The organism is Pseudomonas sp. NPDC087817 (assembly GCF_044742875.1).
Taxonomy (GTDB): domain Bacteria; phylum Pseudomonadota; class Gammaproteobacteria; order Pseudomonadales; family Pseudomonadaceae; genus Aquipseudomonas.
Map to the genome: position 1 here is coordinate 53,077 of NZ_JBIUVJ010000014.1, position 52,825 is coordinate 105,901.

A 52,825-nucleotide genomic window follows, 5' to 3' on the forward strand; every position below is an offset into this window, starting at 1 on the left:
TTGATCACAGCCGGGTCTTCGGAGTACTGCATGCCAGCGAACAGCGGGCTCGCTTGCAGGGCTTCGTAGCGCTTTTTCAGGAACTTGATGTTGTCATCGCCCCACACGAAGCTCATGTGCGGAGTGGTGTTGATGAACGAGCGAGGGTTCTTCAGAACACCTTGCTGAACCTGCCAGGCCCAGAATTGACGGGAGACCTGGAACGCTTCGTTGATCTCGACCGCTTTCGGGATCGTCACGTTGCCTTTGTCGTCTTCCGGGGTGTAGTTCAGCTCAGCGAGAGCCGAGTGACCGGTACCGGCGTTGTTCCAGCCGTTGGAGCTTTCCAGGGCGACGCCGTCGAGGCGCTCGACCATTTCCATCGACCAGCTTGGCTCCAGCTCATTGATCCACACACCGAGGGTGGTGCTCATGATGCCGCCGCCGATCAGCAGGACGTCGACTTTCTTTGCTTCGTCAGCATTGGCGGATGTCATCCCCATCGCCAAAGCCAGACCCAGCAGGGCTGTGTTCACTTTTTTAAACATCTGTTGCACCTATGATAAAACGCCTTCCGCCCGCCGCTGTTGTGCGTGTGAGGCCCCTCTTCTGCAACGCTCAGGCTAGCGTCGCGGGTTCCGGCACACTTCAATTTTGACGGGTGGGCACACAAGGCCGATGTACCGCATCGACCTCAGTTAATGTCCCTTCTGAACTGACTTCTTATCATTATTGGCTTCAGCTACTTGAGCGACAGGGATTCCGTCGGCCCGCCCAAAAGGCAAGCAAACTGAATAAGGTCAAACCAAGTTGGCGCGAAGAATATCACGTCAGGACAAACCCGCGCGTCTGTTCCCGACTTGAGAGTCTTTTTCCGCTCAGGGGCTTATCGGCTGGCAAGTGCCGAACATAACCCCAGCGCGGCCCTTGGCTGAATCCTCTCGCTTAAAGTCATCGTTTTGATGTTGTGAATACACTTGTGTTTACACCAAAGTCCAATGTGGGAGCTGGCTTGCCAGCGATAGCGGTGTGTCAGTTAACATCAATATTGAATGTGCCGGCCTTATCGCTGGCAAGCCAGCTCCCACATTGGGTTGTGGTGTTCGCAGGGTTACTGCACACCTGCTGCAGCACTCACAACCGAAACCGATCCACCGACTGCGCCAACTGCCCCGCCAGACTCGACAACTCATCTGTGGTGTTCGCCGTCTGGCCGATTACCCGGCTGTTGCCCTCGGACATCCCGGCAATCATCTCCACCTGATGGGCAATCTCGTTGCTGGCCTGGCTCTGCTCGCCGATGGTGCGGGTGATGTCATTGACCAGTTGTGTAGTGCTCAACGTTGCCTCAAGAATTTCCCGAATCGCCCGCTCGACGTCAGCCGTCACCGCCATGCCCTTGTCGACCTGCGCCACGCCCGCCTCCATGCTGCTGACGGCCTCGCGAGTACTGTGCTGAATGCGTGCGACCATCGCGGCGATTTCCTGAGTGGACGCGCTGGTTCGCGCCGCCAGGCTGCGCACTTCGTCCGCCACCACCGCAAAGCCCCTGCCCTGCTCACCGGCTCGCGCGGCCTCGATGGCGGCGTTCAGCGCCAGCAGGTTGGTCTGGTCGGCAATACTTTTGATCACCTGAATGATGTTGAAAATCGCTTCGGACTCCTGATCCAGCGTGCGGATCACCTGCGCCGACTGTTGCGCCGAGCGCGCAATATCATCCATGTCGCTGACCACTTGATGGATCACCTGCCCGCCATTCTTCGCCAATGACTCGGCCTGGTTGGCCATGCCCAGCGCGCGCTCGGCGTGTCGGGTGATTTCCTCGATGCTCGCGGTCATCTGGCTGGCGGCGGCAGCCATGGTCCCGGCGGCGACGCTTTGTTGCTGGCTGCTGTCGGCGACCTGATGGCAGCCATGGCTCAACTGCTCGCTCATGCCACTGACACCATGGGCATTTCGGCGCACCACGTCGATCATGTTGCGCAAGTCCCGCTGCATGGTCGCCAGGGTCCGAATCAAGACGCTGGCCTCGTCCTTGCCGGACGGCTCGGCGATGGACTCGCTGAGATTGCCGTGAGCGATGCTTTCGGCGATCCGGCTGGCCGTTTTCAGTGGCCCGAGGATGCTCGACATCACCCAGCGCCCCTGCGCCAGCAGCAACAACAGACTGGCAATCAGCACTAGGCCAAGAGCGAGATTGGCGTTGCGGATAGCCGCTTCGGTGCCTTCGCTGGTCTGTCGGGTGTTGGTTTCGATCAATTCACTCAGCGCCGCCATTTGCGTTTCGAGCTGACTGAACGCGGTATTGAACGTAGCGAGTTCCTGCTGCGCCGCATCCGGGTTGTCCAGTGCCAGCCCGACAATCCGCTCACCGGCGTTGATGTATGTGTCGAGACTCGGCTTGATCTGCTCCAGCGCCGTGCGCAGGGTCGGGTTGATTGGCAACTTGAGGTTGTCGTCGAGGACCTCGCGGAAATGCCCGGCGTGCTCATTGATCGAGTCGCGCACTTCGGCCGCTGTCCCGGTGCTTTTGCCCAACCCGACCAACATCGCCGAGTAAACATCAGCGCGCAGGGCGTCGTGCATCATGTCGGCCTCCATGTGGTTGCGCAGCGCGCTCATGCTGACGGCGTTGTCGTTGACCGCTGAAGCCATGTGCACATTACCGAAGTAACTGACCACGCCCATGATCAAGGCTGTCAGCAGACTGGTAACAATCAGCAACACTAAACGCAGTTTGATCGACACCTTGCAAATCCTCCCCGGGCACGCTGGAAAGCCCTGTCAGACCTTGAGTTAAGCCTATTTGCGCCAATCTGCCGCGCCAGAGCGTGTCAGCGAATGTCGACGGAGGACGACAGCACTGGCAAAACTTTCGGATTGTGCGACGAGTCTCACTTTGAACGCAGCGGGATCGCGCCTTCATCGCCATTTAATGGGCAAAGGCTATTGAGTCGGCCCCTCTGAAAACTCGTGCAGCACAAGGAAACGCTTATGAAACGCGCACTCTGGTTGGGACTACTCGGCACCCTCGCTATTGGCACCGCTCAGGCGGCGAGCGAGAAAGTCGCCATCAATCTGGTCAGCGCCGATGGTGCACCGCAGGCGATTGGCGCCGTCACCATCAGTGAAACGCCGTATGGCTTGCTGTTCACTCCCGATCTGAAATCTCTGCCGGCCGGGGTGCATGGTTTTCACGTCCATGAAAACGGCAGTTGCGAGGCCGGTATGAAAGACGGCGTCAAAGGCGCAGCCCTGGCGGCTGGCGGTCATTTCGATCCGCAAAAAACCGGCAAGCACCTCGGTCCTTATGCGGACGGACACCTCGGCGATTTGCCGGCGGTTTACGTGACGGCCGACGGTATCGCCAACTATCCGGTGCTGGCGCCGCGGCTGAAGAAAATCAGTGAGATCAAGGGGCATGCACTGATGATCCATGCCGGCGGCGATAACCATGCCGACATGCCCAAGCCCCTTGGCGGTGGCGGCGACCGCATGGCCTGTGGCGTGATCTGACCACTGCATATAGGAACGGGCAGCCCGCAACGGCGCTGCCCGCACTCCATATGAATCTCCCACGGAACTCCCGCCCTCCGCGCACCTCTCACATTATGTAGTACTTCCCTTTTGCTTCGCGCTTGTGGAGGAATACCGTCATGCGCAAGTTAGTGCTCGTTTCTTCTTTACTCTTATGCCTGCCCGTCGGTTCGGCACTGGCCCGCGTCGATGCGGGCGATGTCGCCACTTCAGCAGGTGTCTCCGCGTCGCTGTACTCGACCTTCAAGGATCACAAAATGGTGATTCCAGCCCGTGACGACTTGTCTGCATTCGTCGCCAGTGGCGGGGCCATTCGTGGGGTTTATCTTGAGTCGGTGCTGCAACAGGTTCGCCAGGAAAACCCTGGCATCAACGCCAGCGATGAAGACCTCGCCAATGCGATTCTGGTGCATTACGAAGGTCTGAATCAGTAGCTGTCAGAAGCGAAGCGGCCGATGGACGGCTGCTGACAGCGCATAGGCAAAAATGTCCGACGGCCTCTATGATGGAGGCCATGACGACTTCTGTGCCGTTGCGCTCACCCTGTCCGCCCGGCGCCTGCAATTGCGGGCGCGACCCGCTGCTGGAGAAACCCGGCGCGGATCTGCGCATCCTGCGCCTGACGCGCGAGGAAGAAAAACGTCTGCTCGCGCGTCTGGAGATGCTCAAGGATCTAACCGACCTCAGGCATCTGCAACAACGGATGTTTGAACAACTGGGTATCCGCGTCGAAGTCGCCCCCGGTTTCAACGAAGTGCGCACGATGCGTGGTATTGCCATTCAGATCGAAGAGCTGCCGGGGCTGTGTCGCAAGACCCGTCAGGCAATTCCGGCCGCAATTCGCCGGGGCCTGGAAAACCATCCGGAAATTGCCTTCGAACTGCTCAACGCCCACGACTTGTTGCGCGACACCTGATCACTTCTTCATCCCGACCCGTTTGCGCATTTCTGCGGTGATGCTCTGGCGGGTTTTCTTCATGTCCGCCCAGGGCTCGTCGCCGACTTCTGCCAGGCGTTCATGGACGTTGTGGATATTCCACTGATTGCCGCCCTTGATCTCGGCCACTTCTTCCCGGAACAACGGCACCGACACCGGCAAACCCTCACGGGTGCGCGCGGCATAAGTACAAATGGTGGTTGCGCCGAGACCATTGCGCAGATAGTCGATGAAGATTCGCCCGACGCGATTTTTCGGCCCGGACACCGCCGAAAATCGATCCGGCAACAGCTTGGCCATATGACTGACGATCGCGTGGCTGAAATCCTTGACCTCATCCCAGCCGAGCTTGCGGGTCAAGGGCACCACCAGGTGAATGCCCTTGCCGCCGCTGGTTTTGAGAAACGCCTTGAGCCCCAGTTCATCCAGCACCGTGAGGGTCAGCGCGGTGGCTTCGACCATGCTTTTCCAGGGCAGCGCCGGATCCGGGTCGAGGTCGAGGACGAAGCGGTCAGGCTTGTCGAGGTCAACCGTGGTGGCGTTCCAGGTGTGCAGTTCGACGGTGCTCATCTGCACCGCGCCGATCAGCGCTTCGGCGTTGTTGATCAGCATCACCGGTTGCCCGGTGACATCCTTGTCCAGCGTGGTGATGCCGGGGATCGCCAGACGTTCGGCGTTCTTCTGGAAGAACAGTTCGCCGGCGATGCCGTCCGGCGCCCGCACCAGCGCGACCGGGCGGTCCTTGAGTTGCGGCAGGATCCATTCGGCGACGCTGGCGTAGTATTCGGCCAGTTGCATTTTGGTAGTGCCGCTGACGGCGTCGATGACCCGATCCGGGTGGGTAATGCGCACCTTTCCGCTGGCCAGGCCGAGCTGCGATGGCGCAGTCTCCGCCGGTTCGGATTTGCTCGCAGCGATTTTTTTCGGGGCTTTCTTCGCGGCGGTTCTGCTCTCTGAAGTCTTCACGGATTTCGCTCGCTCCTCAGTGATGTCCTTGGCCGGTTTGTCCTCGCGCAATCCATGGAACACGGCATGACGCACCGAGCCGTCCTTGGTCATTTCGGCGAACGCGACTTCCGCCAGCAGTTTCGGTTTGAGCCAGTGCACGCCTTTGGCTTCGAATCCGTTCGGTGGGTTGACCACGGCAGCTTTTTTCACCTGCAAGGGTTTGAGTTGCGCGAGGATGCTTTTCAGGGTGGTTTCATTAAAACCGGTGCCGACCTTACCGGCGTAGCGCAGCTCGCCGCTATCACGATCATGCAGGCCCAGCAGCAACGCGCCGAAGGCACTGCGCGAGCCTTTCGGATCGGTGTAGCCAACGATCACGAATTCCTGACGATGTTTGCACTTGAGTTTGATCCAGTCGCTGCTGCGCCGTGAAACGTACGGCGAGCCGAGGCGTTTGCCGATCAGGCCTTCCATCTGCATCTGACAGGCGCTGTTAAGCAGCGCATCCGGGGTTTCGTCGAAAGCTTGGGAAAAGCGCAACAGCGGTTGCTCATGAGCACCGAGCACCGTTGAAAGTGCCGCGCGGCGTTCCTCGACTGCGACTTCGCGCAGGTCTACGCCGTTGAGATACGGCATGTCGAACAGGTAATAGAGGATGTCGGCACTGCTGCCGGAGTCGAAGGCATTTTGCAGCGCCTGAAAATCCGGCACGCCGTGTTCGTCGGCGACCACCATTTCACCATCGAGCCACGCTGACTCCAGTTTCAGTGCAGCCAGCGCTTCTGCCTGTTTCGGCAACTTGTGCGTCCAGTCGTGACCGTTGCGGGTGAAGAGCTGAACCTGTTCACCCTCGATCCGCGCCATGATCCGGTAACCGTCAAACTTGATCTCGTAGCTCCAGTCACCTTCCGGTGCGCTGTCGACCAGGGTCGCCAGTTGAGGTTTCAGTTGGGCGGGAATTTTCGCCTTGTGCGCGCCGGTCAGCGTGCCCGAAGCTTTCTTGCGTGGTTTGGCGGCAGGCTTCTCGATGGGTTTGACCTGCCTGGCTGCAAGCTTGGGTTTATCGACCAGAGTGCGCTCACTTAAAACACTATCCGGCTCGGCCACCAGCACGTCGTAATCATCCTGCGGGCGGGCGGCGCTGTCCTGATGCTTGATCAGAAACCAGTTCTCCTTCTTGCCCGGCGTGTGGGTGCGCACCAGATTCCAGATCCCGGCGAGTTTCTCGCCCTGTAACTCGAACTTGAGCTTGCCTTTGACGTAGGCCTTTTGCGGGTCTTCCAGTGGGATCCATACCCCGCGATCCCAGACGATCACATCCCCGGCGCCGTAATGCCCTTCGGGAATACTGCCTTCGAACGTCGCATAATCCAGCGGGTGGTCTTCGACATGCACTGCCAGGCGCTTGACCTTGGGGTCGAGCGATGGCCCTTTCGGCACCGCCCAGCTCTTCAGCGCGCCATCGAGCTCCAGGCGAAAGTCGTAATGCAGGTGCGAGGCGTCGTGCTTCTGGATGCAGAACTGCAGGGCGTGATCCGCTGCGGTCTTCTTGCTCGAACGCTTGACTGCGGCTGGCTCCGACGTCGCTGAGAAATCGCGCATGCGGTTGTAGTCGTCAAGGTTTCTGCTCATGGCGCACCTGCCCTGTTTCAGCCAATACGAGTCACAGTCAAGGCGACCACGGCGATCCGGTCGACCCGTTGGTATCCCGGGTTGAGCAGTTCCTCGCCGAAGACATCCGGATCGATTTCCCGGTAGGTCCAGGCGAACCGTGCTTCATCGAGTCGTGGCAACACCGTGTCGAGAAACGGATCGCGACCATCGACCATCGCCACGCCGGTATAGAGCAGCAACGAGCCGCCGGGTGTGAGCCGATTGAGGGCTTGCTCGACGATGCGCAACGACAGCCCGGCGCCCAGCGTGCCACCGCCATGCCGGTAGGCCCGCGCGGCGGGATCGGCCATGTACGGCGGGTTGGCGACGATCAGATCGAACTCGCCGTCGACGCCTTGCAGCAGATCGCTGGCATGGGCTTCGACGTTGGCGACTTCCGCCAATGCCGCGTTAATCGTGGTCAGGCGTAGCGCGGCGGGATTGATATCCAGCGCCAACACTTGCGCTTCGCGGCGGGCGCGGCCGATCAGAATGGCACCAACACCGGCACCGCAGCCGATGTCCACCGCACGATGGATCGGCGCGAAATTCTGCTGCAAATGGGCGTGAATCAATTGGGCGAAGCGATAAGTGTCCGGACCGAAAAATACTGAATCGGCGGCGTCGGTGGGATACGCCGAATGCACGAATAGCAAGTCGTCCAGGCTCGACCAGCGTACGCGGCTTTTCAGGTGACCTTCGTAGCAATCGATTACTTGCGCATCCTGTAACTGCCGTTGCTCATCGGCAGACAACAGGCCCGGCGCAAAGGGCCGCGACCAGCCAAATACATCGCGCAGGGAGTCAGCGAACTGGCCTTCGTCACGCTGATTGACCCGCTGATGGGTCAGCGGCGTCGGGGTGATGAAACGATAGCCGTCAGCCTGCAAGCGCCGGCCCAGTTGCAGCAACGCAAGATCGTCGGTGGACAGTTGTTCTTCCTGATTCATTGCTGATGTCCTTAAGGCAGGCGGGATTTGAGTTCGATAAACCGGCGAGTGGCAAGTAGCCCGGCAGGATGCGCATGCCGCGCCGGCGCCAGCCACGGAATAAGCGCGGCCATTTGTGCGTGGCCATCAAGCCCTTCCAGCGCGGCGTTGAGCTGCTGTACGTCGGGGTCCTGTTCAGGCACCTCAATTGGTGAGTTGGCCGGCGCGTGTCGGCGCAACGCCGTGGCTTTTCGCGCCGGTTTCCAGTCGCCGGCAATCCAGTCGTGGACCAGCTGTTTCTCGTAGGCGCTGAACACGCCGAACATCGCCGCACCATCGCCGTCGATCAACTGCCAGAAGCGACTGGCCTGCGGGTCTTCATGACGCTTGATCCAGCCTTTGTCCTGCAGGGCTTGCAGGAAGCCCGGCAAATGCGCCGGTTCGGCCAGCCATTGGTTGACGGTTTTACCTTCAAAGCGACAATAGTCCGAGTGCATGTGCTGGGCGAACGGGCACTTGCGCTCGAGCATCGCGAGCAATTCGTTTTCCAGGTCGAAAACTTCGATGATCGCGCGACTGCCCTGCCCCAGATCATTGAGTCGATAACCCAGCGATACCCGCCGCAGAAAATCGGCGCGATCGGCCTCAAGCGGCAACAGGTCAAGTACCGCTTGTACGGCTTTCTGCGCATGGCCGGTGCTGGCGTTGTCGATGGTGACGTGCAAAGTGAAGTAATACGGGTCGATGCCCAGCTCGCTAAGCTCGTAACTGCTGATCAGCAAGTGCAACGGCAGTTGCTCGTAGCCGAGGTTGTAGCCGATGACTTCTGGCAAAAACTCATCGCCGCAGACGCCGAGCGCCAGTTGCAGGGCGCCTTGTAGATAACGCTCATCGGTAATGGGACCGGCGTGGTCGAGGTCGTGTTCGGCCAGCAGTTTGCGGTAGATCACCACATGGTTCTGCGCCGGATTGCCCTCACCAAGCTCTTCCAGATAGGTGCAGAGCAAACCGCTGAAACGTGGATCGCGCCAATGCTGCAACAGCCCGTACAACCAGGCACCATCGACCAGTTTGGTCGGGCCCACCGCTTGCAGGAAGTACAACGCCTGAGCCTTGTTTCTGAAGAACTGCCGTGGCCCGCCGGCCTTGCGCTGTTGCAGATAATCAGCGTATTGCCGAGCGACATCGGCGCAATGCGCGGCGACCCAGGCGTGCCAGGTAGAGGGGTCTTGCGGCAGCTCTTCGGGCAACGCTACAGCACATTCCAGCTGTTGGTGCAGGAACGTTTGCGCAAGGGCTTGCGGGTTTTCCTCCCGTAGCAGCGCTTCATAGACGCCACGGATATTCCCGGCGGGTTCGATCGCTTGTTCTTGGGCTGGCACGGATTGCAGGGGTGTCAGGACAGTCATGGCAATATTCTCGGTCGATTGTCAGGACGCTGTTTCGCGCCTCTACAGCAGCAGAGGGGTTGCGCATGGCAAAAATTCAATCGCGCTGAAAAATGCCCGGACGGACGGAGCAGTTGATGAATCCGTGAACGAGACCGAAGGCTACATCTGCAGCGCATTCCGGGGCGAATCCCGGGCATTCATGCCACTCGCTGCACCTGGGCAAAAATTTCCGTGATGGACCGCTGCGGCTGACGCTCTTGCAACTGCCGCACCTGCTCACTCAGCCGCAGCAACTCCTCACTTGGTTTGGCCCATTGATCTTCCGGCAGCGGCTCCGACCATTCGCGCATGACATCGGGAAGCGTCTGTTTGCCAATCCTTTCGAGGCGCCGCACTTCCCACTCGACGAGGTAGTTGGGAATCGTCCACAGAGTCATGACGTGGTACAGGTACCAGAAAAACCCTGACAGCCGAGTGCGCGAGCCATCGCGTATCTGCTGGTGCATGCGTGCGCGGGCGTTGCGAAAGGTGTGCAGGCCCTCGTGGGGAGGGTCGTCGGGGCCTTGGAGGTCTTGCAGATCCTGAATCGATTTGAGGTCGTTGACCTCGTATTCCATGTAGCCGCGAATGGCTTCCCAATGGCTGATGGCGAGTGGCAGGCCGGCGCAGGGGAATTCGAGGCTGGTGAGGGTTTCGCCGTGGTAGAAGCCGATGCCCATGCCGTATTGACGGTGGATGCCGTATTGGGTCGCGCCTTGGGCTTCGATGATCCAGGCGGAAAGGGATTCCCAGGGGACGAAGACGGGGTCGGTTTCGCCTTCGGGCATGAAGCAAACTTCGCGGCGTTGGCGGTTGAAGCGGGTCGGGATGATTGAGGCGCGTTTTTTGTGGTTGTGGTGCCAGACGGCGAGGCCTATGAAGAGACTTAGAAAGCCTGCAATTAAAGAGACTCCGTAAGCCTCCTGAAAAAGGCCCACTATGGCGTGAGAGATGTCACCCCATCCCATCCCAAATAAAAAGAACATGAAACCGCCAATGAGAGGGAACAAACAAGCGGTCATAAAAGTGCCACTCAACGGTCCTCCCAATATGACCTGCCACGAAAACACCTGCGGTAATCCCAACCCAAAATCCATATAAACATTATTCAGCTCGCCTATATGAGGACCGTATGGCGGCAATGGTGTTGGAAGAGGCAGCGGTGCGAGATAGGTAATCTTTCCACTCGGAAAGGGCTCGACATCTCCTGCTCGCTGCTGCTCAAGCCGTTCATGGACGGGCACATCGTGATTACTCGGCATGATCGGCCAGTTCCAGAAATTGGGTCTCGACAAGCAAAACTGGTGGGGACTCTTTAATCAACTGAGGAGAAACCACCGAAAAATGTCCCTCACCCCGAGGGTCCAAATGTATGACGCGTGTTCGCGATGACCACTCACCGTTGGTATTCAAGGTTTGTATGCAGACTGCCAGTTCCAGCGTCTCTCTGGCAGGCGTAAATTCAGAACCGAGACCCACCGGGTACTGAAGACAGAGCACGAGTCCCTCCGGGGATGACTTTACGATGCGCAAGCTACTTACGACCTCATCGCTGATTATGTCCTTGCGTTCTCGGGGCGCTCCTTGACTGTGTAATGGCAGAGAAATACGGTGAGCGCCGATGCCTAGACGATGTGTCGACTTACCGCCAAAGGGAGGCAGCAGATCACTCAACGTCAGTCTTGGCAGCACCAGATGGATATCGCTGGGTTTGGCTTTGAACAACAGTTTTTTCAGCCAAGAGTCGTACGGGTTTGGGCCAAGTTGGGCGTAAGGCGCGTGAATCAGAAAAGCCAGATACTTTTGATAGTCATCCAGTGAGTGATCACCGCACATTTCCGCATCCCGGCTCCAAGGCGTGATTTGCAGCCATTTATCGTGAGCGCTTAGGTTGTAGCGGTTAAATAGCCAGGTGCCGCTCAGCTCAAGCACAGTGAACAGCGCCCCTGCGAGATTGAAGCGGAAAAATACAGTGGACAGACGTGTGCCCGCGGCCGCCCAAGCGGCAGTTCGCGCGGCACGATTCGGTGCAGTCAATACCTTGAACGTGGCGTGGGCGGTGTTGCTCAAGCCATAGGCGTTGACTGTCACCATTCCACCTGCTCCGAATGTACCAAGTGCTGCACTGTTACTCGCCGCTCGATTTCCACTTCGAGTAGCCTGCTCCCAGTTCTTGTGTTGTGTGCGAAGACTAATTGTGGAAGCCACCAACCCTAAGAAGAAGTTTAAAAAGCCTAGCCCTATGTGCAATTTCCCCATCTGCACATATACATGCTGCAAGGCATGAGGTTGAAGTGCAGCTACAAGCGCAGTGCTACGAGCCTTCATTGCTGTATCAGCAAGACTTTGAGCCGCTGTAAAACCCGCCGCCCCAGTCGTCGCCAATGCACCGTAAAGTGGAGCCCACGTCCGCTTGTTGTTGGCCTGTTTGGTCAGTTCTTTGATAACCCCCACCAAATTCACCACCTGCACCAAAACCACCACCAACCCCATCCCCTCCGTCTTCACCAGACTCCCCGCCGAAATCCCACCCACCCCCAGCCGAATATTCCCCAACAAACTCCTTAACTCCCCCTGCTGCGCCGGCGGAAACACCACCGTCACCCCTGCCCGCGCAGGCGTCGCGCCGTACAAGCGGGCCGAGCGATCCGGCACTTCCTCAATCGGGCTCAGCGCCGCCGCCAGTCGCCCTTCAATCACCGTCAACTGCGCCCGCACGCGCAGGATCTCTTCCTGCAACTCCAGCGCTCTCGGCGTTTTGTGGCCTTGACGGTTCTTGTTGTGGGTGATCTGGTTGCGTTCGCGGTTGAGGGTTTTCAGGTAGTCGCGTTCGCGCAGCAATTCCTTGATTGCGGTTTGCAGGGCGGACTGTTCTGCCGCGCTGGCGACGGTGAAGGTCACGCCGCTGGTTTTGGCGGCATCGAAGAGGCGCAATTTCAGCCCCTTGGGCAGGCGCTGGAACAGCTCATCGAGGTCGGGAATTTTCTCGCCCGACAGATCGAAGCCCTCCAGTACGCGGTTCAGGCCCAGGTTCAGGGCCGGGCTGTAGGTGTCCTGCACAGCGGCCGCGACCGTGCGGCTGTGTTCGGGCATGTCGTCGAGGGCCGGCAGGTGCGGTTGCTCGATCTTCTTCAGTTTCGCCAGCCAGTCCGGCAGGTTGTTGAAGGTGGCCATGCCGGCGTTGAACAGGAACGCATATTGCCCGGCCTGCTCGGCTTGCAGACGCAGCGGCAAGGTGTAGAACAGCGTTCGGGTCAGTTCCGGGTGCTGTTCCAGATAACCGAGCATTTGTTCGCTCGCCGCGTCGCTGCGGCAGAGGTCCTTGAGGCAGGCGTATTCGGTGCTGAGGGCCTGGTGCAGTTGCGTCGCGTCTTGTGCGTCGTAGTACCACGCTGCGCGGTGGAAGCGGCCGTCGACCAGCAGTTGCGTGCGGTCGGCGGTGATGCGTTCGAGCAGGCGGTTCCAGCGGCCAAGGTCATCGCGCAGCAGATTCAGTCTGTCGTCCATCGCCGGTCGGTCGATCAGGTCGTTGACCCCGCGTTTGCCGCTGAGCACCGGGCCGTCGAGCACATCGCGCATGCGCCGATCCTGATCCTTGCCCAGATCGACCAGCGCTGACAGGTGTCGCTCGACGAAATTTTCGGGGGCGACTGCCTCGAAATACTGACGCGTGTAGTAGCGGCGATCCGCCTCGGCGGTGGCGCGGGAATGGGCGGTGAAGTCTGGCGCGACGCCGTCGAAACGGTTCAGGGCCAGCGACTGATCGAGGGCCTTTTCACGCAGTTGCTTCAGGTCCGGCGTCGCGTCTGTAGAGGTCGGCTCGACGCTGCCGCCCTTGTTCAAATAATCGAGCAACGCCTTGCGCGTGTTCTCACGATCCGGCGCCGGTAACTGTTCGATATCGGCAAACAGGGCTTTGGCCTGCGGTTGGTCACTGGCGTTGGCCAGACTGTCGAAATCTTTGTCGTTGAGCTGGCTGAGGGACTCGATGTAACTGGCCAACAGATAATCACGCTCGCTGTTATCGGCGTTGCTCCACGCCTCGACCCAGCCGACCACGCGGTCCTGATACTCGGCCAGATCGCGCAGCACGCCCAGATCATCGTTGACCAGCAGAAACAGCGTGTCGTCCTGATACGGCCCGCGTACCCGACCGAGAAACTCGCCGATGTGGGCGGCACGAAAACGCTTCGGCTGCTCCCACAAATACGGTTCGCGTTCATGCTCGGGGGCATCGCTGACCTGCACGGCAGGCATCCGTGTTGCGTCCGTTTCAGCGACCGGCTCAGCGCCAGTCGCCACTTCCGCCAGCCATTTTTTCGCCTGAGCAACCGTCAGCAAATGTTCGCCACCGACCAGACAATTCACCGGCCCCAAATCGACTGCCTGCATGAAATGCTCACGCTCCTCAGCGCTGTCCAGCACCTGAGAGCATTTGCGGGCCGTCCACTGCACCTCGGCGAAGCTCACGTACAGCGTACTTTTGCGCGAAAAAATCAGCGCCGGGCGCTCTTCAATGGCGCCGAGCTGATCCTCGTTAACCGTTTTACCCTGATGCAGCAACGCCGTGACAATGCCGTCGAGTACCCGGTATTCGTACAAGTCACCACTGAGGCCGTCGATGATGTACAGCCAGCCGTCGCGCAGCCGGCGGATGCCCATCGGGCGTGCGCTCAGGGTGTACGGCAAATTCAGCTCGGCGCCGGGATCGTGCTCTCTTTCCACCAGGCCGTAACTCAGCGGCAGCAGTTGCACGTGAGTTTGTCGTAGCGGGCACGCCGTGGGAGTAGCAATTGGGGCTTTCGAAGCCGCTGTGGCGTCGAGAATGGCGGGATGGGTCATTGGCGCCCCCCCCTGGCGAGCCCAGCACTGCGCCAGATCAGCGGCCAGCGCACCGCACCCGCCAGGAGCCAGCAGAAGCCCGGCATGCCCGCACACGCGAAAACCGCTGAAAAAACCTTCTTTATCCCGTAAGAAAACGATGAACCTGCCAACGGTAAGCATCCACATGTCCCTGTGTCTGTTTAAGGCACAGGACTGTGGGGCGTGATGGCTTAATCGGTGAAGTCAGATGAATCGACGCTTGATGTAGGACGGTTCAATTTAGGAAAAGACGGACAGTCTCACGCAGAATGTCCTACAGACATTACTGCAGAAAAAGGCGATCCACTTGTTGCACGGGGTAGCGACGTCCTGCCTCAGGCTGTGCCCTTGGCCTGCTGCTCCAGATGCACCTGCAATTCAGGATCAATCTGCAACGCCGCCGCCAGCTCATCCAGATAGCTGCGCTCGGCGTCCTGCTGGTCATCCACCAGCATCACGCTGGCCAGGTACATTTCCGCGGCCACCGCCGGGTCGTTGTTTGCCGACTGCGCCACTTCATTGGGGTCAAGGGGCTTGGCGACTTCGTCATCAAGCCACTGCTTCAGCTGCGGATCATCAGTGTGCTTGCCGATCTCACTGCTTATAAGCTGTTTTTCACTATCGTCGATGCGCCCGTCAGCCTTGGCCGCCGCGATCAGCGCACGCAGCACGGCATGGCTGTGTTCTTCGATTTCGGGGCCGGCGAGCAGATTGGCCGTTTGCGGCGTCTGCTGTGGCGCTGCGCTGGCCTGACTGCGTTGCCAGGCCTGATACGCCTGAAACGCCATCATGCCCAACGATGCCAGCGCCGCATAATTGGTGCCCCCGGAACGGCTTTGCGTACCGCCAGCGCCGCCCAAAACGCTGCCCAACCCACCGCCGCCGAGCAAGCCACCGAGCAATCCGCCCAAACCTCCTACCCCTCCGGCAGGCGAACCGCCGCGAGTGCCGGTGGAGTCCGCGCCACCAAGCAGCCCGCCCAGCAAACCACCGAGGCCACCCAGACCACCACCGGCGGCACCACTTTGTTGACCCGCCGAGGCCTGGCCCCGCAGCAATTGTTCGAGCAAATCGCTGGTATTCATGACGTCATCCTCAAGCATTGGCAGTGACTGCGTCTGGCAACAATAGACCGCTGCGGCCATTGCGCCAGCACCGTTTGGCCGACACAGAAAAGGCCTACAGATTTCGCCTGCGTATTTTTTCAGTGGCGAGCTAAGATTCATGGTGGGTGAACCTTATCCCGGCATGACCGGTCGATAGCAGCAACCCCGACCCGGTTAGCCGGCGCCCTTGCTGTCCAAGGGTGTTACCCGGCTTGCTTCACTTTCTGGAGAACGCCCCCGTGATATCCACCGTCCACATTGCCAGGCTCAAGGCCTGGGGCGCCCATGGCTTTACCGCGACCGGCGTGGTCACAGCATTTCTGGCCACTCTCGCCCTGCTGGAAAACCAGCCCGTCCACTGCCTGATGTGGCTGGGCGTGGCGCTGATCGTCGACGGCCTCGACGGCGCACTGGCACGCAAGGTCAATGTGCAATCGGTACTGCCCAGTTTCGATGGCTCGATCCTCGATCTGGTCATCGATTACCTGACTTACGTGTTCATTCCGGCCCTGTTTATCTATCGCTACATTCCGCTGCCGGATTACACGCTGTTGCTGACGGTGTCGCTGATTCTGGTGTCGTCGCTGTTCTGCTTCTGCAACGTCAACATGAAAAGCAAGGACAACTACTTTGTCGGTTTCCCCGCCGCGTGGAACGTGGTTGCGCTATGCCTGTACATCATCGGGCCAGGACCGTGGATCACCTTTCTGACCGTGATCGGCCTGGCGCTGCTGACGGTAACGCGGATGAAGTTCCTCCACCCGTTCCGCGTGCGCCGCTTCATGCCGATCAACATTGCGGTCACGGCAATCTGGCTGCTGTGCAGCTTGTCACTGGTGCTCAATCACCCGGTGATCAATCCAATGGTGATGGGCTTGTGGCTGCTGATGTCGGCGTACTTCCTGGGGATCTGCATCTGGCGCACGGCACTGGAATGGTTTGATCGGTCCCAAGCGAAATAGCCCCAAGACATACCCGAAAACCTGTGGGAGCTGGCTTGCCAGCTATGACGGAGGGTCAGTCAGCATATTCATTGCCGACAGACCGCTATCGCTGGCAAGCCAGCTCCCACAAGGATCTCCCTTCAGATGAAGGATCGAGTTCGACTCAGCGCTTGCTGATCACCACCTCCAGATACTCGCTCGGCACCACCAGCGAGTCCTCCCCTGCCCGGTTAAGGCGGTTGAGCAAATCCGCCAGATCACTCTCCAGCGCCTGGCCGCTTTCCGGTGGCAATACCGCAAAGGCCTTGTGCACCGGCCCGTACCAATGCCGAAAGATATCGATGAAGTGCGCCGCCGAGCGATAGCGGAAATTGAACTCGCGGCGAGTCACCTGCACGACGAAATCGCGGTCATCGAAATGCTGGTGGAGCCACGCTTCCGTGCCCCAGTTCGACGGTGGCTGAGCACCGGCCGGCGGTGGCAGATGGCGACCGAGGGTCTTGAACATCTGGCCGACGAAACCTTCCGGCGTCCAGTTGGCCAGTCCGATCCGCCCGCCACGACAGCAAACCCGCGCCAGTTCGGCCGCCGCCTGGTCCTGATCCGGGGCAAACATCACCCCGAACGTCGACAGCACCGCTGCAAAACTGCCGTCGGCGAACGGCAGTGCTTCGGCGTCAGCGACTTGAAAGGTCACGTCCAGGTGTTCGGCCCGGGCGCGATCCTGGCCGCGCTCCAGCAGGGCTGCCACGTAGTCAGTCGAGGTGACCAGACAGCCGCGCCGCGCTGCCGCCAGTGTTGCGTTGCCGTTACCGGCCGCGACATCCAGCACTTCCTCATCGCAACGCAGGTCGCAGGCTTCGGCGAGATTTTCACCGACGATTTGCAAGGTCGTGCCGATCAAGGAGTAGTCGCCGCTGGCCCAAGCGACCTTCTGGCGTTCCTTCAAGGCAGTGAGATCAATCGGGGTACTCATGAAGAGGTGCTCCGCAACAGGTGGAAACTGGCTTCATTCGGCGGTAGTCGGGTCGATCACCGTCATCACCCGCGCCACGCTGTTGGCGGGGAAACCGCCGAGGCGAGCGTGTTCGCGCACCTGCTCTTCATCGGGGGCGATGTACACGCAGTAGATTTTGTCGGCAGTGACGTAACTCTGCAGCCATTGCACCTGTGGCCCGAGTTCACGCAACGCATTGCAGGACGTTTGTGAAACGGCTTTGAGTTCTTGCTCCGACAGCTTTCCGGCCCCTGGAATCTCGCGTTCAATCACGAATTTCGGCATGGCAACCTCGCGTTCTTCTTGTTGTATGGCGTCTGTGGCGGGGCCGGCAGTGGCCCTGCTCGTCCACTATCGCGCCGAGCGCGGCCGGCGTCCCTGCCAGTCGTCTGCAGATTCAGGAAAACCGCGGCTTTGCCGATGAGTGGTGGAAATCTGTTAAGCGGTTGCAACACCCTCGGCATTGCCAGCAGCGGTCGATTGGTTTCTGATGCACGTTCGCCCTCTGAACGGACTCGAATCATGCCCGTGCGCCTCGACTGGCTGGCCCGCCACCTGCAACACAGCGACACCTATGCCGCCTGGATCCACCAGCAATTTCACTACGAGTACGCCCATCAACCCTTGGTCGAATGGCAACGGGAATTTGCCGAAGGTCAAAGCAATGGTGACTGGTCTTGCCTGATCGCTTTGGACGGTGAACGACTGGTCGGCGGTGCAGCGCTGGCTCGCGATGATCTCGCGCATCGGCCCGATCTCGGCCCTTGGCTGGCCTGCGTATTCGTCGACCCGGCAGCTCGCGGGCAAGGCTTGGCCGAGCAATTGATCGAAGGGATTTGTCAGGAAGCGAAAAACCGTGGCCTGGCGCGTCTTTATCTGCACACGCAGAGCAAGCAGGACTACTACGGCAAACGCGGCTGGCAGGTGCTGGAGCGTTTTCGCGCCTGGGACAACGACCAATGGCTCATGGTGCGCGACCTCTGAGCCATTGGCCGGATTGATCAGGCCGCAGGCGCCTTGGCCTCTTCAAGCAATTGCCGAATCACCTGCTCCTGAGCCTCGTAGCGGCCTTCACCGAAGTGGCTGAAACGCACCTGCCCCTTGGCGTCAATCAGGTAGTGCGCCGGCCAGTACTGGTTATCGAAGTTGCGCCAGATCGCGTAGTTGTTGTCGATGGCCACCGGGTAGGTGATACCCAATTTGCGCACCTGCTCCCTGACGTTGTCGATAATCCGCTCGTAGCCGTATTCCGGGGTGTGCACGCCGATCACCACCAGACCATCCTTTTCGTACTTCTTCGCCCAGTCCTTGACGTACGGCAGGCTGTGCTGGCAGTTGATGCAGTCGTAGGTCCAGAAGTCCACCAACACCACTTTGCCACGCAGGGATTCGGCGCTGAGTTCCGGCGAGTTGAGCCATTGCACCGCCCCGGCCAGCGACGGCATCGCGCCTTTGCTGTCGTCCATCAGCGAATCGGCGCGAACTTTGCTGACGAGGAAGTCGAGCACTTTCGGCACGTTTTCCAGCACGCTTTTTTCGACACTGGCGACGCCTTCCGAGGATGTTCCGGCCAATAGGGTTTTATCTGTGCCGGTGGAAATCACGGCCGCCGCCGCGAGTACCGCGACACCAGCGCCACGACGCAACCAAGCGGTGAACGGGATCGACGGTTTCAAGCGGTTGACCAACCCGCGACCGGCGAAGATCAGCGTGCCCAACGACAACGCACTGCCCGCGCCATAGGCCAGCAACAACAGGCTGGTCTGCGCGTTGGCGCCTTGCAACATGGCGCCCGTGAGGATCACCCCGAGGATCGGCCCGGCACACGGCGCCCACAATAACCCGGTGGCGACGCCAATCATTAGCGAGCCCAAGGGGCCGGCCTTTTTCTGCGCATCGGGATCGAGTCGGTTGCCAAGCCACACAAACGGTCGCGCCAGCCAGTCTCCAATACGCGCCGAGATCAGCGACAGCGCGAACAGCGCCATGACGATCAGCGCGATATGGCGTCCGCTGTTACTGGCCTGAATCACCCACTCACTGCTGACCACGGCCAGGCTGGAGATCAGCGCGAAAGTCAGGGTCATGCCGCCGAGGGTCAGCAGGATCGAAGAGCGGCTGCGGTGAGCCCCGGCAAACAGGAACGGCACCACCGGCAGGATGCACGGGCTGAGGACGGTCAAAAGACCGCCGAGGAAAGCGATGAGATACATAAGGGTCACCCTGAATAGATGTGAGCACTGAGCCCTGTGGCGAGGGAGTCAGGCGTTCTGGCTTTCCAGCCTCTGCCCTTGCGGCGTGCGGTTGGAGCCGTCAGCGGCGAGCAAGGCGTCGGCGCCTGGCTTGGTGATAGGCGTCAGTTGAAAACAGCTGTTGCCATGGCAGCTATGCTGTTCGACCGCAGCGTTGGCATGCGCGGCGACACCGGCGAAAGAGAAAGCAACGGCAGTGAGGAGACGAGAGAGGTTATTCATGGTTCTTTCCTGCAAAAAAGTGACGAATCAGTTGTCGTTGTTGCAGTCGTCAGCAAACTTGCGGTAATCCAGCACGTGGGTTTTGTTGGCCGAATCCAGGTATGTCATGCGCGCATCAATGACGCCGCACATCACCGAATTGTCCTGGGTCAGCGAGATCACTTTCAGGATGTCCAGGTGCGTGCCGTAGTTGTAGGTTTGTGGAGTAACAGTGGCTTCGGCGCGGGCCGACAGGGTGCAGATGTTCAGGGCGGCAAACAGGCAGGCGGCGATAACCGATGTATTTTTCATGGCGTGTTCCTCAAGGCTTCAGTGGGTTTGAGCCGAGGCGTTATGGTGTGCCTCGATGGAGCTCATTGAAGCCTCGCGAGGTATCGCGTATGTGTCGGAAACGAGCGGCTATAAATGGCTATGTATCCCTGCCGCCCGGGGATACACAGCGATACAAAAGCCTGAAAAAATCGTCTTTTTGCGTTCCCCTGTATCGTCTGTGACGCCAGATACACTGCAATACAAACGCAGGCAGGCGAGCGCGTAAAGGCTCGATAGACTGCACGGCATTCCCCCTTTAAAGAGGCCTGGCCCGATGGAACATGTCGATCACATTCTCATCGTCGACGACGATCGCGAAATTCGCGAACTGGTCGGCAACTACCTGAAGAAAAACGGCCTGCGCACCACCGTAGTCGCCGATGGCCGGCAGATGCGCAGCTTTCTCGAGGCCAACACCGTCGACCTGATCGTGCTCGACATCATGATGCCCGGTGACGATGGTCTGCAGCTGTGCCGCGAATTACGCGTGGGCAAACACAAGGCCACGCCGGTGCTGATGCTCACCGCCCGTAACGATGAAACCGACCGCATCATCGGCCTCGAAATGGGCGCCGACGACTACCTGACCAAACCCTTCGCCGCCCGTGAATTGCTGGCCCGGATCAACGCCGTGCTGCGCCGCACGCGGATGCTGCCGCCGAACCTGGTGGTCACCGAAGCCGGCCGTTTGCTGGCGTTCGGCCGTTGGCAGCTGGACACCTCGGCTCGCCATCTGCTCGACAAGGACGGCACCATGGTCGCCCTCAGCGGTGCCGAGTACCGCTTGCTGCGGGTGTTTCTCGATCACCCGCAACGGGTGCTCAGCCGCGATCAATTGCTCAACCTGACCCAGGGCCGCGACGCCGATCTGTTTGATCGCTCGATTGATCTGCTGGTCAGCCGCTTGCGCCAGCGCCTGCTGGATGACGCCCGCGAACCGGCCTACATCAAGACCGTGCGCAGCGAAGGCTATGTGTTTTCACTGCCGGTCGAGATCCTAGGTGCCCCGGCATGAGCCTCAACCTGCACTGGCCGCGCACTCTCGCCTCGCGGGTGTCGCTGATTTTCCTGATCGGTCTGATCCTCGCCCAGGCGCTGTCGTTCGGCGCGCAGTATTACGAGCGTTACCAGAGCGCGAAAAACACCATGCTGGGCAATCTGGAAACCGACGTCTCGACCTCGATTGCGATCCTCGACCGCTTACCCGCCGAGGAGCGCCCGGCGTGGCTCAAGCGTCTGGCGCGGACCAACTACGGGTATCTGTTGAGCGAAGGCGAACCCGGTACGCCCATCGGGCCGGGCGAGGTGCCGATTGCAGTCACCTCGATCACCGATGCCATCGGCGACCAATACCCGTTGACCTTCACCGACATTCCCGGCCCGCGAAAGCACTTCCAGGGCCATTTGCGCCTGAGCGACGGCAGCCCGGTGACCATCGACGTGCGCCCCTCGATGGTGCCGCTGTCGCCCTGGTTGCCAGCGGTATTGCTCGGCCAACTGGCCTTGATGATTGCCTGCACCTGGCTGGCGGTGCGCATTGCCATTCGCCCCCTCACCCGCCTGGCGAACGCCGTGGAAACCCTCGACCCCAACGCCCACCCGATTCATCTGGACGAGAAAGGCCCGAACGAAGTGGTCTACGCCGCCCGCGCGTTCAACGCGATGCAGGCGCGGATTGCGGACTATCTGAAAGAGCGCATGCAACTGCTGGCCGCGATCTCCCATGACCTGCAAACCCCGATCACACGGATGAAACTGCGCGCCGAATTCATGGACGACTCGGCGGAAAAAGACAAACTGTGCAACGACCTCGGCGAGATGGAACACCTGGTGCGCGAAGGCGTGGCCTACGCCCGCAGCATCCATGGTTCGACCGAAGAAAGTCGGCGCACCAACATGGACTCCTTTCTCGAAAGCCTGGTGTTCGACTATCAGGACATGGGCAAAGACGTGCAGCTTGTCGGCAAGAGTGAGGCAGTCGTCGACACCCGTCCGCACGCGTTGCGCCGGGTCTTGGTCAATCTGACCGACAACGCCCTGAAATTCGCCGGCGCCGCTGAAGTGTGGGTCGAAGCGAACAAGGGCAGCCTGTCGATCACCGTCATGGATCGCGGTCCGGGGATTGCCGAAGCGGAACTCGCGCAGGTGATGCAGCCGTTCTACCGCGTGGAAAACTCGCGCAACCGCGATACCGGCGGCACCGGGCTGGGTCTGGCGATCGCTCAGCAACTGGCGATGGCCCTGGGCGGCTCGCTGACTCTGAGCAATCGCCAGGGCGGCGGCTTGTGCGCCGAACTCAACCTCCCCCTAAACCTTTAATCTCAACACCATCCCCTGTAGGAGTGAGCCTGCTCGCGATAGCGGTCTTCAGTCAAACCAGCTCCGACTGACAGACCGCTATCGCGAGCAGGCTCACTCCTACAGGCAAGCATGTTGTGTTCAAAGAATCCCGACAACGCCGTTTTCATGCATTTGCTGCAACAGCGCCAAACCGCTATCCATGAACGACGCGTCCGCCAACTGCCCCGCCTCCTGCGCCAAACCTTGCAACTGCTTACGCCCGGTCAATCCCGCAAACTCGCCGATGCGCTGCAATAACCGCCAGGTCAGCGGGCTCAGCTCCGAGAATTTCACGCTGAAATCCGCCTCCCGCCGCACCAGCAACAACGTCGGTTGTTGCGGTGCGACCGAGGGTTGGTGATCCGGCCCGAGCAACTGCACCGGCCACGTATACGCCAGTGGCCACGCCAGTGCCGAGACCTGCAACGGCCGCTCCAGTAACAACTGCGCATCCGTCGCCGGCAACGGCTCGGCGTCGGACTGCTGCAGGACCATCTCGACCCATTCGTAATGCGCCAGCTCCAGCAGAAACGCCGGCCACTGACCTTCACGCAACACTTCAGGCTGCGCGGCAAGATAGTCGAGGAACGCTTCGGCAATCTCAGAAAATTTCGGCGTTTGTGCGCGATAGTCGCGCAAAAAACCGCGAACCAGCAGGTTCCAGCGTTGTTTGCCGATGATCCGGATCAGTACCGGAAAAGTGCCACTCAACAATTGCGAAAGATTGTTGAACAGCAGATCGCGGTAGACATTGACCCGCGCGATGTTCATATCGGCGGGTGGTGGTTGATGGTCAGGATCACGCAGGTAGCGCGTCAACGCCTGTTGTTGCTGTTGAAGGTTATCCACGCTGAACTCCTGCACCTTGCAGACGGCGGATGGTCTGTAGCTCGGCGACCAATTTGCTGAACGCCTGAAAATTGAAATCCCGCTCGAGCAAAGTCGGCTGCACGTCAAACCGGGCATAAGCCTCGGCCAGCAATGACCAGACCACGGGTTTTACCGAGGCGCCATGGGTGTCGATCTTGAGTGTGTCGGACTCATCGAAATGCCCGGCCACGTGCATCCCGACCACCCTGCCCGGCTCGATCCGCGCGAGGAATTCCTGTGGATCAAAGCCGTGATTGATCGAATTGACGTAGACATTGTTGACGTCCAGCAGCAGGTCGCAATCGGCCTCGCGCAGCACGGCGTTGGTGAAGGTCACTTCGTCCATGTCCTGGCGTGGGGTCGCATAGTAGGAGACGTTTTCCACCGCCAGACGCCGCCCGAGGATGTCCTGAGATTGCCGGATACGCGCGGCAACATGGCGCACGGCTTCCTCGGTGAATGGCAAGGGCAGCAGGTCGTAGAGATGGCCGTCGTCGCTGCAATAACTCAGATGCTCGCTGTAATACCGGACCTGGTGATGATCGAGAAATACCCGTACCTCTTGCAGAAAACTGGTGTCCAGCGGCGCCGAACCGCCCAGCGATAACGACAACCCGTGACACGACAGCGGATAACGCTCGGCCAGTTCGCGCAGCGCCGCGCCATGGGCGCCGCCGACGCCGATCCAGTTTTCCGGGGCGACTTCGAGAAAATCAAAATCGCCGGTACGGGCGGCGAGCAAGTCTTTCAACAGACCACGGCGCAGGCCCAGACCGACGCCGGGTTGCCTTGATGCTGGGGGGATTTGCATGGGGGTTGACCTCACTTGATTGGCCAACCCAGTTGAACCTGCGGCTGTATCGCTGCTGTGTTCAGCCAACCGGGGATTTGCCGCCCTGTGTATCCCCCGACCTGCGCGATACACAGCAATACAAACCCCTCATCAAACACCGTCCCTTGTGGGAGCTGGCTTGCCAGCGATAGCGGTGTATCAGGCAGCAAGTCAGTGGCTATGCCTACGCCATCGCTGGCAAGCCAGCTCCCACAGGTTTTTCAGTGCCCACAAATTCAGCGTCTATCCCGGACGAGGGCTAGACTCTTTCATTACCCAGTCGAGGGGGCCGCAGGACTTTTGCCGTGCCCTGCCCGTTTCCATGACCACCGCCCGGTGGCGCATGCCTCGACCTTCTACGTCGCCGGACTGTGATCCTGTTTCAGGAGCACATGTGATGGACGAGTCCCGACTCAACGAATTCATGGGCAAACTGGTCAACGACATGGGCGGCGCGGCGATGCTGGCCAATGTCATCGTCGGCGAGGAGCTCGGGCTGTACCGGGCGATGGCCGACAGTCAGCCGATCAGCGCCGATACCCTTGCGGCAAAAACCCACTGCAATCCCCGTCTGGTCCGCGAATGGCTCAGCGCCCACGCCGCGTCGGGCTACATGGAGCACCGCGACGGTCAATTCCGTTTGCCGGAAGAACAAGCCCTGGCGCTGGCCGTAGAAGACTCGCCGGTATACGTCGCTGGAGGGCTCGGCGTGGTGGCGTCGTTTTTCCATGACAAGGACAAACTGGTCAAAGCCATGCGCGGCAACGGCGCCCTGCCCTGGGGCGATCACCACCCGTGCATGTTCACTGGCACTGAACGGTTTTTCCGCCCCGGCTATAAGGGCCACTTGATTGCCGAATGGCTGCCGGCACTGGAGGGGGTCGTGGCGAAACTGGAGGATGGCGCGAAAGTCGCTGACATCGGCTGCGGCCATGGAGCCTCGACGGTGATCATGGCCCAGGCGTTTCCCAATTCGCGCTTCGTCGGCTACGACTACCATGCGCCGTCGATCACGGTCGCCACCCAACGCGCCGAAGAAGGTGGGGTCAGCAGCCGGGCGAAATTCTTCCAGGGCACGGCGAAAAGCTATCCGGGCAACGATTACGACCTGATCTGCTATTTCGACTGCCTGCACGACATGGGCGACCCGGTCGGCGCCGCCCGCCACGCCTACGACTCGCTGAAGGATGACGGCACGGTATTGCTGGTCGAGCCATTCGCCAACGACACCCTGGACGACAACATCAATCCGGTCGGTCGGTTGTTCTACGCGGCATCGACGTTCATTTGCACGCCGAACTCGCTGTCACAGGAAGTTGGCCTCGGGCTCGGGGCGCAAGCAGGGGAAATGCGTCTGCGCAAGGTCTTTTCCGAGGCCGGGTTCAAGCGTTTCCGCCGCGCCACGCAAACGCCGTTCAACCTGATTCTGGAGGCGCGCAAATAAATCATCGGGACTGAAAACAATACATACCCTGTGGCGAGGGAGCTTGCTCCCGCTGGGTCGCGAAGCGGCCCCAAAGGTTGGGCCTGCTGCGCAGTCCAGCGGGAGCAAGCTCCCTCGCCACAGGGGTCGGTGCTAACCTGCAAGGCATTCACTCTGCCTGGAGCGCCGACCATGCTCGACAGCCCGATCCGCGAACAGCTCGACACCCTGCAACAGGCGATGGCCGATGGCGATTTTCTGGTGCTGACCGGTGCCGGCATCAGCACACCCTCGGGCATCCCTGATTACCGCGACAGCGACGGTGTGCGCCGTGGCCGCCAGCCGATGATGTATCAGGAATTCCTCGCTGCCCCCGAGTCACGCCGCCGCTATTGGGCACGGGCGATGCTCGGCTGGCCGCGAGTACGTCAGGCGCAGCCGAATGCCGCGCACGAAGCGCTGGCCAGCTTGCAGAGTCATGGGCGCATCAGTGGCTTGATTACGCAAAATGTCGACACCTTGCACGATCAGGCTGGCAGTCACGACGTGATCGAACTGCACGGCAGTCTGCATCGCGTGCTGTGCCTGGATTGCGGGCAGCGCAGTGAGCGCGATTCGATTCAGCGTTTGATGGAACAGCAGAATCCGTATCTGGCCGGCGTCGATGCGGTGCAGGCACCGGACGGCGATACCCTGCTCGACCCGGCGTTCGAAGCGCGGTTTCAGGTGCCGCACTGCCCCCATTGCGCGGGTGAGCGGATGAAACCCGATGTAGTGTTTTTCGGCGAAAACGTCGCCCAGGCCACCGCGGCACGGGCCATGGCGGCGGCAGAAACGGCGGCGGGGATGCTGGTGGTGGGGTCTTCGTTGATGGCGTATTCGGCGTTTCGTCTGTGTCGGGTAATTGCGGATCGCGGCAAGCCGTTGATTGCGATCAATCTGGGCAAGACTCGGGCGGATGACTTGCTCGACTTGAAGATCGAGGCTTCGTGCGAACAGCTCCTGCCGTTGCTATCGCAACAGTTCATCTCCTGAACACATAAATCCCCTGTAGGAGTGAGCCTGCTCGCGATAGCGTCTTGTCAGCCAACATCTTTGCTGACTGAAACACCGCTATCGCGAGCAGGCTCCCTCCTACAGGTTCAGTGTTCGGCTTTGAGGATATCGAACAACGCCTGGGCCGCCGCCGACAGTTCATTGCCCGGCTCGGTCAACACGCCAATCGCCCGTTCCACCGAATCATTCAACGTCAGGCAGCGCGCGCCCAATTCCTGCATCTGCTCGGCACACAGTGCCGGCACCGCGCTCACTCCCAGCCCACTGGCCACCATCCGCCCGACCGTTGCCAGTTGATGGCTCTCGAACTCCACCGGCAACTTCATACCCCGGGCCTGCAAGTGCTCCTCAAGCATCACCCGCACCGTGGACGGTCGCTGCAAGGTAATGAACGGCTCCTGCAACAACGTCTGCCAGTCGATTTCGCCGCGGGCGGCCAGCGGCGAATCCTGCGGCACCACCGCAACGAAGCGGTCCAGATAAAGCGGGGTAAACGTCATAGACGTGTTCTGCATGGGTTCGAACGCCACGCCCAGCTCAACCTGGCGATCACGAACCATCTCCAGCACTTGTTCGTTGATCACGTCATTGACCGTCACGTTAACGTTCGGATAGCGCGCCCGAAAGGTCTTGAGGATCGGCGGCAGCAGGTTGCCGGCAAACGATGGCATCGCCGCCAGCGTCACCCGCCCACGTTGCAGGCTGAAGCGCTGACGCATTTCGTCTTCGGCGTTGTCCCAGTCGGCGATCAGGCGCCGGGCCAGCGGCAGCAGCGATTCGCCCTCGGCGGTCAGGGCGACGTTGCGGGTATTACGGCTGAACAGGCGCCCGCCGAGGCCCTCCTCCAAGGCTTTGATGGTCAGGCTCAGCGCTGATTGCGAGAGGTGCAGACGCTCGCCAGCCACGGCGAAACTGAGGCTTTGGGCGACAGCGAGAAAGGCGCGGATCTGTTTGATGGTCATAATGAAGCCTCAGGATTCTCATGCATGATCGTTCCCACGCTCCGCGTGGGAATGCTGCCCGTGACGCTCTGCGTCACTGGACGCGGAGCGTCCATGGATGCGTTACCACGCGGAGCGTGGGAACGATCAGCCCTAGCGCGGCGCTTTGATGAATTTTATCTATCAATCAACCTTAAAAATCAACTTAACAAATATATCGTCCGGCGCGACACTCCAGTCATTCGGCTAGCCAGCCGCCCGCAAATAATAAAAGAGGTGCATATGGCAGGTTTCGACAAGCGCGTGAGTTCCTACGAGGAAGCCCTCGCCGGGCTGGAGGACGGCATGACCGTCATCGCCGGCGGCTTCGGTCTGTGCGGTATTCCGGAAAACCTGATCGCCGAGATCAAGCGCAAGGGCACCCGCGACCTCACCGTCGTTTCCAACAACTGCGGCGTCGACGGTTTCGGCCTCGGCGTGCTGCTCACCGACCGTCAGATCAGCAAGGTGATCGCCTCCTATGTTGGCGAAAACAAGCTGTTCGAAGAACAACTGCTCAAAGGCGAAATCGAAGTCATCCTGACCCCGCAAGGCACCCTCGCCGAGAAGATGCGCGCAGGCGGCGCCGGCATCCCGGCCTTCTTCACCGCCACCGGTGTCGGCACGCCTGTCGCCGAAGGCAAGGAAGTGCGCGAGTTCAAAGGTCGCAAGTACCTGATGGAAGAGTCCATCACCGGCGACTTCGCCATCGTCAAAGGCTGGAAAGCCGACCACTTCGGTAACGTCATCTACCGTCACACCGCGCAGAACTTCAACCCGCTGGCCGCCACTGCCGGCAAGATCACCGTGGTCGAAGTCGAAGAAATCGTCGAGCCCGGCGAGCTGGATCCGTCGCAGATCCACACCCCCGGCATCTACGTCGATCGGGTCATTTGCGGCACGTTCGAAAAACGCATCGAACAGCGCACCATCCGCAAATAATTCAGGCTGACGGAGAATAAGAACATGGCACTTTCCCGCGAACAAATGGCTCAGCGCGTCGCCCGCGAAATGCAGGACGGCTACTACGTGAACCTCGGTATCGGCATTCCGACCCTGGTCGCCAACTACATCCCCGAAGGCATGGAAGTCATGCTGCAATCGGAAAACGGCCTGCTCGGCATGGGCCCGTTTCCGACGGAAGACACTATCGATGCCGACATGATCAACGCCGGCAAACAGACCGTGACTGCACGCATCGGCGCGTCGATTTTCAACTCCGCCGAATCCTTTGCGATGATCCGCGGCGGCCATGTCGACCTGACCGTGCTGGGCGCGTTCGAAGTCGACGTCGAAGGCAACATCGCTTCGTGGATGATTCCCGGCAAACTGGTCAAGGGCATGGGCGGCGCCATGGATCTGGTGGCTGGCGCCGACAATATCATCGTGATCATGACCCACGCCTCCAAGGACGGTGAGTCGAAACTGCTATCCAAATGCAGCCTGCCGCTGACCGGCGCCGGCTGCATCAAGCGTGTGCTGACCGACCTCGCCTACCTGGAAATCGAAAATGGCGCTTTTGTCCTCAAGGAACGCGCACCTGGCGTCAGCGTCGAGGAAATCGTCGCCAAAACCGCTGGTAAACTGATCGTCCCGGATCACGTACCGGAAATGCAGTTCGCTGCCGAGTGAGGAATTCGAAAATGCAAGATGTCGTCATTGTTGCCGCCACGCGTACCGCGATCGGCAGTTTCCAGGGCTCCCTGGCCAGTGTTTCCGCTGTAGATCTGGGCGCTGCGGTGATCCGTCAGTTGCTGGAGCAGACCGGCCTGGACGGTGCTCAAGTGGATGAAGTGATCATGGGTCAGGTGCTGACCGCCGGCGCCGGCCAGAACCCGGCGCGTCAGGCCGCGATCAAGGCTGGCCTGCCCCACGCCGTACCGGCCATGACCCTGAACAAGGTGTGCGGCTCGGGCCTGAAGGCTCTGCACCTCGGTGCGCAAGCTATCCGTTGCGGCGACGCCGACGTGATCATCGCCGGCGGCCAGGAAAACATGAGTTTGTCCAACTACGTGATGCCGGGCGCCCGCACCGGTTTGCGCATGGGCCACGCGCAAATCGTCGACACCATGATCAGCGACGGTCTGTGGGATGCGTTCAACGATTACCACATGGGCATCACCGCCGAGAACCTGGTCGACAAGTACGAGATCAGCCGCGAACAGCAAGACGCCTTCGCTGCCGCGTCCCAACAGAAAGCTGCCGCTGCCATCGAGGCCGGGCGCTTTGTCGATGAAATCACCCCGATCCTGATTCCGCAGCGCAAAGGTGATCCGATTGCGTTCAAGGTTGACGAGCAACCGCGTGGCGATACTACCGCCGAGTCGCTGGCGAAATTGCGCCCGGCGTTCAAAAAGGACGGCAGCGTCACTGCCGGCAACGCTTCGTCGCTGAACGACGGCGCTGCAGCGGTGATCTTGATGAGCGCCGAAAAAGCCAAAGCGTTGGGCCTGCCGGTGCTGGCGACCATTGCCGCTTACGCCAACGCCGGTGTCGACCCGGCAATCATGGGCATCGGCCCGGTTTCGGCCACCCGTCGCTGCCTGGCCAAGGCCGGCTGGGACATTGGCCAACTCGACCTGATCGAAGCCAACGAGGCCTTCGCCGCGCAATCGCTGGCGGTGGCCAAAGATCTGCAATGGGATCTGGACAAGGTCAACGTCAACGGCGGCGCGATCGCGCTGGGTCACCCGATTGGCGCGTCGGGTTGCCGCGTACTGGTGACCCTGCTGCATGAAATGATCAAACGTGATGCGAAAAAGGGTCTGGCGACCCTGTGCATCGGTGGCGGTCAGGGCGTAGCCCTGGCGCTGCAACGCGTGTAACGAGCAATACAGACAGCGGGCGGATCCACGACATCCGTCCGCTGCCTGCCCTGCTTAGCTGCATTCCTGCAGGGGATTGTGTCGGTTACAAATCAAAAGTGTGGGAGCGAGCCTGCTCGCGAAGGAGCCCGTCCAGTCAGTGAAATCTATGGCTTGCGCAGCAGATACGTATCCATGATCCACCCATGCTCCAGCCGCGCAGCCTTGCGCACCCGTTCGATTTCATCCGCCACCTCCCCCAGCTTGCCGCTGATCAGGATCTCATCCGGCGTCCCCAGGTAAGCTCCCCAGTAAATCTCGGTCTGCGGATCAGCCACATGGTGGTAGGAATCTTCAGCATCGAGCATCACCACCAGACTGTCCGCGTCACTGACCTTGCCAGCCGCCAACCGCCGGCCCGTGGTGATTTCCACCGAGCGCCCGATGGTGTTCAACGGCACCTTGTGTTGCGCGGCCAGCGCCTGAACGCTGGTAATCCCCGGGATCACTTCAAACTCGAAGGCACAGCGGCCTTGCGCAAGAATCGCCTGCAAAATCCGAACAGTGCTGTCATACAACGCCGGATCGCCCCACACCAGAAAACCGCCGCACTCACCGTCAGACAATTCGTCATTGATCAGCCGTTCGAAGGTTTGCTGCTTGGCGCGGTTGAGATCATCGACGCTGGCGCTGTAGTCCACATCACCGCGCTCACGCTCCGGGCTGTGGGCCTCGGCGAAGCGGTACGTCGGATCGGTGATATAGCGCTCGCAGATTTCGCGACGCAGATCGATCAGTTTGTCCTTGCTCTGGCCTTTATCCATCAGAAAGAACACATCCACGCGGTTCAGCGCTTTCACCGCCTGCATCGTGATGTAGTCCGGATTACCGGCGCCGATGCCAATCACCAACAGTTGTTTCATCAGCGTGCTCCTTCAAGGTCGAGACCGGGCAAGCGCAGTCGCCAGAGACCGGTAAAGCGCAATTCGATCACCGACAGCGGCTCGACATCAATGCAATGAAAGGCTGAGCCGCCCATCATCTGGATCAGCGCGGCGCGGATGACGAACGGATGGGTGACCGCCACCACGTGGCCCGGCGTGGCTTGCAAACTTTGCAGCCACGCTGTCACACGCTCACAAAGCTGGGCCACCGATTCACCACCATGAGGTGTGGCGTGAGGATCGTCCAGCCAGGCCTGCAGCGCCGCGTCTTCCTCACGCTGCAGATCCTTGATCGCCCGGCCGTGCCACCGCCCCCAATCACAATCGCGCAGTGCCTCGTCGACTTGCACATCGGCACCGAACCACCGAGCCGTCTGGCAAGTGCGCAATTCAGGGCCGCAGATCAGGCGTCGCGGGGCTGCGAAACGCCCGGCCAGCGAGTCAGAAGCCAGCGCAGTGTTTTCAACAGGCTCATTCGTAGGAAAACACGCCAATTTTTGTGCGACGGTTCGCGCATGGCACATCAGGGTCAAACGGGTGGTCTGCACGATCATTCACTCTGTCGAGAGTCATGAAAATCCACGGCGCAATGCCGAATCGAGGGTAATTGTGCCGTAAACCGGGAGTTCAGGGGGGCTTGATGCAATGTCGCGAAAAAGTGACTTAAGCGCAAAAACGGTAATGTCTGACATGGCTATGGGCAATGGACTACAAGACCTGTCGACTCCGGTGTAGCCCTTGTTACACGGGCGTCTTGCTCCATTTTGGGGCCTTTTCAACAGCACGAAGAATTCACTAGACATGTAGCGCCAGTTACATAAATACTGTTTTAACGGATTGTGAAGCGAATTCGACACACCCATCCAGCAGGAGCCAGGATGCCCCCTCTCAGAGACTTGATCACCGACCCCGGCCTCGATCTTACGCCGTCGGAACGTAAAGTCGTGCGCGCCTTGCTGGACCAGTACCCAAGAAACGGCCTGGGGCCGATGGCGCGTCTGGCCGAACATGCCGGAGTCAGCGATCCGACCATCGTACGGCTGGTAAAAAAACTCGGTTTCGGCGGTTACGCCGAATTCCAGGATGCGCTGCTCAGCGACATGGACCATCGCCTGCGCTCGCCTCGTACGTTGTTGCAACCTCGCGCGCAACAGCACAAGGATGACGCCTGGAGCCACTATCTGGCTGACAGCCATCGCTTGTTGGTCGATACCCAATCGCTGACCCAGCCTGAAGATGTGCGCATCCTCACCGACTGGCTGCTTGATGCCCGGCATCAGGTGTATTGCTTCGGCGGGCGTTTCAGCAGCCTGATGGCGACTTACCTGCTCAATCACTTGCGCCTGTTGCGCCCCGGTTGCTTTGCCCTGGAGGACAACGCGCAACTGCCGGATCGACTGTTCGATCTGCAACGTCAGGACGTGGTGCTGGTATTCGACTACCGCCGCTATCAGACCCAGGCCCTGCGCGTCGCCAGTGCGGCGAAAAACAATAGCGCACGCGTGGTGTTGTTCACTGACATCTACGCCTCGCCGCTGCGCGAAATGGCCGACCTGATCATCAGCGCCCCGGTGGAATCGGCCTCGCCGTTCGACACCATGGTGCCGGCGCTGGCACAGGTCGAAGCGCTGATCGCCTGCCTGACCCTGCGCACCGACAATCTGGCCGATCGCCTGGAAGGCATCGACGCCCTGCGCAACGACTTCAACACCCACCTGCTGGAGGATAAATAAGGATGTTCAGCCTTCCCCACCGCTCGCCGCGGGACTTGCCCTTTGTCACCGATCACACTGCGTTGTTGTTGGTGGACATGCAGCGTGCCTGGCTCGAACCGCAGTTCGACCCGCACCTGAACGGCCCGGACGCCGAGTATTTCCTGACCCGTGCACACATGCAGGTGGTGCCCAATCAGCGACGTTTGCTCAGCGCCTTTCGCGAGGCGCGGCAGAACGTGCTCCATACCATTATCGAAAGCCTGACCGCCGACGGCCGCGACCGCTCGCTGGATCACAAACTGTCGGATATGCATCTGCCCAAGGGCAGCGTGCAGGCGCGGATCATCGAAGACCTGACCCCGGTGGAAAATGAAATCGTCCTGCCGAAAACCTCTTCCGGGGTCTTCAACTCGACCAACATCGACTACGTGCTGCGCAACCTTGAAACCCGTCACCTGATCATCGCCGGCATTGTCACCGACCAGTGCGTGGACATGGCCGTGCGTGACGCCGCCGACCGCGGCTATCTGGTGACGCTGGTCGAAGACGCCTGCGCCACCTACACCCCGGCGCGACATGACGCCTGCCTCAACGCGATCAAGGGCTATTGCTGGATCACCGACACGCAAACCGTGCTCGGCCGGTTGCAGGAGATGCGGCCATGAGCGCCCGCCTGACGCCGTTGCCGATGACCACCATCGTCACCACCGACCTGATCGGCATCACCCGTGGCCGCTCGTTTCCCACCGATGAGCTGGAACACTACCAAGCCGCCGGTTGTGGCTGGGTGCCGGCCAACAGCGCGCTGACGCCGCAGGACATCATTGCCTCGACCAATCCGTGGGGCGCCTATGGCGACTTGCGTCTGATCCCCGACCTGAGCAGCCGCGTTACCGTCAGCAACGGCCCGGATCCCGAAGCGCCCGCGCTGGACTTTATCCATGGCGACATCCGCGAAACCGATGGCCGGCCGTGGGGTGCCTGCCCGCGCACGCTGTTGCGCGACGAAATCGAACGCTATCGCGATCAACTCGGCTTGCAGGTCAATGCCGCGTTCGAACATGAATTCAACCTGCACGCAGGCTTTGCCGAACATTTGGCGTTTTCCCTCGAAGCCCAGCGCCAGGGCGCCGAATTCGGTGGCTGGCTGCTCAGCGCCTTGCGTGCCGGCGGTGTCGAACCGGAAATGTTCCTGCCTGAATACGGCAAGCACCAATACGAAATCACCTGCCGCCCGACGCTTGGCGTCGCCGCGGCGGATCGTGCGGTCAATGTGCGCGAGATCACCCGCGAGATCGCCCGGCAAATGGGCCTCGACCTGAGCTTCGCGCCGAAAACCGCAGCCGACGCGGTGTGCAACGGCGTGCACCTGCACGTCAGCCTGCTCGATCTGGCCGGCCAGCCGATGCTCTACGACGCCGGCACCAGCAATGGCCTGTCGACCCTCGGCCAGCATTGGGCGGCGGGCATCCTGCATTACTTGCCGGCGTTGTGTGCGTTCACCGCACCGACGCCGGTGTCGTACGAGCGTTTGCAGCCGCATCACTGGAGCGCGTCGTACGCCTGCCTCGGCCAACAGAACCGTGAAGCTGCATTGCGCATTTGCCCGACCGTGACCCTCGGCGGCAAACCCGTAGCCACGCAATTCAACGTCGAGTTCCGCGCCATGGACGCCACCGCCTCGCCGCACCTGGCCATGGCCGCACTGTTGATTGCCGGACGCCTGGGCATCGAACAGCGTCTGGCCTTGAACGCGATCACCGATGAAATGCCCGATTCACTCAACGACGAGCAACGCAAGGCCCGGGGCATCGTCGCCCTGCCCGCCTCGCTCGCCCAGGCCCTGGATTGCCTGCGCGACAGCGCCGCCTTCAACGAATGGCTGCCCAAGCCGTTGCTCGACACTTACCACGCCCTGAAAACCGAGGAACTGGCGCTGACGGAACAGCTCTCGCCCGCTGACCTGTGTGAGCACTATGCACGCCTGTACTGAATCCGCCGAGCTGGGGTTGTACACCCGACCGGTCTACAACCTGAGCCGCGCCGACTCGACGCACCCGTTGATTCTGGTGTGCGAGCACGCCAGTCGTTACATACCCGAGGCCCTGAACAATCTGGGCCTGGACGATGTCGCCGCCCGTGAACACATCGCGTGGGACATCGGTGCGCTGCAACTGGCCGAGCGATTGTCGGAGCAACTCGGCGCAACGCTGCTGAGCGCCAACTATTCGCGGCTGCTGATCGACCTCAATCGCCCACGGCATGCCCCCGACAGCATTCCCGCGCAGAGCGAGATCTATCAGGTGCCGGGCAATCGTGAGCTGGACGAAGCCGCGCGCGAATACCGTCGGCAGACGCTGTTCAAACCGTTCCACGCGCGTTTGCAGACACTGATCGACGAGCGCATCGCCATGGGCCAACCGGTGCGAGTGGTCGGGATTCACAGTTTCACCCCGGTGTACTACGGCCAGCCACGCTCGCTGGAAATCGGCGTGCTGTTCGGCCAGGCCAAGGCTTACGCCCAGCGTTTGCTCGACGGTCTCGAAAAACACCCGCTGAAAGTGGCCGGCAACCAGCCCTACAAGATCGATCCACTGGGCGATATGACCGTGCCCGTGCATGGCGATGCCCGGGGTCTGGATTCAGTGCTGATCGAGGTGCGCAACGACTTGCTGCGCAATCCCGAAGACGTGGCGCGCTGGGCTGGGTATCTGGCGCCATTGCTGTAAGAAAAAACGTCTGTAGAGACTGCTGATGCTGTAACGGATTACCGATAGAACAACTAAAAAACAATCGATGGCTGACAAGGAGTTGCGCTTCATGGAAATTGAAGAATTCGGCTACAAGCAAGAGTTGAAACGTAGCCTGACCCTCACCGACCTGGTGGTCTACGGGATGATCTTCATGATCCCCATCGCCCCGTTCGGTGTGTATGGCTACGTCAACGCCGAGGCACCGGGGATGGTGCCGCTGGCGTACATCATCGGCATGGTGGCGATGCTGTTCACGGCGTTGAGCTACGGCAGCATGGCCAAGGCTTTTCCGATTGCCGGTTCCGTGTATTCCTACGCACAGCGCGGCCTCAATCAACACGTCGGCTTCATCGCCGGCTGGCTGATGCTGCTCGATTACCTGCTGATTCCGCCGCTGCTGTATGTGTATGCGGCCATGGCGCTCAATCACTTGTATCCGGACATTCCGAAAGTCGGCTTCATTCTGGCGTTTCTTGTCAGCGCGACCTTCGTCAACCTGCGCGGCATCACCTTCACCGCACGGATGAACATCATTTTCCTGCTGGCGCAACTGGTGGTGCTGGGGATCTTCCTGTTCTACGCCTGGAACGCCTTGCACAACGGCGGCGGTAACGGTGAGCTGACCCTGGCGCCGCTGTATCACCCGGAAACCTTCAACTTCGCCCTGCTGATGCAAGCGGTATCGATCGCAGTACTGTCGTTCCTTGGCTTCGATGCGATTTCCACCCTCGCTGAAGAAATCAAAGGCGACCCGGGCAAGAGCGTCGGCAAAGCCGCGTTGATCACCCTGCTGGTCATGGGCGTGATTTTCGTTGCGCAAACCTGGATCGCTACCGATCTGGCCGCCGGCATGGGCTTCAAGTCAGCCGACACCGCGTTCTATGAAATCGCCGAAATCGCCGCTGGCAGTTGGCTGGCAACGCTGACCGGTGTGGCGACTGCACTGGCTTGGGGCGTGGCCGTGGCGATCACCTCGCAAGCCGCGGTCTCGCGCCTGCTGTTCGGCATGGCCCGCGACGGCAAGCTGCCGAAAGTGCTGGCCAAGGTCCACCCAAAACACAACACGCCGTACCTGAGCATTTATCTGGTGGCGGTGCTGTCGCTGGTGATCTGCTACCTGTTCATCAACTCGGTCGACACCCTGACCTCGCTGGTCAACTTCGGCGCACTCAGCGGTTTCATGCTGCTGCACCTGACCGTCATCAACTACTACTGGCGTCGGCAAAAGTCCGGTCAGGTTGTGCGCCACCTGATCTGCCCGGTGATCGGCTTCATCATCGTCGCGGCCATCATGTACAACATGGGCGTCGATGCGCAGAAACTCGGCCTGATCTGGATTGCCCTGGGTCTGGTGTACCTGTTCTTCCTCAACAAGCTCGGCGCCAGTACCGCGTTGCCTGACCCGAGCAACGGCTGACAAGAAAAAGAGCGGCGTCTGACAACAAATCAGGCGACCGCCGATTTAACGCGTGGAACCCGACAGTGATAGTCAGGTTCGGTGATTCGCCGAACCTTTTGATACAGGAGTACATCCATGCTGGTCTTACGCCCAGTCACACCGACTGACCTGACCCAGCTCCAACAATTGGCCCGCGACAGCCTGGTGGGCGTGACCTCCCTGCCGGACGACAGCGACCGCCTGCGCGAGAAAATCGCCGCTTCCTCTGCGTCGTTCGACAGCGACGCCGCGGCGCACGGCCCGGAAAACTACTTCTTCGTGCTGGAAGACCTGAGCAATCAGCGGCTGTTGGGCTGCTCGGAGATTCTCGCCACCGCCGGTTTCGACGAACCCTTCTACAGCCTGCGCAACCGCCATTTCACCAGTGCCTCGCGGGAACTGAACATTGAGCACGGCGTGCCGGCGCTGTCGTTGTGCCACGACCTGAACGATCACACCCTGCTGCGCGGTTTCCACATCGACTCGACGCTGGAGCGCACGCCGTTTTCCGAATTGCTCTCGCGGGCACGCTTGCTGTTCATCGCGGCCCACGCGCAGCGCTTTGCCGAAGCGGTGATCACCGAAATCGTCGGTTACAGCGACGAGAGCGGCAACTCGCCGTTCTGGGATGCGCTGGGCAAGCATTTCTTCGATCTGCCCTACGTCGAAGCCGAGCGTTTGTGCGGGTTGCAGAGCCGCACGTTCCTTGCCGAACTGATGCCGCAATACCCGATCTACGTGCCGATGCTGCCGCAAGCGGCGCAGGACTGTATTGGTAAAATCCATCCGGACGGCCAGGAAGCCTTCGACATTCTTGAGCGTGAAGGTTTTGAAACCAACAGCTACATCGACCTGTTCGACGCCGGCCCGACGCTGTTCGCGCGCACGGCGAACATCCGCTCGATCGTCCACAGCCAGATCGCCGCCGTGCAGCAACAGCCACAGATTGATGCGCGTGGCCGTTATCTGCTGAGCAACGATGCGCTGCACGGCTTCCGGGCCATCGTCGCCGAACTCGATTACCAGCCCGATCAACCGCTGTCCCTCACCCCTGCAATGTGTGCGGCGCTGAACGTGACCGATGGCAGCCAGATCCGCCTGATTGCCCTGTGAACCGCGCCCGGTTCCGCACCCAACGACAGTGCCCGAACAGGCGCGCAGAAGGAGTTACAGCATGATTGTCCGCCCGGTTAAAGTCAGCGACCTGCCAGCCTTGATGGCTCTGGTAAAACAGGCGGGCCCTGGGTTCACCACCCTGCCGGCCAATGAAGATCGCCTGTCCCACCGGGTACGCTGGGCGCAACGCGCGTTCGCCGAACAGGTGGAACGTGCCGACGCCGACTACCTGTTCGTGCTCGAAGACGATGACATGCGCGTGGTCGGCGTCAGCGCCATGGCCGGGGCGATCGGCTTGCGCGAGCCCTGGTACAACTATCGCGTCGGTTTGACCGTGAGTTCGGCGCCGAACCTGGGCATTCAGCGGCAGATTCCGACGCTGTTTCTCAACAATGAACTGACTGGCCAATCGGAGTTGTGCTCTTTGTTTCTGGGCCATGAGCATCGTCACGGCAGTAACGGGCGTCTGCTGTCGTTGGGGCGCCTGCTGTTCGTCGCCGAGTTTCCGCACCTGTTTGGCGAAAAGATGATCGCCGAATTGCGCGGCAGCGCCGATGAGCTGGGCTGTTCGCCGTTCTGGGATAGCCTGGGTCGGCACTTCTTTCAAATGGATTTCAGCCACGCCGACCATTTGTCGGGGCTGGGCAACAAATCCTTTATCGCTGAGCTGATGCCGCGCCAACCGCTGTACACCTGCATGCTCACTGAACAGGCCCAGGCGGCCATCGGCCAGGCACACCCCAACACCGAGCCGGCGCTGAAAATTCTTCAGGCCGAGGGTTTCACGCATAAGGGCTATATCGACATTTTTGACGGTGGACCGGTGATTGAAGCGCCGGTCCGCAACATCCGCACGGTACGCGACAGCCTTGAGTTGACCCTGAGCCTCGGCAGCCCGGACGAACAGGCGCCTCTGTGGCTGATTCATAACCGGCGCCTGGAAAACTGCCGCATCACGGTGGCGCGGGCGCGTCGGGTCGGCAGCAGCCTGGTGATCGATCGTCTGACGGCCAAACGCTTGCAGTTGCAACCGGGCAATTCGGTCAGGGCGGTAATGTTGCCCAATCAACAGCAGCAGGCTGTGGCAGCCTGACTGTCCACTCCTTCGAAGATGAATCCTTTCAGCAGGAGATTCGTCGGCAAACAGCCACCTTGCAAATTCGTCATGATCCTTGACCCATTCGCGTGATAGCCTTTTCACTCTTCGGCGTTGACACCTTTGCTCAAGCCTTTCCATTCCTTTGTATTGGTGGAACTCGTATGACCAGGCTTTCTCATCAAGATTTGCGCCGTAACTTCCGTCAGCTGCTGGCCTCCGACACCTGCTACCACACGGCTTCGGTGTTCGACCCGATGTCCGCACGCATTGCCGCTGACCTGGGTTTTGAAGTGGGGATTCTCGGCGGTTCCGTGGCCTCGTTGCAGGTGCTCGGCGCGCCGGACTTTGCCCTGATCACCCTCAGCGAGTTCGCCGAACAGGCCACCCGCATCGGCCGCGTCGCCCAGTTGCCGGTGATCGCCGACGCCGACCACGGCTACGGCAACGCCCTCAACGTCATGCGCACCATCGTCGAACTGGAACGCGCCGGCGTCGCCGCCCTGACCATCGAAGACACCTTGCTGCCCGCGCAATTCGGGCGTAAATCCACCGACCTGATCTCGGTCGCCGAAGGCGTCGGCAAGATCCGCGCGGCACTGGAAGCACGGGTCGATTCAGAAATGGCGATCATCGCCCGCACCAACGCCGGCATTCTGCCGAACCAGGAAATCATCAGCCGCACCCGCCAATATCAGGCCGCAGGCGCTGACGGCATCTGCATGGTGGGCGTGCAGGACTTCGATCAGCTTGAGCAGATCGCTGAACACCTGACCGTGCCACTGATGCTGGTCACCTACGGCAACCCGGCGCTGCGTGACGACAAGCGTCTGGCCGAACTGGGCGTGCGTGTGACCATCGATGGGCATGGCGCTTACTTTGCGGCGATCAAGGCAACCTACGACAGCCTGCGCGAACAGCGGCAGATCTTTACCCAGGCTTCCGACCTGAGCGCGACCGAGTTGACGCACACCTATACCCAGCCGGAGGAATACATTCTCTGGGCCAAGGAATACATGAGCGTCAAGGAGTAATAAGTTGGCCGGGCTCACGCCATCGCTGGCAAGCCAGGCTCCCACAGGTTATGCGGCCAGCTGCAAATTAGTGGTCATTCACCAAACCCTGTGGGAGCTGGCTTGCCAGCGATGAGGCCGGCCGCATCACCGCTACATCGGGGTTTTGTACGCCTCCTCCCGCTGCATCGCCCGCGCCTGAATCACATTCAGAATCGCACACCCCTCGCGCATCAACAGATGCACCGCGCTGGTCACCCGCGTCAGATCACAATCGGAAATGCCTTTGAGGTTGAGACTGGCCAGGGTGTCGGCCAGATCACGCACGACGATGAACCGGTGCATCGCACAGGCGGCCATGTCGCTGAGTTCTGTATGGGTGTTGATGAAGAGCACCGGGGATTCGGCGTCGTAGGTGTCGATGGGGAGGTAGCGAGGCATTACTTGGTCGGTCATCGGTAAAACTCCTGTAATGGGAGCTACCACCAATCGCGGCCAAACGAAGAAGGTGGCAGCCGTACGCGGGTTGGCCGACCGGATACAGGAACCGGCACACTCTAGGGTGTCCCACGCACAGCTGCCATAACACAACATCACAGCCAAACATCGACTGAATATGTTGAGCAAACTGTACGTTCCTGTAACGACCGGCCAAGGTCGTTCGCGGTAAATTCCGCGAGCCCGAACTATAGGGGTCGATACCGAAACGCGGCAACAGGGTACGTTGTAGGAAACGTCTTGGAAAGTTGTACGCCACGTAGTGATCGTTCCCACGCTCCGCGTGGGAATGCAGCCCGGGACGCTCTGCGTCCAACACAAAGCCGAACGCGGAGCGTCCGTTGAGGCATTCCCACGCAGAGCGTGGGAACGATCAACTACTACCTCACCGCGGCTTGGCCAACTCCATAATCATCCGCGACAACAGATAAATCCGCGGCGCCACGCTCGCCACTTCGGCGTATTCCTCCGGCGTATGGATATTGCCGCCAACAATCCCGAAGCCATCCAGCGTCGGCGTACCCACCCCCGCCGACAAACTGGCATCCGCCGCGCCACCACTGCCCTCCTCGGTCAGTCTGCGGCCGATCTCGCCGTAAATCCCCTGAGCCATGGCCATCAGACGATCCGACTCGGCCGTCTGCGGCATCGGCGGTAAACCGCGTTGCAAAGTCGTCTTCACTTCAGTGTCGGGAATCAACTTGTCCTGCGACACCCGCGCCAGATCCTTCTCGATACGGTCGAACTCCTCCGGCACCGCCGCGCGCACGTCAGCCTTGGCCGTGGCCTGATCCGGGATCACGTTGGTGCGATCGCCGGCCTTGAGCACGGTGAAGTTGATGGTGGTTTTCTTCGCCTCATCACCGAGTTTGCCCAGTTGCAGAATCTGATGCGCTGCCTCCATCGCCGCATTGCGTCCCAGCTCCGGTGCCACCCCGGCATGCGCCGCTTTGCCCTTGACCTCGACCAGCGCCGTCGCGCTGCCCTTGCGCCAGACCACCAAGCCATCGGCCGGGCGCCCCGGCTCAAGATTGAGGGTCACGTCATGCAGTTTGGCGGTTTTCTTGATCAGGTCGGTGGCAACGTCAGAACCGGTTTCTTCGCTGGCATCGAGCAGGAAGGTGATTTGCGCGTAGTCCTTGAAGTCGAGGTTTTTCAGGACTTTCAGCGCGTAGATCCCGGCGACGATGCCGCCCTTGTCGTCCATCACCCCCGGCCCGTAGGCGCGACCGTCCTTGATGTGGAACGGCCGCTCGGCGGCCGAACCTTCCTTGAAGACCGTGTCCATGTGCGCCATCAGGAGGATTTTCGCCTTGCCGGTGCCTTTGAACGTGGCCAGTACGTGGTTGGTTTTTTCCGGGGTGTTGGGCACCAGTTCAATCGTTGCGCCGAGCTTTTTCAGCTCATCGATGGCGATCTCGCTGACTTGTTTGAGGCCTGGCTCATCGCCGGAGCCTGAGTCGATGTTGACCAGCCGCTCCAGCAGTTTCAAGGCTTCGGGCTGGTATTGCTCGGCGTCGGCGAGCACTTGTTTATGCGGTTCGGCGAAGGCGCTGGCGGCACTGATGGCGAGAGACAGGCCAAGGCTGGCGGCCAGCAGGGAGCGGGGAAATGAGAACGTCATGAATCGATCCTTGTTTCGCGTCGGGGGTATCTGAACCGTACCTGACATCGGCGCAAGGCTCTATACCGATAGCGACATCTCCAGGACCGACACCGAACAAAACTGTGGGAGCGAGCCTGCTCGCGAAGGCGTCGTGTCAGGCGATTTCAATGTGGCTGACCCACTACTTTCGCGAGCAGGCTCGCTCCCACAAGGGGATTGTGGTGATGCGGGTCAGACGGAGTCGAGCAGTGGCTGTTTCGGCAGGTTGTCGCAATTGCACACCACCCGATTGCGCCCGCTCGCCTTGGCTTCATACAACGCCTGATCCGCGTCATTGAGCCAGCGCGTCGCATCGGCATGGGCCGGTTCGTACGCCGCCAGACCGATACTCAGACTGACCTTCAACGCCGGGTTCTGCTCATACCCCAGCGTGGCGAAGCGCTCGCGCAATGCTTCCATCGCCTGCGCGGCATGAAACAGCGGCAAATCCGGGAGGATCACGCAGAACTCATCGCCGCCATAACGCCCGCCAACGTCGGTGGCACGCAGATTCTGCTTGAGCATCTTGCTCAATTGCCGCAACACGATGTCGCCGGCGACATGCCCGTAGGTGTCGTTGATTGCCTTGAAATGGTCGATGTCGATCAGCGCAATCGCCGCGCCCTGCTTCTGCCGTTTGCAGCGCTGAAAAGCGATTTCCAGTTGATCCTTCCAGGCGCCGTGGTTGAGCAAACCGGTGAGACTGTCGGTGCGGCTCAGCGCCAGCAACTCGCGTTTATGCCGGCCGAGCGTGTAGGCCTGTCGAAAGCAGATCCAGCCCAGGGCCAACGGATACAGGAGCAATAACGGGAAACAGGCATACATATGCGCAGGCGAGGTTTGCGGCACGAACGCCGGGGCAAACACCACCAGCCCCACGCCTACCCCAAGCAGCTGCGCCGCCGAACCGGCCAGCAGAAAACGCAAACCGCCGATGGCGACGTTGTTCATCGCCATCATCGAAATGGTCGTTGCCGTGGGCAGCGGATTGAAATGCATGGCGGCGACCCAGAAGCCACCGAGGAAGGCGTCGATCAACAGATTGCGGTGTTCGGCGTGGTACGGCACCCGCGCGCGACGCGCCCATTGATACGCCAGATGCGGCCAGACCAGGCCATTGAACAACATCAGCGCCCAGACCCACAGCGGCGGATCGAGCGTGTACATCGCCACAGACACGCAGAGCAGCCCAAGCATCAGCCCGAGGACTCGCGATGTATAAAGCCTCCTGGCTAATGAAAGTCCCTTTCCTCCCGTGTTTCCCATAAGGGCCTCGACCACTCGACGGAACTGCACACCGCAGGACGGATGTGCTGGGAGTCTAACAGGGCAACGTTAAATAGCCATCACCGGCCAGCGGCCTCAACAGAACACCTCAAGCCCGCTTCCAATGGGGAAGTATTGCCAACGCGCACAGTGCAAATATTTGGCTATACCTGAAAGGATGAAAATGGAAAAACAACTATAAGAAGGAGACCCATGCAGACCTACCAAGTGTTGATCATCGGCAGCGGATTTGGCGGGCAGTGCGCGGCGGTCAACCTGCTCAAGGCCGGCATCGACGATTTTCGCCTGCTGGAACGTCGCGACTTTTTCGGTGGCACCTGGTGCCAGAACACCTACCCCGGTGCGGCGGTGGATGTGCCGTCGCCGCTGTATTCGCTGTCGTTCGCGCCCTACCGCTGGTCGCAGATGTTCGCCGAACAGGCAGAATTGCACCGCTACACCGAACACGTCATCGACCGGTTTGGTCTACGCGAGCGGGTGGAACTGCAAGCCAATGTCGAACGCGTCGAGTGGGACGACGCGGAAAAGCGCTGGGCCGTGCACACGGCCAGCAAAGGCACGTTCTACGCACAGTTCCTGATCAATGCCACCGGGCCATTGAGCCAACCGGTGATCCCGCACTTCCCCGGGCAAGATCGCTTTCAGGGCAAGACCTTTCATACAAACAATTGGGATCACGGCTACGACTATCGCGGTAAACGCGTGGCCATCGTTGGCAGTGGCGCCAGCGCGGCGCAGGTGATTCCAGTGATTGCGCCGCAGGTCGAACAACTGCATGTGTTCCAGCGCACACCGCACTGGGTGTTACCACGCGGGGATCGCGTGTTCGGGCCGTTTCAACGTTGGCTGCTGGGCCTGAAACCAGCCTACAAACTGCTGCGCTGGCTGATCTACTGGCAGTTCGAAACCCGGGTGATCGCCTTCAAATACTCGAAACCGGCGATTCATATGGTGCAAAAGCAGGCGCTGCGTTTTCTCAAACGTCAGGTGCCCGATCCGGCACTCCAGGAAAAACTCATTCCGGACTTCACCATCGGCTGCAAACGGGTGCTGGTCTCCAGCACTTATTACCCGGCGCTGAGCCGCGCCAACGTGACGCTGCACACCCGCGATCAAGGCATCGCATCGATTGACGAAAGCGGGATCAACACTCAGGACGGCCAGCACATCGACGTTGATCTGATCGTCTGGTCGACCGGTTACGACGCCACCGACGGGGTAATTTCCTACCCGGTCAGCGGAAAAAACGCCGTGCAACTCAGAGATGTCTGGGCCGACTATCCCCGCGCCTATCTCGGCACCAGCCTGCCGGACTTTCCCAACCTGTTTATCGTCACCGGGCCCAACACCGGCATCGGCCACACCTCGGCGCTGTTCATCATCGAGTCGCAGATGAACTACATCCTCGACTGCATCCGCACTGTAAAAGCCAAAGGCCTGCGCAGCATCGAAGTGCGCCCCGAGGCAGAACGTACCTACACTGCAATGATCCACCGGGAGATGGAACGCACGGTCTGGAAGTCCGGCGGCTGCCACAGTTGGTATCAAAGCAAGAGCGGTCATGTGATCGCGATGTTTCCCGGCTTCAGTTTCAGCTATCACCGCTTGACCCGGGCGCTGAAACCGGCCGACCACATTTTGTCCTGACTACGTAAAAGGAAGACGTCGATGCTTTTGCTGTTTGTCGCCCTCGCGGTGTTCGTGGCCTGGAGCTGGTTGAGTTATCCGGCGGTTGGCCACTGGCTGTATGACCTGAACATGGCCATCGAGGCCAAGTTGTACAAACTGCACAAGATTGAAGTGCCGATTGCCGAGATGACGGTGTCGACCTGGCAAGGTGGGCCTTACGAGGCGGCCAGTGCGATCCTGATGCTGCATGGTTACAGCGCCGACAAGAACCTGTGGCTGCGCTTTTCCCGGCATTTCGTGCGCCAGTATCGGGTGATCATTCCGGACTTGGCCGGCCACGGTGAAACCGGCTTCAAGGCCGGCGGCGGCTACGACATTCCGTTGCAGGCCAAGCGCATGATCCAGTTGCTGGATGTCTGCGGTGTGGAAAAGGTGCATGTGATCGGCAACTCCATGGGCGGTTATATCGCGGCGTGGCTGGCGGCAACTTATCCGGAGCGCATTGCTTCGGTGGCGCTGATCGATCCGGCCGGCGTAACCGCACCAGAGGCCAGCGACATGGAGCGCCACCTGGCCCGTGGGCATAACCCGTTTCTGATCAATTCCCGGGAAGAATTCCGCCAGTTTTATGCAATGACCATGGCTTCGCCGCCGTGGGTACCGAAGCTGGTGCTGGACGCGATTGCCCAGCGCTATGAACAACAACGCGATGACCTGGAAGAAATTTTCCGCGATTTCCGCGCCAGCCCGCCGATGGAGCCAAAACTGGCCGACATCAAATGCCCCGCGCTGCTGCTGTGGGGGCGCAAGGATCGGTTGATCGACGTCAGCAGCGTGCCGGTCTGGAGCAAGGGCATCGCCAATTTGCAGGTGGATGTGTGGGATGGCGTCGGGCATATGCCGATGGTCGAACAGCCGGGGAATACCGCAAGGTTGTACCGGGAATTCCTCGGAAACCAAAAATGATCCTCAAGACAAACCCGACCCCTGTGGTGAGGGGATTTATCCCCGATGGGTTGCGAAGCAGCCCCCAACCTGTGCATGCAATCTGTCTGATCCTCAGCATTCTCTGCACTGGGGCCGCTGCGCGACCCATCGGGGATAAATCCCCTCACCACAGTCAATCCTCCTCATCACCAGAGAGATTCGGGTTGAGATGAACATTCTGTATGACGAACGCCTCGACGGCCCGCTGCCTGACGTGAACAAAGCCGATCTGCTCAAGGCCTTGCAGCGCGCCGTGCCTGATCTCGACATTCTCTGGCGCGAAGAAGAGCTCAAACCCTACGAATGCGACGGCCTCTCCGCCTACCGCACCACACCGATGCTGGTCGCCCTGCCCCATCGACTCGAACAAGTGCAAACCCTGCTCAAACTGTGCCACCAGCAAAACGTCCCCGTGGTCGCCCGTGGCGCTGGCACCGGTTTGTCCGGCGGTGCCTTGCCGTTGGAAAAAGGCCTGCTGCTGGTCATGGCGCGCTTCAACAACATCCTGCACATCGACCCGGCCGCCCGCACCGCTCGCGTGCAACCCGGCGTGCGCAATCTGGCGATCTCCCAGGCTGCCGCGCCGTTCGGTTTGTATTACGCGCCCGACCCGTCCTCGCAAATCGCCTGCTCGATCGGAGGCAACGTCGCCGAAAACGCCGGTGGCGTGCATTGCCTCAAGTACGGCCTGACCGTGCACAACCTGCTGAAAATCGAAGTGCTGACCATTGAAGGCGAACGCTTGACCCTGGGCTCCGAGGCCCTCGATTCACCGGGTTTCGATTTGCTCGCGCTGTTCACCGGTTCCGAAGGTCTGCTGGGGATCATCACCGAAGTCACCGTCAAACTGCTGCCCAAACCGCAAGTTGCCAAGGTACTGCTGGCCAGTTTCGATTCCGTGGAAAAGGCCGGGCGTGCCGTGGCTGAAATCATTGCGGCGGGGATCATTCCCGGCGGTCTGGAGATGATGGACAACCTGGCGATTCGCGCCGCCGAAGATTTTATCCACGCCGGCTACCCGGTCGACGCCGAAGCGATCCTGCTGTGCGAACTCGATGGCGTCGAAGCCGATGTCCACGACGACTGCCAACGGGTGCGCGAGGTCATGACCGCGGCCGGCGCTACCGAAGTGCGCCAGGCCCGCGACGAAGCCGAGCGCGTGCGTTTCTGGGCCGGGCGCAAAAATGCCTTTCCGGCCATCGGCCGCTTGTCGCCGGATTATTACTGCATGGACGGCACCATCCCGCGCCGCGAACTGCCCGGCGTGCTGCAAGGCATCGCCCGTCTCGGTGAGGAGTACGGCTTGCGCGTCGCCAACGTGTTTCATGCCGGCGACGGCAACATGCATCCGCTGATCCTGTTCGATGCCAACCAGCCCGGCGAGCTGCACCGGGCAGAAGCCCTCGGCGGCAAGATTCTCGAATTGTGCGTGCGCGTTGGCGGCAGTATCACCGGCGAACACGGGGTCGGCCGCGAGAAAATCAATCAGATGTGCGCGCAATTCAACAATGACGAACTCAGCCTGTTCCACGCCGTTAAAGCCGCGTTCGACCCGCAAGGGCTGCTCAACCCCGGCAAAAATATCCCGACCCTGCACCGCTGCGCCGAGTTCGGTGCCATGCACATTCACGCCGGGCAACTGCCGTTTCCCGAGCTGGAGCGTTTCTGATGGCCGATTTCGATGCTGCCGACGCCCTGCTCGATCAGGTCAATGAAGCACGGGCCAATGCCACGCCGCTAAAAATTCAGGGCGGCAACAGCAAGGCGTTTCTCGGCCGCGAGGTGGCCGGTGAAGTGCTCGATACCCGCGTGCATCGCGGCATCATCCGTTATGACCCAACAGAGCTGGTGGTCACCGTGCGCGCAGGTACACCGTTGTCCGAGTTGCTCGCGGCACTGGACGCTGCCGGGCAGATGTTGCCGTGCGAGCCGCCGTCGTTCGGCGAAAGCGCCACGGTCGGCGGCATGATCGCCGTCGGGCTGTCCGGCCCTCGACGGCCATGGTCGGGCTCGGTACGTGATTTCGTCCTCGGCACGCGAGTGATCACCGGCCTCGGTCAACACCTGCGTTTCGGCGGCGAGGTGATGAAAAACGTCGCCGGTTATGACCTGTCGCGGCTGATGGCCGGCAGTTATGGCTGTCTCGGTGTGCTGACCGAAGTCTCGCTGAAAGTCCTGCCCAAACCCCGCCAGTGCCTGAGCATCCGCCTCGATATCGATTGCGCACGGGCACTGGCCAATCTCGCCGAATGGGGCCAGCAACCGGTGCCGATCAGCGCGGCGTGCCACGACGGCACAAGTCTGTACTTACGACTGGAGGGCGGCGAAGGTTCGGTGACGGCGGCCCATCAACGCCTGGGTGGCGAGCCGTTGGACTCAGTGTTCTGGCGCGATTTGAACGAGCAACGTTTGCCGTTCTTTGACGAGGGCCTGCCGCTGTGGCGCCTGTCATTACCGAACAATCTCGGCCCACTCGACCTGCCCGGCGAACAGCTGATCGACTGGGCCGGCGCGCAACGCTGGTTGAAATCGCACAGCCAGCACATTCATATACTCGCCCAGGAACTTGGCGGCCACGCGACCTGTTTCACCCACGGCGCCAGTGACTCACCGTTCCAGCCTTTGCCCGCGACACTGCTGCGCTATCACCGGCAACTCAAGGCGCAACTCGACCCGCAAGGGCTGTTCAATCCCGGCCGGATGTACGCGGAGGTCTAGCCATGCAAACCACCCTCAGCGAGCAATCCCGACAGCTGCCCCGCGCCGCCGAGGCGGAAAAGATCCTGCGCACTTGCGTGCATTGCGGCTTTTGCAACGCGACATGCCCGACGTATCAATTGCTCGGCGACGAACTCGATGGCCCGCGCGGGCGCATCTACCTGATCAAGCAAGTCCTCGAAGGCGCGCCAGCGACCGCGCAGACGCAACTGCATCTGGACCGCTGCCTGTCGTGCCGCAATTGTGAAACCACCTGCCCGTCGGGTGTCGATTATCACAACTTGCTCGACATTGGCCGGGCGGTGGTTGATCGCGCAGTGCCGCGCCCGGCAGCTCAACGTTTGTTGCGCGAGGGCTTGCGCGCATTGGCGCCGAATCCTGGGTTGTTCAAAGGCTTGTTGCGCGTCGGCACTACGTTCCGCCCGCTGTTGCCGCGGGTGTTTGAAAGCAAGCTGCCGCAACATCTGCCAACGTCCGGTTTGCGCCCCGTGCCACGCCACTCGCGGAGGGTGTTGCTGCTTGAAGGTTGCGTGCAACCGGGGCTTTCACCCAATACCAATGACGCGACGGCGCGGGTGCTTGATCGGCTCGGAATCAGTGTCACCCCGGTGACCGAGGCGGGTTGTTGCGGTGCACTGGATTATCACCTCGACGCCCAGGCTAAAGGCCTCGATCGTGCCCGGCAGAACATCGACGCCTGGTGGCCACACCTGCAAAACGGCGCCGAAGCCATCGTGCAGACTGCCAGCGGTTGTGGCGCATTCATCAAGGATTACGGGCATTTGCTGGAGGATGATCCGGCCTACGCCGAAAAGGCGCGGCGGATCAGTGAGCTGACGCTGGATCTGGTGCAGATCCTCACGCAAGAACCGCTGGAGCAGATCTGCGCGGCCGCTGAACGGCGGATCGCCGTACATTGCCCCTGCACCCTGCAACATGCGCTGAAACTCGGTGGCGCGGTGGAAGCGCTGCTGACCCGCCTCGGCTTCAACCTCACCGCCGTGCCGGACGGCCATTTGTGCTGCGGCTCGGCAGGCACTTACTCCCTCACGCAACCGGCGCTTGCCCGGCAATTGCGCGACAACCGCCTCAACGCCCTGGAGAGCGGTCGCCCGGAATTGATCGTGACTGCCAATGTCGGTTGCCAGAGCCACCTCGCCAGCGCCGGACGCACACCAGTCAGGCACTGGATCGAACTGGTGGATCAGTCGTTGGCAGAATGAAGTTCGTAGGATTCTTCGTTTGCCCGCGTGTGAGAAGGCTGCGATCTTTTCCCCCATCCATTCCGTGACCGTGGCAGGAATTTTTTTCATGAGCGTGCAGTCTTTCGTCAGCCCCGACCTGATCCGCCAACGCTTCTCCAAAGCGATGTCCGACATGTACCGCGAAGAAGTGCCGCTGTACGGCGCGCTAATGGAATTGGTCGAGCAGACCAATCGCGATGTGCTGTCCCGGCAGCCAGACATCGCCCGGCAACTCGACCGTACCGGTGAGATCGAACGCCTGGACATGGAGCGCCATGGCGCGATTCGTGTGGGCACGGCGACAGAGCTGGCGACCCTCGCCCGCCTGTTCGCGGTGATGGGCATGCAACCGGTGGGTTATTACGACCTGACGCCGGCGGGTGTGCCGGTGCACTCGACGGCGTTTCGTGCCGTGCATGAAGAGGCGCTGCAAGTCAGTCCGTTTCGGGTATTCACCTCGTTGTTGCGCCTGGAGTTGATTGAAGACCCCGAGCTGCGCGGGTTTGCGGAGTCAGTGCTGGCCAAGCGCTCGATCTTTACGCCAGCGGCGTTGCGTTTGATCGCGCAGGCTGAAACGGCTGGCGGGCTGACGGAAGCTGAAGCCGCAGAATTCGTCCTACAGGCACTGGAAACTTTTCGCTGGCATCACAGCGCAACTGTTACCGCCGCGCAGTACCAGACACTGAGCGCCCAACACCGTTTGATCGCCGACGTAGTAGCGTTCAAAGGTCCGCACATCAATCACCTGACACCACGCACGCTGGACATCGACGCCGTACAGCAGCAGATGCCAGCCCACGGCATCACGCCCAAAGCAGTGATCGAAGGCCCGCCACGTCGGCAATGCCCGATCCTGCTGCGCCAGACCAGTTTCAAGGCACTGGACGAGCCGATCGCCTTCACCGATCAAAGCGAAACCCGTGGCAGTCACAGCGCCCGTTTCGGCGAAATCGAACAACGCGGCGCGGCGCTGACACCCAAGGGCCGTGCGCTGTATGACCGCTTGTTGAATGCGGCCCGCGATGAACTCGGTGACTTTCCCAACGAAGGCAATGCCGCACGCTACAACGCGCTGATGACTCAACACTTTGGCGAATTCCCCGACAGCGTCGAGGGCATGCGCGCGCAGGAGTTGGCGTACTTTCGCTATTTCATTACGGAAAAAGGTGTGGCGGCAGGTAGTCTCGGCGCCGCCTCGCTGGAGGATCTGTTGCGCGACGGCTATGTGAAAGCGGAACCGCTGGTGTACGAAGATTTCCTGCCGGTGAGTGCGGCGGGGATTTTTCAGTCAAATCTGGGCGATGCAGCGCAGACACACTATGGCGAACACTCCAATCGCCATGCGTTCGAACAGGCGCTGGGGCGCTCGACCATTGATGAATTGGGCTTGTACGCCGAGACGCAACAGCGTTCGCTCAAGGAATGCGCCGACATCTTGGGCTTGAAACCCATCTGAAAATTAACCTTACCCTTGTGGCGAGGGGATTTATCCCCGAAGGGCTGCGCAGCGGCCCCAAAAAATAGTGCAGTAGCGAAGACCTTAGGGAGCGCTACGCACTCCAGCGGGAGCAAGCTCCCTCGCCACAGGTTTTGCATTTACTCAGCGCAAACGCTGGCGTGCTTCCTCCGGAGAAACTGGATTTTGCCTAGTCTGCAATACCCCATCCTCCCGCGTTTTCCCCAACCAGTCCGCCCACTGAAGAAAACGACATCGCGCTCACTGATGGCATATGGCCGTACTGCGCAAGAAGTTGCGCAGTTGCCCGTAATATTTCACTACTAAATTGCCCTACAAGCCATGATCTACGTGGCCTGTAGCCAAGTGCGCAAGAAGTTGCGCAGTACTGCGCAACTTCTTGCGCACTTTTACCCTGAATCCCCGCTGAAAAATCCTACAAAGCGCAGGCCAGAGCGGTTTCACCCCCGGCTCCCGGGGACATTACAAAAGTTGGCACGCTCCTTGATAACAGTCAGGCACCCACCGGGCGATTTCGCCTCCCGGGCACCTTAAATTTATCCGCAAGGAGAGCATCCCATGGCAACACCAGCGTACATGTCGGTTACCGGCGAAAAACAAGGTCTGATCACTGCAGGCGCTTTCACCGCCGACTCCGTTGGCAACACCTACCAGGAAGGCCACGAAGACCAGGTCATGGTTCAGGCTTTCAGCCACGACGTGATCATCCCGCGTGACCCGCAATCCGGTCAGCCAACCGGTCAGCGCGTGCACAAACCTGTTGTGATCACCAAGGTCTACGACAAGGCTTCGCCTCTGCTGCAAGCCGCTCTGACCTCGGGCGAGCGCATGAGCGAAATCGTTATCCAGTG

48 protein-coding genes and 2 pseudogenes are annotated in these 52,825 nt (G+C 60.4%); 28 read left to right on the forward strand and 22 right to left on the reverse strand.

Features of this window, described 5'->3' with window-relative positions:
- From ACIONG_RS13065 to ACIONG_RS13075, 3 genes and pseudogenes are all read right to left on the reverse strand, one after another.
- A partial coding sequence (locus ACIONG_RS13065) for a malate:quinone oxidoreductase (protein WP_401299898.1) occupies nucleotides 1-527 on the reverse strand: 527 nt, incomplete at its 3' end.
- Nucleotides 528-1,113: 586 nt separating this feature from the next.
- The gene (locus tag ACIONG_RS13070; RefSeq protein WP_401299990.1) at nucleotides 1,114-1,977 is read right to left on the reverse strand and encodes a methyl-accepting chemotaxis protein; all 864 of its coding nucleotides are present in this window, start codon (nucleotides 1,975-1,977) and stop codon (nucleotides 1,114-1,116) included.
- Nucleotides 1,972-2,727: pseudogene (locus ACIONG_RS13075) on the reverse strand (MCP four helix bundle domain-containing protein); the annotation flags it as partial. The gene ACIONG_RS13070 and the pseudogene ACIONG_RS13075, both read right to left, overlap by 6 nt.
- Nucleotides 2,728-2,973: 246 nt before the next feature.
- On the opposite strand from ACIONG_RS13075, the gene sodC reads away from it, so the two are divergent.
- The 3 genes from sodC to ACIONG_RS13090 all read left to right on the forward strand — a co-directional run bounded on the left by sodC (nucleotide 2,974) and on the right by ACIONG_RS13090 (nucleotide 4,432).
- Nucleotides 2,974-3,495, forward strand: a complete 522-nt coding sequence (gene sodC / locus ACIONG_RS13080) for a superoxide dismutase family protein (RefSeq protein ID WP_103303300.1) — start codon at nucleotides 2,974-2,976, stop codon at nucleotides 3,493-3,495.
- Between the two features lie 140 nt (nucleotides 3,496-3,635).
- A complete protein-coding gene (locus ACIONG_RS13085) occupies nucleotides 3,636-3,950 on the forward strand; it encodes a DUF2388 domain-containing protein (RefSeq protein ID WP_103303299.1) in 315 nt (104 codons plus the stop codon).
- A gap of 80 nt (nucleotides 3,951-4,030) precedes the next feature.
- Entirely contained in the window at nucleotides 4,031-4,432 is a 402-nt protein-coding gene (locus ACIONG_RS13090; protein WP_315448186.1) for a hypothetical protein, read from the forward strand.
- Here the strand turns inward: ACIONG_RS13090 and ligD are convergent, their stop codons facing one another.
- The 6 genes from ligD to ACIONG_RS13120 form a co-directional block, all read right to left on the reverse strand.
- The gene (gene ligD / locus ACIONG_RS13095; RefSeq protein ID WP_401299903.1) at nucleotides 4,433-7,033 is read right to left on the reverse strand and encodes a DNA ligase D; all 2,601 of its coding nucleotides are present in this window, start codon (nucleotides 7,031-7,033) and stop codon (nucleotides 4,433-4,435) included. It abuts the gene before it with no gap.
- A gap of 17 nt (nucleotides 7,034-7,050) precedes the next feature.
- Complete coding sequence (locus ACIONG_RS13100) at nucleotides 7,051-8,004, reverse strand: methyltransferase (protein WP_401299906.1); 954 nt, start codon at nucleotides 8,002-8,004, stop codon at nucleotides 7,051-7,053.
- A gap of 11 nt (nucleotides 8,005-8,015) precedes the next feature.
- Nucleotides 8,016-9,392 carry an iron-containing redox enzyme family protein gene (locus tag ACIONG_RS13105; protein WP_401299909.1) on the reverse strand — a complete coding sequence of 459 codons (1,377 nt, stop codon included), beginning with the start codon at nucleotides 9,390-9,392 and terminating at the stop codon, nucleotides 8,016-8,018.
- 179 nt (nucleotides 9,393-9,571) lie between these two features.
- A complete protein-coding gene (locus tag ACIONG_RS13110) occupies nucleotides 9,572-10,675 on the reverse strand; it encodes a hypothetical protein (protein ID WP_401299912.1) in 1,104 nt (367 codons plus the stop codon).
- Nucleotides 10,665-14,255, reverse strand: a complete 3,591-nt coding sequence (locus ACIONG_RS13115; RefSeq protein WP_401299915.1) for a toxin VasX — start codon at nucleotides 14,253-14,255, stop codon at nucleotides 10,665-10,667. Before ACIONG_RS13115 ends, ACIONG_RS13110 begins: the two co-directional genes overlap by 11 nt.
- Nucleotides 14,256-14,611: 356 nt before the next feature.
- Entirely contained in the window at nucleotides 14,612-15,361 is a 750-nt protein-coding gene (locus ACIONG_RS13120; protein WP_401299918.1) for a tellurite resistance TerB family protein, read from the reverse strand.
- A 260-nt stretch (nucleotides 15,362-15,621) separates the two neighbouring features.
- Here ACIONG_RS13120 and pcsA point away from each other — a divergent pair, with 260 nt between their 5' ends.
- Nucleotides 15,622-16,344 carry a phosphatidylcholine synthase gene (pcsA, locus tag ACIONG_RS13125; RefSeq protein WP_213028257.1) on the forward strand — a complete coding sequence of 241 codons (723 nt, stop codon included), beginning with the start codon at nucleotides 15,622-15,624 and terminating at the stop codon, nucleotides 16,342-16,344.
- Nucleotides 16,345-16,489: 145 nt separating this feature from the next.
- Here the strand turns inward: pcsA and ACIONG_RS13130 are convergent, their stop codons facing one another.
- Nucleotides 16,490-17,302 (reverse strand): class I SAM-dependent methyltransferase, encoded by an 813-nt coding sequence (locus ACIONG_RS13130; protein WP_401299922.1) that lies wholly within the window; start codon nucleotides 17,300-17,302, stop codon nucleotides 16,490-16,492.
- Between the two features lie 33 nt (nucleotides 17,303-17,335).
- Nucleotides 17,336-17,608, reverse strand: coding sequence for a DUF4242 domain-containing protein (locus ACIONG_RS13135; protein WP_103306919.1), 273 nt, complete (start codon nucleotides 17,606-17,608; stop codon nucleotides 17,336-17,338).
- Nucleotides 17,609-17,845: 237 nt separating this feature from the next.
- On the opposite strand from ACIONG_RS13135, the gene ACIONG_RS13140 reads away from it, so the two are divergent.
- Nucleotides 17,846-18,307, forward strand: a complete 462-nt coding sequence (locus ACIONG_RS13140) for a GNAT family N-acetyltransferase (RefSeq protein ID WP_401299925.1) — start codon at nucleotides 17,846-17,848, stop codon at nucleotides 18,305-18,307.
- Nucleotides 18,308-18,324: 17 nt separating this feature from the next.
- On the opposite strand, the gene ACIONG_RS13145 is transcribed toward ACIONG_RS13140, so the two are convergent.
- The 3 genes from ACIONG_RS13145 to ACIONG_RS13155 are packed head-to-tail and all read right to left on the reverse strand — an operon-like array spanning nucleotide 18,325 to nucleotide 20,088.
- A complete protein-coding gene (locus tag ACIONG_RS13145) occupies nucleotides 18,325-19,536 on the reverse strand; it encodes a cytochrome c biogenesis protein DipZ (protein WP_315448208.1) in 1,212 nt (403 codons plus the stop codon).
- A 48-nt stretch (nucleotides 19,537-19,584) separates the two neighbouring features.
- Nucleotides 19,585-19,797 (reverse strand): hypothetical protein, encoded by a 213-nt coding sequence (locus tag ACIONG_RS13150; protein WP_103306916.1) that lies wholly within the window; start codon nucleotides 19,795-19,797, stop codon nucleotides 19,585-19,587.
- 27 nt (nucleotides 19,798-19,824) lie between these two features.
- Nucleotides 19,825-20,088, reverse strand: coding sequence for a DUF2790 domain-containing protein (locus ACIONG_RS13155; protein WP_401299930.1), 264 nt, complete (start codon nucleotides 20,086-20,088; stop codon nucleotides 19,825-19,827).
- 295 nt (nucleotides 20,089-20,383) lie between these two features.
- Here ACIONG_RS13155 and ACIONG_RS13160 point away from each other — a divergent pair, with 295 nt between their 5' ends.
- Together ACIONG_RS13160 and ACIONG_RS13165 are read left to right on the forward strand one after the other, a co-directional pair.
- Nucleotides 20,384-21,124, forward strand: coding sequence for a response regulator (locus ACIONG_RS13160; protein ID WP_064392669.1), 741 nt, complete (start codon nucleotides 20,384-20,386; stop codon nucleotides 21,122-21,124).
- Nucleotides 21,121-22,428 (forward strand): ATP-binding protein, encoded by a 1,308-nt coding sequence (locus tag ACIONG_RS13165; RefSeq protein ID WP_401299933.1) that lies wholly within the window; start codon nucleotides 21,121-21,123, stop codon nucleotides 22,426-22,428. Before ACIONG_RS13160 ends, ACIONG_RS13165 begins: the two co-directional genes overlap by 4 nt.
- A gap of 120 nt (nucleotides 22,429-22,548) precedes the next feature.
- Here ACIONG_RS13165 and ACIONG_RS13170 read toward each other — a convergent pair whose 3' ends face one another.
- Nucleotides 22,549-23,298, reverse strand: a complete 750-nt coding sequence (locus ACIONG_RS13170) for a DUF2063 domain-containing protein (protein WP_401299936.1) — start codon at nucleotides 23,296-23,298, stop codon at nucleotides 22,549-22,551.
- Nucleotides 23,291-24,130 carry a DUF692 domain-containing protein gene (locus ACIONG_RS13175; protein ID WP_401299939.1) on the reverse strand — a complete coding sequence of 280 codons (840 nt, stop codon included), beginning with the start codon at nucleotides 24,128-24,130 and terminating at the stop codon, nucleotides 23,291-23,293. Before ACIONG_RS13175 ends, ACIONG_RS13170 begins: the two co-directional genes overlap by 8 nt.
- A 418-nt stretch (nucleotides 24,131-24,548) precedes the next feature.
- Between ACIONG_RS13175 and ACIONG_RS13180 the strand changes: the two genes are divergently transcribed.
- The 3 genes and pseudogenes from ACIONG_RS13180 to ACIONG_RS13190 all read left to right on the forward strand — a co-directional run bounded on the left by ACIONG_RS13180 (nucleotide 24,549) and on the right by ACIONG_RS13190 (nucleotide 26,609).
- Nucleotides 24,549-25,595 carry a class I SAM-dependent methyltransferase gene (locus ACIONG_RS13180; RefSeq protein ID WP_401299942.1) on the forward strand — a complete coding sequence of 349 codons (1,047 nt, stop codon included), beginning with the start codon at nucleotides 24,549-24,551 and terminating at the stop codon, nucleotides 25,593-25,595.
- A gap of 28 nt (nucleotides 25,596-25,623) precedes the next feature.
- Nucleotides 25,624-25,719 (forward strand): annotated as a pseudogene (locus ACIONG_RS13185) (N-acetyltransferase); the annotation flags it as partial.
- 47 nt (nucleotides 25,720-25,766) lie between these two features.
- Nucleotides 25,767-26,609, forward strand: a complete 843-nt coding sequence (locus ACIONG_RS13190) for an NAD-dependent protein deacetylase (protein WP_103306909.1) — start codon at nucleotides 25,767-25,769, stop codon at nucleotides 26,607-26,609.
- A 107-nt stretch (nucleotides 26,610-26,716) separates the two neighbouring features.
- Here the strand turns inward: ACIONG_RS13190 and ACIONG_RS13195 are convergent, their stop codons facing one another.
- A complete protein-coding gene (locus tag ACIONG_RS13195; RefSeq protein WP_401299946.1) occupies nucleotides 26,717-27,592 on the reverse strand; it encodes a LysR substrate-binding domain-containing protein in 876 nt (291 codons plus the stop codon).
- Between the two features lie 261 nt (nucleotides 27,593-27,853).
- Between ACIONG_RS13195 and ACIONG_RS13200 the strand changes: the two genes are divergently transcribed.
- The 3 genes from ACIONG_RS13200 to ACIONG_RS13210 are packed head-to-tail and all read left to right on the forward strand — an operon-like array spanning nucleotide 27,854 to nucleotide 30,435.
- Nucleotides 27,854-28,552, forward strand: a complete 699-nt coding sequence (locus ACIONG_RS13200; protein ID WP_103306907.1) for a CoA transferase subunit A — start codon at nucleotides 27,854-27,856, stop codon at nucleotides 28,550-28,552.
- A 24-nt stretch (nucleotides 28,553-28,576) separates the two neighbouring features.
- Nucleotides 28,577-29,242: a CoA transferase subunit B gene (locus ACIONG_RS13205; RefSeq protein ID WP_103306906.1), complete on the forward strand. Its 666-nt coding sequence runs from the start codon at nucleotides 28,577-28,579 to the stop codon at nucleotides 29,240-29,242.
- Nucleotides 29,243-29,253: 11 nt separating this feature from the next.
- Entirely contained in the window at nucleotides 29,254-30,435 is a 1,182-nt protein-coding gene (locus ACIONG_RS13210; RefSeq protein ID WP_103306905.1) for an acetyl-CoA C-acetyltransferase, read from the forward strand.
- A gap of 146 nt (nucleotides 30,436-30,581) precedes the next feature.
- Here ACIONG_RS13210 and cobF read toward each other — a convergent pair whose 3' ends face one another.
- Together cobF and ACIONG_RS13220 are read right to left on the reverse strand one after the other, a co-directional pair.
- Nucleotides 30,582-31,337, reverse strand: coding sequence for a precorrin-6A synthase (deacetylating) (gene cobF, locus ACIONG_RS13215; RefSeq protein WP_401299951.1), 756 nt, complete (start codon nucleotides 31,335-31,337; stop codon nucleotides 30,582-30,584).
- The gene (locus ACIONG_RS13220) at nucleotides 31,337-31,906 is read right to left on the reverse strand and encodes a histidine phosphatase family protein (protein WP_401299993.1); all 570 of its coding nucleotides are present in this window, start codon (nucleotides 31,904-31,906) and stop codon (nucleotides 31,337-31,339) included. Before ACIONG_RS13220 ends, cobF begins: the two co-directional genes overlap by 1 nt.
- A gap of 330 nt (nucleotides 31,907-32,236) precedes the next feature.
- Between ACIONG_RS13220 and ACIONG_RS13225 the strand changes: the two genes are divergently transcribed.
- The 8 genes from ACIONG_RS13225 to ACIONG_RS13260 all read left to right on the forward strand — a co-directional run bounded on the left by ACIONG_RS13225 (nucleotide 32,237) and on the right by ACIONG_RS13260 (nucleotide 40,510).
- Nucleotides 32,237-33,091, forward strand: a complete 855-nt coding sequence (locus ACIONG_RS13225; protein WP_103306903.1) for a MurR/RpiR family transcriptional regulator — start codon at nucleotides 32,237-32,239, stop codon at nucleotides 33,089-33,091.
- A 2-nt stretch (nucleotides 33,092-33,093) separates the two neighbouring features.
- On the forward strand, nucleotides 33,094-33,738 hold the full coding sequence (locus tag ACIONG_RS13230; protein ID WP_103306902.1) for an isochorismatase family cysteine hydrolase: 645 nt from the start codon (nucleotides 33,094-33,096) through the stop codon (nucleotides 33,736-33,738).
- Nucleotides 33,735-35,066 (forward strand): glutamine synthetase, encoded by a 1,332-nt coding sequence (locus ACIONG_RS13235; RefSeq protein WP_103306901.1) that lies wholly within the window; start codon nucleotides 33,735-33,737, stop codon nucleotides 35,064-35,066. The genes ACIONG_RS13230 and ACIONG_RS13235 overlap by 4 nt, the downstream gene beginning before the upstream one ends.
- Nucleotides 35,050-35,802 carry an N-formylglutamate amidohydrolase gene (locus tag ACIONG_RS13240; RefSeq protein ID WP_213028243.1) on the forward strand — a complete coding sequence of 251 codons (753 nt, stop codon included), beginning with the start codon at nucleotides 35,050-35,052 and terminating at the stop codon, nucleotides 35,800-35,802. Before ACIONG_RS13235 ends, ACIONG_RS13240 begins: the two co-directional genes overlap by 17 nt.
- A gap of 91 nt (nucleotides 35,803-35,893) precedes the next feature.
- Complete coding sequence (locus ACIONG_RS13245; protein ID WP_401299956.1) at nucleotides 35,894-37,243, forward strand: APC family permease; 1,350 nt, start codon at nucleotides 35,894-35,896, stop codon at nucleotides 37,241-37,243.
- A gap of 117 nt (nucleotides 37,244-37,360) precedes the next feature.
- A complete protein-coding gene (locus tag ACIONG_RS13250; protein ID WP_401299959.1) occupies nucleotides 37,361-38,377 on the forward strand; it encodes an arginine N-succinyltransferase in 1,017 nt (338 codons plus the stop codon).
- Nucleotides 38,378-38,438: 61 nt separating this feature from the next.
- Nucleotides 38,439-39,473 carry an arginine N-succinyltransferase gene (gene astA, locus ACIONG_RS13255; protein ID WP_103306897.1) on the forward strand — a complete coding sequence of 345 codons (1,035 nt, stop codon included), beginning with the start codon at nucleotides 38,439-38,441 and terminating at the stop codon, nucleotides 39,471-39,473.
- 167 nt (nucleotides 39,474-39,640) lie between these two features.
- Nucleotides 39,641-40,510, forward strand: a complete 870-nt coding sequence (locus ACIONG_RS13260) for an oxaloacetate decarboxylase (protein WP_025111253.1) — start codon at nucleotides 39,641-39,643, stop codon at nucleotides 40,508-40,510.
- A 132-nt stretch (nucleotides 40,511-40,642) separates the two neighbouring features.
- Here the strand turns inward: ACIONG_RS13260 and ACIONG_RS13265 are convergent, their stop codons facing one another.
- From ACIONG_RS13265 to ACIONG_RS13275, 3 genes are all read right to left on the reverse strand, one after another.
- The gene (locus ACIONG_RS13265; protein ID WP_401299962.1) at nucleotides 40,643-40,945 is read right to left on the reverse strand and encodes a hypothetical protein; all 303 of its coding nucleotides are present in this window, start codon (nucleotides 40,943-40,945) and stop codon (nucleotides 40,643-40,645) included.
- A 427-nt stretch (nucleotides 40,946-41,372) separates the two neighbouring features.
- Nucleotides 41,373-42,611, reverse strand: coding sequence for a M20/M25/M40 family metallo-hydrolase (locus ACIONG_RS13270; protein WP_401299965.1), 1,239 nt, complete (start codon nucleotides 42,609-42,611; stop codon nucleotides 41,373-41,375).
- A gap of 213 nt (nucleotides 42,612-42,824) precedes the next feature.
- Entirely contained in the window at nucleotides 42,825-43,898 is a 1,074-nt protein-coding gene (locus ACIONG_RS13275) for a diguanylate cyclase (protein ID WP_401299968.1), read from the reverse strand.
- Between the two features lie 213 nt (nucleotides 43,899-44,111).
- On the opposite strand from ACIONG_RS13275, the gene ACIONG_RS13280 reads away from it, so the two are divergent.
- The 7 genes from ACIONG_RS13280 to tssD all read left to right on the forward strand — a co-directional run.
- Complete coding sequence (locus tag ACIONG_RS13280; protein WP_401299971.1) at nucleotides 44,112-45,566, forward strand: flavin-containing monooxygenase; 1,455 nt, start codon at nucleotides 44,112-44,114, stop codon at nucleotides 45,564-45,566.
- 21 nt (nucleotides 45,567-45,587) lie between these two features.
- On the forward strand, nucleotides 45,588-46,514 hold the full coding sequence (locus ACIONG_RS13285; RefSeq protein WP_401299974.1) for an alpha/beta fold hydrolase: 927 nt from the start codon (nucleotides 45,588-45,590) through the stop codon (nucleotides 46,512-46,514).
- 190 nt (nucleotides 46,515-46,704) lie between these two features.
- Nucleotides 46,705-48,204 (forward strand): glycolate oxidase subunit GlcD, encoded by a 1,500-nt coding sequence (gene glcD / locus ACIONG_RS13290; protein WP_401299977.1) that lies wholly within the window; start codon nucleotides 46,705-46,707, stop codon nucleotides 48,202-48,204.
- Complete coding sequence (glcE, locus tag ACIONG_RS13295) at nucleotides 48,204-49,253, forward strand: glycolate oxidase subunit GlcE (RefSeq protein ID WP_401299980.1); 1,050 nt, start codon at nucleotides 48,204-48,206, stop codon at nucleotides 49,251-49,253. Before glcD ends, glcE begins: the two co-directional genes overlap by 1 nt.
- A gap of 2 nt (nucleotides 49,254-49,255) precedes the next feature.
- Nucleotides 49,256-50,476: a glycolate oxidase subunit GlcF gene (gene glcF, locus ACIONG_RS13300; protein WP_315448253.1), complete on the forward strand. Its 1,221-nt coding sequence runs from the start codon at nucleotides 49,256-49,258 to the stop codon at nucleotides 50,474-50,476.
- Nucleotides 50,477-50,564: 88 nt separating this feature from the next.
- Nucleotides 50,565-51,953 (forward strand): VOC family protein, encoded by a 1,389-nt coding sequence (locus tag ACIONG_RS13305; protein WP_401299983.1) that lies wholly within the window; start codon nucleotides 50,565-50,567, stop codon nucleotides 51,951-51,953.
- Between the two features lie 579 nt (nucleotides 51,954-52,532).
- Nucleotides 52,533-52,825: type VI secretion system tube protein TssD (tssD, locus tag ACIONG_RS13310; RefSeq protein ID WP_401299986.1), on the forward strand; the 293-nt coding region annotated here is incomplete at its 3' end.

Coding starts and splice junctions, on each gene's coding strand:
- ACIONG_RS13070 (WP_401299990.1), bottom strand. CDS start 1,977: ATGCAGCGGGACTTGCGCAACATGATCGACGTGGTGCGCCGAAATGCC.
- sodC (WP_103303300.1), top strand. CDS start 2,974: ATGAAACGCGCACTCTGGTTGGGACTACTCGGCACCCTCGCTATTGGC.
- ACIONG_RS13085 (WP_103303299.1), top strand. CDS start 3,636: ATGCGCAAGTTAGTGCTCGTTTCTTCTTTACTCTTATGCCTGCCCGTC.
- ACIONG_RS13090 (WP_315448186.1), top strand. CDS start 4,031: ATGACGACTTCTGTGCCGTTGCGCTCACCCTGTCCGCCCGGCGCCTGC.
- ligD (WP_401299903.1), bottom strand. CDS start 7,033: ATGAGCAGAAACCTTGACGACTACAACCGCATGCGCGATTTCTCAGCG.
- ACIONG_RS13100 (WP_401299906.1), bottom strand. CDS start 8,004: ATGAATCAGGAAGAACAACTGTCCACCGACGATCTTGCGTTGCTGCAA.
- ACIONG_RS13105 (WP_401299909.1), bottom strand. CDS start 9,392: ATGACTGTCCTGACACCCCTGCAATCCGTGCCAGCCCAAGAACAAGCG.
- ACIONG_RS13110 (WP_401299912.1), bottom strand. CDS start 10,675: ATGCCGAGTAATCACGATGTGCCCGTCCATGAACGGCTTGAGCAGCAG.
- ACIONG_RS13115 (WP_401299915.1), bottom strand. CDS start 14,255: ATGACCCATCCCGCCATTCTCGACGCCACAGCGGCTTCGAAAGCCCCA.
- ACIONG_RS13120 (WP_401299918.1), bottom strand. CDS start 15,361: ATGAATACCAGCGATTTGCTCGAACAATTGCTGCGGGGCCAGGCCTCG.
- ACIONG_RS13130 (WP_401299922.1), bottom strand. CDS start 17,302: ATGAGTACCCCGATTGATCTCACTGCCTTGAAGGAACGCCAGAAGGTC.
- ACIONG_RS13135 (WP_103306919.1), bottom strand. CDS start 17,608: ATGCCGAAATTCGTGATTGAACGCGAGATTCCAGGGGCCGGAAAGCTG.
- ACIONG_RS13140 (WP_401299925.1), top strand. CDS start 17,846: ATGCCCGTGCGCCTCGACTGGCTGGCCCGCCACCTGCAACACAGCGAC.
- ACIONG_RS13145 (WP_315448208.1), bottom strand. CDS start 19,536: ATGTATCTCATCGCTTTCCTCGGCGGTCTTTTGACCGTCCTCAGCCCG.
- ACIONG_RS13150 (WP_103306916.1), bottom strand. CDS start 19,797: ATGAATAACCTCTCTCGTCTCCTCACTGCCGTTGCTTTCTCTTTCGCC.
- ACIONG_RS13155 (WP_401299930.1), bottom strand. CDS start 20,088: ATGAAAAATACATCGGTTATCGCCGCCTGCCTGTTTGCCGCCCTGAAC.
- ACIONG_RS13160 (WP_064392669.1), top strand. CDS start 20,384: ATGGAACATGTCGATCACATTCTCATCGTCGACGACGATCGCGAAATT.
- ACIONG_RS13165 (WP_401299933.1), top strand. CDS start 21,121: ATGAGCCTCAACCTGCACTGGCCGCGCACTCTCGCCTCGCGGGTGTCG.
- ACIONG_RS13175 (WP_401299939.1), bottom strand. CDS start 24,130: ATGCAAATCCCCCCAGCATCAAGGCAACCCGGCGTCGGTCTGGGCCTG.
- ACIONG_RS13180 (WP_401299942.1), top strand. CDS start 24,549: ATGGACGAGTCCCGACTCAACGAATTCATGGGCAAACTGGTCAACGAC.
- ACIONG_RS13190 (WP_103306909.1), top strand. CDS start 25,767: ATGCTCGACAGCCCGATCCGCGAACAGCTCGACACCCTGCAACAGGCG.
- ACIONG_RS13195 (WP_401299946.1), bottom strand. CDS start 27,592: ATGACCATCAAACAGATCCGCGCCTTTCTCGCTGTCGCCCAAAGCCTC.
- ACIONG_RS13200 (WP_103306907.1), top strand. CDS start 27,854: ATGGCAGGTTTCGACAAGCGCGTGAGTTCCTACGAGGAAGCCCTCGCC.
- ACIONG_RS13205 (WP_103306906.1), top strand. CDS start 28,577: ATGGCACTTTCCCGCGAACAAATGGCTCAGCGCGTCGCCCGCGAAATG.
- ACIONG_RS13210 (WP_103306905.1), top strand. CDS start 29,254: ATGCAAGATGTCGTCATTGTTGCCGCCACGCGTACCGCGATCGGCAGT.
- cobF (WP_401299951.1), bottom strand. CDS start 31,337: ATGAAACAACTGTTGGTGATTGGCATCGGCGCCGGTAATCCGGACTAC.
- ACIONG_RS13225 (WP_103306903.1), top strand. CDS start 32,237: ATGCCCCCTCTCAGAGACTTGATCACCGACCCCGGCCTCGATCTTACG.
- ACIONG_RS13230 (WP_103306902.1), top strand. CDS start 33,094: ATGTTCAGCCTTCCCCACCGCTCGCCGCGGGACTTGCCCTTTGTCACC.
- ACIONG_RS13235 (WP_103306901.1), top strand. CDS start 33,735: ATGAGCGCCCGCCTGACGCCGTTGCCGATGACCACCATCGTCACCACC.
- ACIONG_RS13240 (WP_213028243.1), top strand. CDS start 35,050: ATGCACGCCTGTACTGAATCCGCCGAGCTGGGGTTGTACACCCGACCG.
- ACIONG_RS13245 (WP_401299956.1), top strand. CDS start 35,894: ATGGAAATTGAAGAATTCGGCTACAAGCAAGAGTTGAAACGTAGCCTG.
- ACIONG_RS13250 (WP_401299959.1), top strand. CDS start 37,361: ATGCTGGTCTTACGCCCAGTCACACCGACTGACCTGACCCAGCTCCAA.
- astA (WP_103306897.1), top strand. CDS start 38,439: ATGATTGTCCGCCCGGTTAAAGTCAGCGACCTGCCAGCCTTGATGGCT.
- ACIONG_RS13260 (WP_025111253.1), top strand. CDS start 39,641: ATGACCAGGCTTTCTCATCAAGATTTGCGCCGTAACTTCCGTCAGCTG.
- ACIONG_RS13265 (WP_401299962.1), bottom strand. CDS start 40,945: ATGACCGACCAAGTAATGCCTCGCTACCTCCCCATCGACACCTACGAC.
- ACIONG_RS13270 (WP_401299965.1), bottom strand. CDS start 42,611: ATGACGTTCTCATTTCCCCGCTCCCTGCTGGCCGCCAGCCTTGGCCTG.
- ACIONG_RS13275 (WP_401299968.1), bottom strand. CDS start 43,898: ATGGGAAACACGGGAGGAAAGGGACTTTCATTAGCCAGGAGGCTTTAT.
- ACIONG_RS13280 (WP_401299971.1), top strand. CDS start 44,112: ATGCAGACCTACCAAGTGTTGATCATCGGCAGCGGATTTGGCGGGCAG.
- ACIONG_RS13285 (WP_401299974.1), top strand. CDS start 45,588: ATGCTTTTGCTGTTTGTCGCCCTCGCGGTGTTCGTGGCCTGGAGCTGG.
- glcD (WP_401299977.1), top strand. CDS start 46,705: ATGAACATTCTGTATGACGAACGCCTCGACGGCCCGCTGCCTGACGTG.
- glcE (WP_401299980.1), top strand. CDS start 48,204: ATGGCCGATTTCGATGCTGCCGACGCCCTGCTCGATCAGGTCAATGAA.
- glcF (WP_315448253.1), top strand. CDS start 49,256: ATGCAAACCACCCTCAGCGAGCAATCCCGACAGCTGCCCCGCGCCGCC.
- ACIONG_RS13305 (WP_401299983.1), top strand. CDS start 50,565: ATGAGCGTGCAGTCTTTCGTCAGCCCCGACCTGATCCGCCAACGCTTC.